This is a genomic window from Rhodovulum sp. 12E13 (assembly GCF_003340565.1).
In the GTDB taxonomy this organism is placed as follows: domain Bacteria; phylum Pseudomonadota; class Alphaproteobacteria; order Rhodobacterales; family Rhodobacteraceae; genus HLUCCA09.
In genome coordinates, this window is sequence record NZ_QPLK01000004.1 from 1 (window position 1) to 56,502 (window position 56,502).

The 56,502-nt window shown below is 73.6% G+C and carries 49 protein-coding genes (1 of these 49 only partly in view); 32 read left to right on the top strand and 17 right to left on the bottom strand.

The features are described 5' to 3' along the window. Window positions 1-2: 2 nt before the first annotated feature. Window positions 3-1,409 (bottom strand): adenosylhomocysteinase, encoded by a 1,407-nt coding sequence (gene ahcY / locus DLJ49_RS04545; protein WP_115392350.1) that lies wholly within the window; start codon window positions 1,407-1,409, stop codon window positions 3-5. A 130-nt stretch (window positions 1,410-1,539) separates the two neighbouring features. Between ahcY and DLJ49_RS04550 the strand changes: the two genes are divergently transcribed. After that, window positions 1,540-2,124, top strand: coding sequence for an HD domain-containing protein (locus DLJ49_RS04550; RefSeq protein WP_199533299.1), 585 nt, complete (start codon window positions 1,540-1,542; stop codon window positions 2,122-2,124). Here the strand turns inward: DLJ49_RS04550 and DLJ49_RS04555 are convergent. From DLJ49_RS04555 to DLJ49_RS04565, 3 genes are all read right to left on the bottom strand, one after another. Next, window positions 2,121-2,396: a hypothetical protein gene (locus tag DLJ49_RS04555; RefSeq protein ID WP_115392351.1), complete on the bottom strand. Its 276-nt coding sequence runs from the start codon at window positions 2,394-2,396 to the stop codon at window positions 2,121-2,123. The two genes, DLJ49_RS04550 and DLJ49_RS04555, sit on opposite strands and share 4 nt — an antisense overlap. A 116-nt stretch (window positions 2,397-2,512) precedes the next feature. Continuing rightward, a complete protein-coding gene (locus DLJ49_RS04560; RefSeq protein ID WP_115392352.1) occupies window positions 2,513-3,067 on the bottom strand; it encodes an ActR/PrrA/RegA family redox response regulator transcription factor in 555 nt (184 codons plus the stop codon). An 89-nt stretch (window positions 3,068-3,156) separates the two neighbouring features. After that, entirely contained in the window at window positions 3,157-3,792 is a 636-nt protein-coding gene (locus tag DLJ49_RS04565) for an SCO family protein (protein WP_115392353.1), read from the bottom strand. Between the two features lie 87 nt (window positions 3,793-3,879). On the opposite strand from DLJ49_RS04565, the gene regB reads away from it, so the two are divergent. The 8 genes from regB (at window position 3,880) to trxA (ending at window position 16,215) form a co-directional block, all read left to right on the top strand. Beyond that, a complete protein-coding gene (gene regB / locus DLJ49_RS04570) occupies window positions 3,880-5,280 on the top strand; it encodes a sensor histidine kinase RegB (protein ID WP_115392354.1) in 1,401 nt (466 codons plus the stop codon). A gap of 119 nt (window positions 5,281-5,399) precedes the next feature. Then, window positions 5,400-7,049: a PAS-domain containing protein gene (locus DLJ49_RS04575; protein ID WP_115392355.1), complete on the top strand. Its 1,650-nt coding sequence runs from the start codon at window positions 5,400-5,402 to the stop codon at window positions 7,047-7,049. 92 nt (window positions 7,050-7,141) lie between these two features. Further along, window positions 7,142-7,684 carry a tRNA (adenosine(37)-N6)-threonylcarbamoyltransferase complex ATPase subunit type 1 TsaE gene (gene tsaE / locus DLJ49_RS04580; protein WP_369932487.1) on the top strand — a complete coding sequence of 181 codons (543 nt, stop codon included), beginning with the start codon at window positions 7,142-7,144 and terminating at the stop codon, window positions 7,682-7,684. Beyond that, a complete protein-coding gene (locus DLJ49_RS04585) occupies window positions 7,681-8,730 on the top strand; it encodes an aminoglycoside phosphotransferase family protein (RefSeq protein WP_115392357.1) in 1,050 nt (349 codons plus the stop codon). The genes tsaE and DLJ49_RS04585 overlap by 4 nt, the downstream gene beginning before the upstream one ends. Window positions 8,731-8,753: 23 nt before the next feature. Beyond that, window positions 8,754-9,422 (top strand): nucleotidyltransferase family protein, encoded by a 669-nt coding sequence (locus DLJ49_RS04590; RefSeq protein ID WP_115392560.1) that lies wholly within the window; start codon window positions 8,754-8,756, stop codon window positions 9,420-9,422. Continuing rightward, entirely contained in the window at window positions 9,419-12,358 is a 2,940-nt protein-coding gene (gene addB, locus DLJ49_RS04595; protein ID WP_115392358.1) for a double-strand break repair protein AddB, read from the top strand. Before DLJ49_RS04590 ends, addB begins: the two co-directional genes overlap by 4 nt. Further along, window positions 12,355-15,834, top strand: coding sequence for a double-strand break repair helicase AddA (gene addA / locus DLJ49_RS04600; protein ID WP_115392359.1), 3,480 nt, complete (start codon window positions 12,355-12,357; stop codon window positions 15,832-15,834). Before addB ends, addA begins: the two co-directional genes overlap by 4 nt. A gap of 60 nt (window positions 15,835-15,894) precedes the next feature. Next, window positions 15,895-16,215 (top strand): thioredoxin, encoded by a 321-nt coding sequence (gene trxA, locus DLJ49_RS04605; protein ID WP_115392360.1) that lies wholly within the window; start codon window positions 15,895-15,897, stop codon window positions 16,213-16,215. 61 nt (window positions 16,216-16,276) lie between these two features. On the opposite strand, the gene DLJ49_RS04610 is transcribed toward trxA, so the two are convergent. From DLJ49_RS04610 to mnmD, 4 genes are read right to left on the bottom strand one after another with little or no spacing between them, the layout of a single operon-like run. Further along, on the bottom strand, window positions 16,277-17,080 hold the full coding sequence (locus DLJ49_RS04610) for a metallophosphoesterase family protein (RefSeq protein ID WP_115392361.1): 804 nt from the start codon (window positions 17,078-17,080) through the stop codon (window positions 16,277-16,279). Further along, window positions 17,077-18,075 (bottom strand): diacylglycerol/lipid kinase family protein, encoded by a 999-nt coding sequence (locus DLJ49_RS04615; protein WP_115392362.1) that lies wholly within the window; start codon window positions 18,073-18,075, stop codon window positions 17,077-17,079. The genes DLJ49_RS04610 and DLJ49_RS04615 overlap by 4 nt, the downstream gene beginning before the upstream one ends. A 44-nt stretch (window positions 18,076-18,119) precedes the next feature. After that, complete coding sequence (locus tag DLJ49_RS04620) at window positions 18,120-19,004, bottom strand: DMT family transporter (RefSeq protein WP_115392363.1); 885 nt, start codon at window positions 19,002-19,004, stop codon at window positions 18,120-18,122. Next, window positions 19,001-19,687: a tRNA (5-methylaminomethyl-2-thiouridine)(34)-methyltransferase MnmC2 gene (gene mnmD / locus DLJ49_RS04625; RefSeq protein WP_115392364.1), complete on the bottom strand. Its 687-nt coding sequence runs from the start codon at window positions 19,685-19,687 to the stop codon at window positions 19,001-19,003. Before mnmD ends, DLJ49_RS04620 begins: the two co-directional genes overlap by 4 nt. 92 nt (window positions 19,688-19,779) lie before the next feature. Here mnmD and DLJ49_RS04630 point away from each other — a divergent pair, with 92 nt between their 5' ends. Then, window positions 19,780-20,814 (top strand): NAD(P)/FAD-dependent oxidoreductase, encoded by a 1,035-nt coding sequence (locus DLJ49_RS04630; RefSeq protein WP_115392365.1) that lies wholly within the window; start codon window positions 19,780-19,782, stop codon window positions 20,812-20,814. Window positions 20,815-21,240: 426 nt separating this feature from the next. Here the strand turns inward: DLJ49_RS04630 and DLJ49_RS04635 are convergent, their stop codons facing one another. Beyond that, window positions 21,241-22,131 (bottom strand): CPBP family intramembrane glutamic endopeptidase, encoded by an 891-nt coding sequence (locus DLJ49_RS04635; RefSeq protein ID WP_115392366.1) that lies wholly within the window; start codon window positions 22,129-22,131, stop codon window positions 21,241-21,243. Window positions 22,132-22,266: 135 nt separating this feature from the next. Between DLJ49_RS04635 and ilvD the strand changes: the two genes are divergently transcribed. The 4 genes from ilvD (at window position 22,267) to DLJ49_RS04655 (ending at window position 28,130) form a co-directional block, all read left to right on the top strand. Further along, on the top strand, window positions 22,267-24,030 hold the full coding sequence (gene ilvD, locus DLJ49_RS04640) for a dihydroxy-acid dehydratase (protein ID WP_115392367.1): 1,764 nt from the start codon (window positions 22,267-22,269) through the stop codon (window positions 24,028-24,030). Window positions 24,031-24,043: 13 nt separating this feature from the next. Beyond that, window positions 24,044-24,601 (top strand): DUF6478 family protein, encoded by a 558-nt coding sequence (locus DLJ49_RS04645; RefSeq protein WP_115392368.1) that lies wholly within the window; start codon window positions 24,044-24,046, stop codon window positions 24,599-24,601. Window positions 24,602-24,664: 63 nt separating this feature from the next. Next, entirely contained in the window at window positions 24,665-26,686 is a 2,022-nt protein-coding gene (locus DLJ49_RS04650) for an NADPH-dependent 2,4-dienoyl-CoA reductase (protein ID WP_115392369.1), read from the top strand. A gap of 538 nt (window positions 26,687-27,224) precedes the next feature. Beyond that, window positions 27,225-28,130, top strand: a complete 906-nt coding sequence (locus DLJ49_RS04655; RefSeq protein ID WP_115392370.1) for a LysR family transcriptional regulator — start codon at window positions 27,225-27,227, stop codon at window positions 28,128-28,130. A gap of 18 nt (window positions 28,131-28,148) precedes the next feature. Here the strand turns inward: DLJ49_RS04655 and DLJ49_RS04660 are convergent, their stop codons facing one another. The 4 genes from DLJ49_RS04660 to DLJ49_RS04675 are packed head-to-tail and all read right to left on the bottom strand — an operon-like array spanning window position 28,149 to window position 31,124. After that, entirely contained in the window at window positions 28,149-29,069 is a 921-nt protein-coding gene (locus DLJ49_RS04660) for an OmpA family protein (protein WP_115392371.1), read from the bottom strand. After that, entirely contained in the window at window positions 29,066-29,638 is a 573-nt protein-coding gene (locus DLJ49_RS04665) for a peroxidase-related enzyme (RefSeq protein ID WP_115392372.1), read from the bottom strand. The genes DLJ49_RS04660 and DLJ49_RS04665 overlap by 4 nt, the downstream gene beginning before the upstream one ends. After that, window positions 29,635-30,375 (bottom strand): GNAT family N-acetyltransferase, encoded by a 741-nt coding sequence (locus DLJ49_RS04670; RefSeq protein WP_115392373.1) that lies wholly within the window; start codon window positions 30,373-30,375, stop codon window positions 29,635-29,637. Before DLJ49_RS04670 ends, DLJ49_RS04665 begins: the two co-directional genes overlap by 4 nt. Beyond that, window positions 30,372-31,124 (bottom strand): competence/damage-inducible protein A, encoded by a 753-nt coding sequence (locus DLJ49_RS04675; protein WP_115392561.1) that lies wholly within the window; start codon window positions 31,122-31,124, stop codon window positions 30,372-30,374. Before DLJ49_RS04675 ends, DLJ49_RS04670 begins: the two co-directional genes overlap by 4 nt. A 43-nt stretch (window positions 31,125-31,167) precedes the next feature. Between DLJ49_RS04675 and sfsA the strand changes: the two genes are divergently transcribed. From sfsA to DLJ49_RS04695, 4 genes are all read left to right on the top strand, one after another. Beyond that, window positions 31,168-31,884 carry a DNA/RNA nuclease SfsA gene (gene sfsA / locus DLJ49_RS04680; protein ID WP_115392374.1) on the top strand — a complete coding sequence of 239 codons (717 nt, stop codon included), beginning with the start codon at window positions 31,168-31,170 and terminating at the stop codon, window positions 31,882-31,884. Between the two features lie 71 nt (window positions 31,885-31,955). After that, window positions 31,956-32,765 (top strand): type I methionyl aminopeptidase, encoded by an 810-nt coding sequence (gene map, locus DLJ49_RS04685; RefSeq protein ID WP_115392375.1) that lies wholly within the window; start codon window positions 31,956-31,958, stop codon window positions 32,763-32,765. A gap of 22 nt (window positions 32,766-32,787) precedes the next feature. Beyond that, window positions 32,788-34,050, top strand: coding sequence for a hypothetical protein (locus DLJ49_RS04690; RefSeq protein WP_115392376.1), 1,263 nt, complete (start codon window positions 32,788-32,790; stop codon window positions 34,048-34,050). 39 nt (window positions 34,051-34,089) lie between these two features. Next, window positions 34,090-35,139, top strand: a complete 1,050-nt coding sequence (locus DLJ49_RS04695) for a TRAP transporter substrate-binding protein (RefSeq protein WP_115392377.1) — start codon at window positions 34,090-34,092, stop codon at window positions 35,137-35,139. On the opposite strand, the gene DLJ49_RS04700 is transcribed toward DLJ49_RS04695, so the two are convergent. Beyond that, the gene (locus DLJ49_RS04700) at window positions 35,136-35,342 is read right to left on the bottom strand and encodes a hypothetical protein (protein ID WP_115392378.1); all 207 of its coding nucleotides are present in this window, start codon (window positions 35,340-35,342) and stop codon (window positions 35,136-35,138) included. The two genes, DLJ49_RS04695 and DLJ49_RS04700, sit on opposite strands and share 4 nt — an antisense overlap. A 164-nt stretch (window positions 35,343-35,506) precedes the next feature. Between DLJ49_RS04700 and DLJ49_RS04705 the strand changes: the two genes are divergently transcribed. From DLJ49_RS04705 to DLJ49_RS04720, 4 genes are all read left to right on the top strand, one after another. After that, complete coding sequence (locus DLJ49_RS04705; protein ID WP_115392379.1) at window positions 35,507-36,421, top strand: non-homologous end joining protein Ku; 915 nt, start codon at window positions 35,507-35,509, stop codon at window positions 36,419-36,421. Beyond that, window positions 36,421-38,871 (top strand): DNA ligase D, encoded by a 2,451-nt coding sequence (gene ligD / locus DLJ49_RS04710; protein ID WP_115392380.1) that lies wholly within the window; start codon window positions 36,421-36,423, stop codon window positions 38,869-38,871. Before DLJ49_RS04705 ends, ligD begins: the two co-directional genes overlap by 1 nt. A 243-nt stretch (window positions 38,872-39,114) precedes the next feature. Beyond that, window positions 39,115-39,558 (top strand): hypothetical protein, encoded by a 444-nt coding sequence (locus DLJ49_RS04715; RefSeq protein ID WP_147277261.1) that lies wholly within the window; start codon window positions 39,115-39,117, stop codon window positions 39,556-39,558. A gap of 92 nt (window positions 39,559-39,650) precedes the next feature. Further along, window positions 39,651-40,073 carry a CBS domain-containing protein gene (locus DLJ49_RS04720; RefSeq protein ID WP_115392382.1) on the top strand — a complete coding sequence of 141 codons (423 nt, stop codon included), beginning with the start codon at window positions 39,651-39,653 and terminating at the stop codon, window positions 40,071-40,073. Between the two features lie 247 nt (window positions 40,074-40,320). Here the strand turns inward: DLJ49_RS04720 and DLJ49_RS04725 are convergent, their stop codons facing one another. Both DLJ49_RS04725 and DLJ49_RS04730 read right to left on the bottom strand, forming a co-directional pair. Next, a complete protein-coding gene (locus DLJ49_RS04725; protein ID WP_115392383.1) occupies window positions 40,321-40,977 on the bottom strand; it encodes a potassium channel family protein in 657 nt (218 codons plus the stop codon). Window positions 40,978-40,986: 9 nt separating this feature from the next. After that, window positions 40,987-42,438: a TrkH family potassium uptake protein gene (locus DLJ49_RS04730; RefSeq protein WP_115392384.1), complete on the bottom strand. Its 1,452-nt coding sequence runs from the start codon at window positions 42,436-42,438 to the stop codon at window positions 40,987-40,989. A gap of 290 nt (window positions 42,439-42,728) precedes the next feature. Between DLJ49_RS04730 and DLJ49_RS22325 the strand changes: the two genes are divergently transcribed. The 10 genes from DLJ49_RS22325 (at window position 42,729) to DLJ49_RS04775 (ending at window position 55,306) form a co-directional block, all read left to right on the top strand. After that, on the top strand, window positions 42,729-44,411 hold the full coding sequence (locus tag DLJ49_RS22325) for an FHA domain-containing protein (protein ID WP_233488743.1): 1,683 nt from the start codon (window positions 42,729-42,731) through the stop codon (window positions 44,409-44,411). Next, a complete protein-coding gene (locus DLJ49_RS04740; RefSeq protein ID WP_115392385.1) occupies window positions 44,395-45,312 on the top strand; it encodes a PP2C family protein-serine/threonine phosphatase in 918 nt (305 codons plus the stop codon). Before DLJ49_RS22325 ends, DLJ49_RS04740 begins: the two co-directional genes overlap by 17 nt. Next, window positions 45,309-46,676, top strand: a complete 1,368-nt coding sequence (locus DLJ49_RS21660; RefSeq protein ID WP_158547390.1) for a hypothetical protein — start codon at window positions 45,309-45,311, stop codon at window positions 46,674-46,676. The genes DLJ49_RS04740 and DLJ49_RS21660 overlap by 4 nt, the downstream gene beginning before the upstream one ends. Window positions 46,677-46,845: 169 nt before the next feature. Next, window positions 46,846-48,969, top strand: coding sequence for a dynamin family protein (locus DLJ49_RS04750; protein WP_115392386.1), 2,124 nt, complete (start codon window positions 46,846-46,848; stop codon window positions 48,967-48,969). After that, window positions 48,966-49,868 (top strand): GTPase, encoded by a 903-nt coding sequence (locus DLJ49_RS04755; RefSeq protein ID WP_158547391.1) that lies wholly within the window; start codon window positions 48,966-48,968, stop codon window positions 49,866-49,868. The genes DLJ49_RS04750 and DLJ49_RS04755 overlap by 4 nt, the downstream gene beginning before the upstream one ends. Before the next feature lie 13 nt (window positions 49,869-49,881). Continuing rightward, the gene (locus tag DLJ49_RS04760; RefSeq protein WP_115392388.1) at window positions 49,882-50,292 is read left to right on the top strand and encodes a hypothetical protein; all 411 of its coding nucleotides are present in this window, start codon (window positions 49,882-49,884) and stop codon (window positions 50,290-50,292) included. Next, the gene (locus DLJ49_RS21665) at window positions 50,292-51,050 is read left to right on the top strand and encodes a hypothetical protein (protein WP_158547392.1); all 759 of its coding nucleotides are present in this window, start codon (window positions 50,292-50,294) and stop codon (window positions 51,048-51,050) included. The genes DLJ49_RS04760 and DLJ49_RS21665 overlap by 1 nt, the downstream gene beginning before the upstream one ends. 241 nt (window positions 51,051-51,291) lie before the next feature. Next, the gene (locus tag DLJ49_RS04765) at window positions 51,292-52,815 is read left to right on the top strand and encodes a serine/threonine-protein kinase (protein ID WP_158547393.1); all 1,524 of its coding nucleotides are present in this window, start codon (window positions 51,292-51,294) and stop codon (window positions 52,813-52,815) included. Further along, window positions 52,812-54,401, top strand: a complete 1,590-nt coding sequence (locus DLJ49_RS22330) for an FHA domain-containing protein (RefSeq protein ID WP_233488745.1) — start codon at window positions 52,812-52,814, stop codon at window positions 54,399-54,401. The genes DLJ49_RS04765 and DLJ49_RS22330 overlap by 4 nt, the downstream gene beginning before the upstream one ends. Then, entirely contained in the window at window positions 54,398-55,306 is a 909-nt protein-coding gene (locus DLJ49_RS04775) for a PP2C family protein-serine/threonine phosphatase (RefSeq protein WP_115392390.1), read from the top strand. Before DLJ49_RS22330 ends, DLJ49_RS04775 begins: the two co-directional genes overlap by 4 nt. 266 nt (window positions 55,307-55,572) lie before the next feature. On the opposite strand, the gene DLJ49_RS04785 is transcribed toward DLJ49_RS04775, so the two are convergent. After that, window positions 55,573-56,502: the end of a YbcC family protein gene (locus DLJ49_RS04785; protein WP_115392392.1), read on the bottom strand. Its footprint extends 1,485 nt past the window's final position; the window shows 930 of its 2,415 coding nt (coding positions 1,486-2,415); its start codon lies beyond the right edge, outside the window — the gene reads right to left on this strand; its stop codon occupies window positions 55,573-55,575.

A 56,502-nucleotide genomic window follows, 5' to 3' on the forward strand; every position in this document is an offset into this window, starting at 1 on the left:
CCTCAATACCTGTAGTGGTCTGGCTTGAAGGGGCCCTGGGGGGTGACGCCGATGTAGTCGGCCTGGTCGGGGGCGAGCTCGGTGAGCTTGACGCCGATGCGGCCCAGGTGGAGGCGGGCGACCTTTTCGTCGAGGTGCTTGGGCAGGACGTGGACGGCGTTGTCGTACTGCTCTCCCTTCGTCCAGAGCTCGATCTGGGCGAGCACCTGGTTGGTGAAGGAGGCCGACATCACGAAGCTGGGGTGGCCGGTGGCGTTGCCGAGGTTCAGCAGCCGCCCCTCGCTGAGCAGGATGATCCGGTTGCCCGAGGGCATCTCGATCATGTCCACCTGGTCCTTGATGCTGGTCCACTTGTGGTTCTTCAGCTGGGCGACCTGGATCTCGTTGTCGAAGTGGCCGATGTTGCCGACGATCGCCATGTCCTTCATCGCGCGCATGTGCTCGAGGCGGATGACGTCCTTGTTGCCGGTCGCGGTGACGAAGATGTCGGCGGTCTCGACCACGTCTTCCAGCGTGGTCACCTGGAAGCCGTCCATCGCCGCCTGCAGCGCGCAGATCGGGTCGGCCTCGGTGACGATCACCCGGGCGCCCGCGCCGGCGAGCGAGGCGGCCGAGCCCTTGCCGACGTCGCCGTAGCCGCAGACCACGGCCACCTTGCCGGCCATCATCGTGTCGGTGGCGCGCCGGATGCCGTCGACGAGGCTCTCCTTGCAGCCGTACTTGTTGTCGAACTTCGACTTGGTGACGCTGTCGTTGACGTTGAAGGCGGGGAAGGGCAGGTGGCCCTTCTTCATCATCTGGTAGAGGCGGTGGACGCCGGTGGTGGTCTCTTCCGAGACGCCGCGGATGGCGGCGCGCTGGCGGCCGAACCAGCCGGGGCTCTCGGCCATGCGCTTGCGGATCTGGGCGAAGAGCGCCTCCTCCTCCTCCGAGGTGGGCACGGCGATGAGATCCTCCTCGCCCTCCTCGACGCGGGCGCCGATCAGCACGTAGAGCGTGGCGTCGCCGCCGTCGTCGAGGATCATGTTCGCGGTGCCGCCCCCGCTCTCGCCCCCGAACCGGAAGATCCGGTCGCAGTAGTCCCAGTATTCCGCGAGCGTCTCGCCCTTGACGGCGAAGACCGGCGTGCCGCCCTCGGCGATCGCGGCGGCGGCGTGGTCCTGGGTGGAGAAGATGTTGCACGAGGCCCAGCGCACCTCGGCGCCGAGCGCGGTCAGCGTCTCGATCAGCACGGCGGTCTGCACCGTCATGTGGAGCGAGCCGGCGATCCGCGCCCCCTTCAGCGGCTGCGCCGCCCCGTATTCCTCCCGGAGCGCCATCAGCCCCGGCATCTCCGTCTCCGCGATCTCGATCTCCCGCCGCCCGAACCCGGCGAGGGCGATGTCCTTGACGACGAAATCCCTGGGCATGCTCTGCGCTCCGTTATGAGGTCGCGCGGGAGTTAGCACCGCCCCCTCACAACGGCAACTGCGCCTGTTGCCCGTGCCGTTGGGCTGCCCTAACCCTGCCCCGGACCGACCCGCCGGAGGATCACTGCCCATGCCCGCCCGTGCCTGGCAACGGATGCTCTCTGGCCGCCGCCTCGACCTGCTCGACCCCACGCCGGTCGACATCGAGATCGAGGATATCGCCCACGGCCTCGCCTTCGTCGCCCGGTGGAACGGGCAGACGGCCGGCGACTGGCCCTACTCGGTGGCCGAGCACTCCCTGCTGGTCGAGCGCATCTTCGCCCGGCTCTGCCCCCCCGACCCACGCTGGCAGCTTGCCGCGCTGCTGCACGACGCGCCGGAATACGTCATCGGCGACATGATTTCGCCGGTCAAGGCGGCGGTGGGGCCGGAATACGGCCGGCTCGACGACCGGCTGTCGGCGGCGATCCACCTGCGCTTCGGCTTGCCGGCCGAGGTGCCGGGCCGCGTGAAGAAGCAGATCAAGAAGGCCGACAAGGTATCGGCGTGGCTCGAGGCGACGCAGATCGCGGGCTTTTCCGAGCGGGAGGCCGACCGTTTTTTCGGCCGGCCGAGGCCCGAGCACGCCGAGGGCCTCGCCATCGCGCTGCGCCCCCCCGCCGAGGTGCGCGCCGCCTACACCGCCCGGCACGCCGAGCTTATGGCCGCGCTCTAGCAGGTACGCCCGGCGGAGCGCGGCGCGCCGGGGAAGGTGCGGCCATCGCCCGCGCGCCAGCCGACGAACCGCGCGTCGCGCCCCTCGAAATACAGCGTCAGGCCGTCGCGCGGCCATGCCACCGCGGCGAGAGGGCAGCCGGGCGGCGCGGTGGCGGCATCCGGCGCGCGGCCCAGCACGCGGGCCACCGCGGCCACGGCGCCTGCGCGGTGGCGGCCGAAGCCGATCTCCTGCCCGGTGGGCGCCACGTCGATGCCCTGCGTGGCCGGCATCAGGCTCAGCCCGCGTGCGGGCGGCAGCTTGGACGGAGGCGGCGCCGTGGCGGGTGGGGCGCAGGCCGCGAGCGCCAGACAGGCGGCGAGCGCAGGGCCGGCCGGCCGCCCCGATCTCACCGCGGCGAACGCTTCGCCAGGATACGCTGCAGGGTGCGGCGGTGCATGTTGAGCCGCCGCGCCGTCTCGGAGACGTTGCGGTCGCACAGCTCGTAGACGCGCTGGATATGCTCCCACCGCACCCGATCGGCCGACATCGGGTTTTCGGGGGGCGGCGGCATGTCTTCACCCTTGGCGAGCAGGGCGGCCGTGATGTCGTTGGCGTCGGCCGGCTTCGACAGGTAGTCGGTCGCGCCGATCTTGACCGCGGCCACCGCCGTGGCGATGGCGCCGTAGCCGGTCAGCACCACGATGCGGGAATCCGGACGCTTTTCGCGCAGCACCTCGACCACGTCGAGGCCGTTGCCGTCCTCCAGCCGCAGGTCGACCACGGCGTAGGCGGGTGGCCGGGCAGTGACGATGGCCTGCCCGGCGGCGACCGACTGGGCCAGCTCTGGCTCGAAGCCGCGCTTTTCCATCGCCCGGGCGAGACGGCGAAGGAACGGCTCGTCGTCATCCACGATCAGGAGCGAGCGCTCCACGCCAAGATCCTCAGCCTCCCGTTCGCCCATGTGTGTCTCTCCCGTCGGCGTCCCGTATCGCCGACCTAGAGTTAGTGGCACTTCGCCACTGCGTCAAACCTATGTGTTGGCGGCGCGAATCAGCCAGACGCGCCCGTTGCGCGCAACACGCACTCCACCCGGTCGGCCAGCTGCTCGCCAGACAGTTCGCGGCGGAAGAAGCCCGAGAACCCGCGCTCGGGGAGGGTCAGATACGTCAGGGTGGTATGATCCACGAGATAGAACTCGTCGTCCTCGTCGTCGTGGGCATTGTAGTAGGTGCGATAGGCCTGCGAGGCGGCCTTCACCTGCTCGGGGCTTCCGGTGAGGCCCAGCATGTCGGGGTGGATGTTTGCGGTGAAGGCGTCGACCACCTCGGGCGTGTCGCGGGCGGGGTCGATCGAGATGAAGACGGGCTGCACGTCGAGGCCGCGCTCGGCGAGGATGTCGACCGCCTCGGCGTTGCGCACGGTGTCGAGGGGGCAGACGTCGGGGCAGAAGGTGTAGCCGAAATAGATCAGGCTCGGGCGGTCGATCACCTGCGCGCTGCTCACCGTCTCGCCGGTCTCGGAGACCAGCGTGAAATCGCCGCCGATGTCGCCCGCCGATGCCCCCGCCCCGCAATCGGCGGCGACATTGGTGCCGCCGAAGCGCTGCACCGCGACCAACCCGCCGAGCGCCGCCAGAAGGCTCGCGGTCAACGCCCCGGCGAGAATGGCGTAGGCTCTGGTCTGCATCTTGGCATCTCCCCTCTCCCGTTCGCCCTTCTGCATCCGAGCGCGGCGCGTTATCACGGGCGGCGAGGCGAGATGTAAGGCCGGCGGATGGACGAACCAACGCTCCCCATGTTCGACGAAATGTCGCGCAGCCACTGGGTGCGCCTGCGCACGCTGATCGTGTTGCGCTGGATCGCCATCGTGGGGCAGCTCGCCGCGATCGAGACGGCGCGGCACTACTTCGACATCGAGCTGCCGGTGGGGCTGTGCTACCTCGCCGTGGGCGTGGCCATCATGGCCAACCTCGTCGCCATCCTCGTCTACCCCGAGAACAAGCGCCTCTCCGAGGCCGAGACGACGCTGACCCTGATGTTCGACGTCGCGCAGCTGTCGTTCCTGCTGTTCCTGACTGGGGGCATGAACAACCCCTTCGCGGTGATGATCCTGACGCCCGTCACCGTTGCCGCCTCGGCGCTGCGGCTTCGGTCGGCGGCGATCCTCGGTGCCACGGCGGTGGCGCTCGTCTCGGTGCTCGCGGTCTCCTACATCCCGCTGCGCAGCGCGTCGGGCGACGTGCTCGAGATGCCCGAGATCTTTCGCTTCGGCTTCTGGATGGCGATCGTCATCGGCGTGGCGTTCCTCGCGCTCTACGCGCGCCGGGTCTCGATGGAGATCAACTCGATGTCCGACGCGCTGCTGGCGACGCAGATGGCGCTTGCCCGCGAGCAGAAGCTGACCGATCTCGGCGGCGTGGTGGCGGCGGCGGCGCACGAGCTGGGCACGCCGCTCGCGACGATCAAGCTGGTCTCGACCGAGCTGATCGACGAGCTCGACGGGCAGGAGACCCTGCGCGAGGATGCCGAGCTGATCCGCGACCAGGCCGACCATTGCCGCGACATCCTGCGCTCGATGGGCCGGGCGGGGAAGGACGACCTGCACATGCGGCAGGCCCCCCTCGACAGCGTGATCCGCGAGGCGGCCGAGCCCCACCGCGACCGCGGCAAGGACATCCGCTTCGACGTGGCGCCCGAGGCGGGGGCCGACGCGCGCCAGCCGCAGATCTGGCGGCGCCCCGAGGTGATCCACGGCCTGCGCAACCTCGTGCAGAACGCGGTCGATTTCTCCTCGACCACCGTCTGGGTCGACGCGCGCTGGACCGACGACACCGTCTCGATCCGGATCGCAGACGACGGCGAAGGCTTTCCGACCACGTTGCTGGGGCGGATCGGCGACCCGTTCATGCGCGCCCGCAAGAGCGCCGCCGAGCGCGGAAAGCGCCCCGAATACGAGGGGATGGGGCTGGGCCTGTTCATCGCCAAGACGCTGCTGGAGCGGTCGGGGGCCGAGCTCTCGTTCGCCAACGGGTCGGATCTCTTCGCGACGCCGGGCGACCGCGCGGACCGGTCGGGCGCACTGGTCGAGGTGATGTGGCCGCGCGCCCGCATCGCCGCCGAGACCCCAGAGGGCAGCCGGCCGCTGGGGCAGAACCGGCCGATCCGCGTGGGCTGAGCCGCGGATCGAGGCGCGGCCGTGGGCCGCAGGCGACGGCCCGGCGCCGACCGCAAGGTCATCCTTAACCACAAGTTAACCATTCTCGCCGAGGCTCACGGGGCGCTTGGGGAGGCGGCATGCACCCGTTCGACTACCTCGATCTTCCGCTCGGCCTTCTGCTGCTGGTCACAGCGTTCCTGACCTCGCTCTCCGCGCTCGTGCTGGTTGTCCGGCTCACGCCGCCGCGCCGCGTCACCTGGTCGCCGCTGGAGCACGAGGGCGATCCCACCGCCTTCCTGTTCGACGACGAGGATCTCGTCGATGCCACCTCCGACGCGCGCGCGCTCCTCGCCCACGGCCCCGAGCAGATGGAGGACTTTCCGCGCCTCGCCGCCGTGCTCTCGCCGCGTTTCCCCGACCTTGCCGAGCGGCTCTCGGGCCTCGGCCGCCGCCAGTCGCTCGAGATCGAGTCGTCGGACGGGCAGACGGTGCTCGCGGCCGAGTGGCGCTCGGGCCTGACGCGCATCGCCCTGCGCCCGCGGGAGGAGCGCGAGGCCCCCCTGCCCGACAGCCTCGCCCTCGCCGCGATGGAAGACGAGCTCGCCGACCTCCGCACCACCATCGACGCCGCGCCGGTGCTGATCTGGAAGGAAGACGCCGGGGGCGCGGTGCGCTGGGCCAATGCCGCCTACATCGAGCTCGCCCTGCGCGCCGACCCCGAGGGCGAGACGCTCTCGTGGCCGCTGCCACGGCTCTTTCCCGCGTCCGACGGGGGCGAGCAGCCGGGCGGGCGCCTGTCGCTCGAGCTGCCGCGCGAGCAGGGAGACGGCGCGGACGGCGAGGGCGAGGGCGAGGGCACCGAGACGCTGATCTTCGACGCGACGCGCGCCCGGTCGGGCGACGCCACGATGGTGTTCGCCATGCCGGCCGACCGGCTGGCGCGCGCCGAGGGGCAGCACCGCGAGTTCATGCAGACGCTGGTCAAGACCTTTGCCCACCTGCCCATCGGCCTCGCCCTGTTCGATCGCGATCGCAGGCTGGCCGTGTTCAACCCCGCGCTGACCGACCTGTCGGGCTTGCAACCGCTGTTCCTCAGCCGCCGGCCCACCCTGTTCGACTTCCTCGATGCGCTGCGCGAGGCGCGCCGGATGCCCGAGCCCAAGGATTATCGCGAATGGCGCCGCCGCATCGTCGAGATGGAGGCAGCGGCGGCGAACGGCACCCATATCGAGACGTGGGCGCTGCCCGACGGCACGACCTTCCGTGTCACGGGTCGACCGCACCCAGACGGCGCCATCGCCTTCCTGTTCGAGGACATCACTTCGGAGGTGACCCTGACCCGGCGCTTCCGCTCCGAGCTCGAACTCGGGCAGGCCGTGGTCGACGCGATGCCCGAGGCCATCGCGGTCTTCGGGCCCTCGCGTGCGCTCGTGCTCTCGAATGCCGCCTACGAGTCGCTGTGGGACGACGACACGACCGCAACGCTCGTGCCGGCGACGCTGGCCGAGGCGGTGGTGCGGTGGCGCGCGGCGGCCAGCCCGACCCCTGTATGGGACGAGATCGCCGCCTTCGCCGCCAATCCGGGCGCCGAAGGCTGGTCGCGCGAAGTGCGCCTGGCCGACGGGCGCGGCCTGGTCTGCCGTGTCGCGCCGCTGGCCGGGGCGGGCACGCTGGTCGGCTTTACCCCGCGGGCGCCCGGCGCGGGCCGCCTCGCCCCGGTCGAGGGCGAGGCAGCCGGCGAAGCGGCTTCCGGCACACCGCGTCAGGCGGCGACGGCGACGACCTGAGCGGCGCTGCCGGCCGCAGCCAGTGCCAGACCGCCCCTGCCTGAGCCCGCTGCGGGCTTGTCCGTGCCCCCGCCGCTTGTATTGTGCCCCGCGTGACGACCGCCGCAGCCGCACCGCCCGCTCCGACCGACCCCGCCCGTGCTGCCTGTGCCGGCCGGGCCGAGCGCGTGCTGGCGCTGCCCGATGCCGTATCGACCGACGCCCTGGGCCAGGCTCTGGCCGCCCTCCTGCGATCCGGCGACACGGTGCTGCTCGCCGGCCCCATCGGCGCCGGCAAGAGCCACCTCGCCCGCGCCCTGATCCGCGCGGCCTTCCGCGCCGGCGGAGCCGAGCCGCCCGAGGTGCCCTCGCCCACCTACACGCTCGTCCAGCCCTACGCCGCGCCGGCGGGCGAGATCGTGCATGCCGACCTCTACCGCCTCGGCGACACGTCGGAACTGGAGGAACTGGGCCTCGCCGAAGCCTTCGGCACCGCGCTTTGCCTTGTCGAGTGGCCCGACCGCCTGGGCGGGGCCGCGCCCGCCGACGCCCTGCGCATCGACCTCGCGCCCGAGGGCGATGGCCGCCGCGCCACCCTCTCGGGCGATCCCTCCCGCTGGGCGGATACCCTTGCGGCACTCGGGCGCGGGCCATGAGCCGCAACGGGGCCATCGCCGCCTTTCTCGACCGCGCCGGCTGGCGAGAGGCCGCCCGCGCCCCGCTGGCCGGGGACGCCTCGCGCCGCCGCTACGAGCGGCTCACGGCGCCCGGCGGGGCCCGCGCCGTGCTGATGGACGCCGCGCCGGACCTGGGCGAAGACGTGCGCCCCTTCCTGCACATCGCGCGCCACCTTGCGGGCCTCGGCCTCTCGCCGCCCGCGATCCTCGCGGCCGACGAGGCGCACGGCCTCGCCCTGATCGAGGATCTCGGCGACGACCTCTACGCCCGCGTGGTCGCGCGCCGTCCCGAGGCCGAGAGCGCCCTCTACGAGGCGGCCGTCGATCTGCTCGTCGCCCTCCATGGACACGCCCCGCCCGCCGACCTGCCCGCCTACGGACCGGCCGAGATGGCCGACCGCGCCCGCCTCGCCGCGCTGTGGTATCGCCCCGGTCTTGCCGGCCGCTCGCCCGGCGACGCCGACGAGGACGCCGCCGCCATCCTCGCGCGGGCGACCCGCGCCGCGATCGAGGCCCACGCGCCAGGCCACGCGGCGACGGTGCTGCGCGACTACCACGCCGAGAACCTGCTGTGGCTGCCCGGCCGGCAGGGCACTGCCCGCGTCGGCCTGCTCGACTTCCAGGACGCGGCGCGCGGCCACCCGGCCTACGACCTCGTCTCGCTGGTGCAGGACGCCCGCCGGGATGTCTCTCCCGATCTGCACGACGCGATGATCGCGCGCTACGCCGCCGCCACCGGGCGCCCCGAGCCGGAGGTGCAGGCCGCCTGCGCCGTCCTCGGCGCCCAGCGCGCGCTGCGCATCCTCGGCGTCTTCGCCCGGCTCGCGCTGCGCGACGGCAAGCCCGCATATGCCGGGCTGATCCCCCGCGTCTGGGGCCTTCTGCAGCGCGACATCGCCCACCCGGCCTGTGCCGACCTTGCCGAGGCCGTGGCCCGCACCCTGCCCGCGCCCGACGCTGCCGGCCTCGACCGCATCCGCGCCCGCGCGGGCACGGTGGCCGACCCGGCCCCCGCCGCGCCGTGAGCGGGGCGCGGCCGCGGGCCATCCTGCTCTTTGCCGCTGGCTTCGGCACGCGGATGAGGCCGCTGACGGCCGACCGGCCGAAGCCGCTGATCGAGGTGGCGGGCCGGGCGTTGCTCGATCACGCGCTGGCGCTGGCCGACGCGGCCGAGGTGCCGGCAAAGGCCGTGAACGCCCACTACCGCGCCGAGCAGATCGCCGCGCATCTCGCCGCCCGCCCCGACGTGGCCGTGTCGCACGAGACGCCCGATCTCCTCGACACCGGCGGCGGCCTGCGCCACGCCCTGCCGCTGCTGGGCGGCGGGCCGCTCTACACGCTCAATACCGATGCCGTTTGGACGGGGCCGAACCCGCTCGACACGCTGGCCGAGGCATGGCAGCCCGACCGGATGGACGCGCTGCTGCTTCTCGTCCCGGCCGAACGCGCGCGCGGCCATGCCGGCGCGGGCGACTTCCGCCTCGACGCAGGCGGCCGGCTCGCCCGCGGCGGGAGCCTTACCTATACCGGCGCGCAGATCGTGGTGGCCGAGGCGGTCGCGGCGCATCCGCCCGGCGCCTTCTCGCTGAACGCGGTGTGGGACGGGATCGCGGAGCGCGGCCGCCTGTTCGGCGCGGTCCATCCCGGCGGCTGGTGCGACGTCGGCCACCCCGGCGGCATCGCCGAGGCCGAGCGGATGCTGGCGGGGGCACCGTGAGCGGCCTCTACGCCCTGCCGCCCGGTGCCGACTTTCCCTCCGCGCTGGCCGCCGGGCTCGAGGCGCGGCTGGCGGGCCGCCCGCCCGACGACTGGGCGCGCACGACGATCCTCGTCAACTCGGGCCGCATGGCGCGGCGCGTGGCCGAGGCGCTGTCGTCCGGCCCGCCGCGCCTGTTGCCGCGCATCGTGCCGGTGTCGGATCTCGATGCCCTCGGCGCCTTCCCGGAGGTGCCGCAGGCCCGCGCGGCCCTCGCCCTGACGCTGGAGCTCGCCGGGCTGATCGAGGCGCTGATCGACCGCGACCCCACGCTCGGCCCGCGTGCCGCCGCCTTCGACCTCGCCCGCAGCCTCGCCGCCCTAATCGACGAGATGGAGGGCGAGGGCGTGCCGCCGCAGGCGCTGGCGCGGATCGACGTGGCGGGCCACGCCGCCCACTGGCAGCGCAGTCGCGCGATCGTCGATGCCGCCTATGCGCATTTCGGGGGCGGGAGCCTGCCGGGTGCCGAGGCCCGCCGCGCCCGCATCGTCGATGCGCTGGTTGCGCGGTGGCAAGCGGCGCCACCCGACGGGCCAGTGGTCGTCGCGGGCTCCACCGGCTCGCGGGGGGCGACGCGGCGGTTGATGGAGGCGGTGGCGCGGCTGTCGGAGGGCTGGGTCGTGCTTCCCGGCTTCGACACGCACATGCCGGCCGATCACTGGGCCGCGCTCGACAGTGCCCACCACGGCGAGGATCACCCGCAATACCGCTTCCTCGGCCTGATCGAGGCGCTGGGCCTGACACCCGCCGACGTGGCGCCCTGGAACGACGCGCCCGCGCCCGACCCCGCGCGCAACCGCCTCGTCTCGCTCGCGCTCTGCCCGGCGCCGGTGACCGACCGCTGGCGCGCCGAGGGTGCGGCGCTGGGCGATCCTGCGGCGGCGACCGCCCGCCTGTCGCTCGTCGAGGCGCCAAGCCCCCGCGCCGAGGCCGGCGCCATCGCCCTGTGCCTGCGCGCGGCCGTGGACACGGGCAAGCGCGCCGCGCTGATCTGCCCCGACCGCGACCTGACGCGGCAGGTGGCCGCCGCGCTCGATCGCTGGGGGATCGAGCCCGACGATTCCGGCGGCACGCCGCTGCACCAGACCCCGCCGGGGCGCCTTCTGCGCCTGACCGCGGGTCTGATGGCGGCGCCGCCCGAGTTGCCCGACCTGCTGGCGCTGCTCAAGCACCCGCTCGCCGCGACCGGGGGCGCCCGCGGCCCCCATCTGCTCGCCACCCGCGAGCTCGAGCTGTTCCTGCGCGAGGCGCACATCCCGCGGCCCGGGGCGGCCGACCTCGCGGCCTTTGCCGAGAAGCGACAGGCGCAGGCCGAGTGGGCCGAGTGGCTCGCCGCGCTGCTCGAGCAGGCCGCGTCGCACCGCGCCCCCTGCCTGCTTGCCGAGCGCATCGCCGCCCATCTCGCGCTGGCCGAGGCGGTGGCGGCCGGCCCTGGCGGCACGCCGCCCGGCACCCTGTGGGACGCGGCCGCCGGCCAAGCCGCCCGCGCGGCGATGGATGCGCTGGCCGAGGCCGCCCCCGCCCATGCCGGCCCGCTCCCGGCGCGGGCCTACGGCGACCTGCTGCGCCTGCACCTGTCGTCCGCGCAGGTGCAGGATCCGCGGCTGCCCCATCCGCAGGTGATGATCTGGGGCACGCTCGAGGCGCGGGCGGGCGGTGTCGACCTCGCCATCCTCGCCGGGCTGAACGAGGGTACCTGGCCCGGCCTGCCCGGCCCCGACCCGTGGCTCAACCGGCGGATGCGGGCCGAGGCGGGGCTGACCTTGCCCGAGCGCCAGATCGGCCTCTCGGCCCACGACTTCCAGCAGGCCGTCGCCGCGCCCGAGGCGATGCTGACCCGCGCCACCCGTGACGCCGAGGCCGAGACGGTTCCCTCGCGCTGGCTGAACCGGCTCACCAACCTGCTGAAGGGGCTGGGGCCGGGGGGCGCGGAGGCGCTGAAGGCGATGCAGAAGCGCGGCTCGGACTGGCTCGATCGGCACGCCGCGCTCGAGACACCCGAGGCGCCGGTCGCTGCCGCGCCGCGCCCCTCGCCCCGCCCGCCGCTCGCCGCCCGACCCAAGGCGCTGTCCGTCACCCGGATCACCACGCTGATCCGCGATCCGTACGCGATCTACGCCCAATACGTGCTCGGTCTGCGCCGCCTCGCCCCCCTTCTGCCGCTGGCCGATGCGCGCGCCCGCGGCATTGCCCTGCACGACACGATGGAGCGGTTCCTGAAGCATCACGCGGAGTGGCGCGATGACCCGGGCTCGGCTCGCGCCGCGCTGGAAAGGGCGACCGCGGCGCTCGACGCCCGGGCGCACGACCCGGCGATGGCCACGCTGTGGCGCGCGCGTCTGATGGGCGTGGCCGACCGGCTGATCGCGGGCGAGGCCGCGCGGCTGGCCGACGCCGAGCCTGTGTTCGCCGAGGAAAAGGGCCGCCTCCCCCTCTCCGGCCTCGACTTCACGCTCGAGGCGCGGCCCGATCGCATCGACCTTGCGGCAGATGGCACCTACGCCGTGCGCGACTACAAGTCGGGCAACCCGCCCACGCTCAAGCAGGTGCGCGCCTTCGACAAGCAGCTCCCGCTCGAGGCGGCGATGGCCGAGCGCGGTGCCTTTCCCGGCTTGCCCGCCGCCCCGGTGACGGCGATGACCTACATCGCCCTCGGCGCAAGCGGGTCGGACCGCGAGATCCCCGTCGAGGACGAGGGCGCCCGCCTGCCCGACCGCGCCTTCGAGGAACTTCATGCCCTGATCGCCGCCTATGACGTGCGCGACCGTGGCTACACCGCCCGCCGCGCGGCCGAGACCGTGCGCTTCGAGGGCGACTACGACCACCTCGCCCGCCTCGGCGAATGGGATCTGACCGACGCGGCCGTGCCGGAACGGGTCGGAGGCGACGACGCATGAGGGACGAGGCGAAGCGCGACACCGCCACGCAGCACCAGGTGCAGGCGGCCGATCCCACGGCGTCGACCTGGCTCGCCGCCAACGCCGGCTCGGGCAAGACGCGGGTGCTGACCGACCGGGTGGCGCGGCTCCTGCTCGCCGGCACCGCGCCGCAGAACGTGCTCTGCCTGACCTACACCAAGGCGGCCGCCAGCGAGATGCAGAACCGCCTGTTCCGCCGCCTCGGCGAGTGGTCGATGGCCCCCGACGCGGCGCTCGCCCACACGCTCGAGGTGCTCGGCGCCGACGCGCCCCGCGATGCCGCCACGCTGGCCAGGGCCCGCCGCCTCTTCGCCCGCGCCATCGAGACGCCGGGGGGGCTGAAGATCCAGACGATTCACGCTTTCTGCGCGTCGATCCTGCGGCGCTTCCCGCTCGAGGCGGGGATCAGCCCCGCCTTCCGCGAGCTCGACGAGGCCGAGGCGGCGCAGCTGCGTGCCGAGGTGCTCTCGCAGATCGCCGAGGCCAGCCAGGCAGAGGTGGAAGCCGTCGCCGCCGAGGTCTCCGACGAGGATTTCGGCCCCCTCTGCGACGACATCCTGCGCCACCGCGCCGCCTTCGATCCACCGCTCGACGCGGCAGGTGCGCTGGCCGCCTTCGGCCTCGCCCCCGGCAGCACCGTCGATGCCCTTCGCGCCGATGCCGTCTCGGCCATCGGGCCGGACGACCTGCGTGCCATCGCCGACGTGTTCGACGGCGAGTCGAAGACCATGCAGGCGCTCGCCCCCGAGCTGCGCCGAATCGCCGGTGCGGGCGGTGGCGCGGCGGCCTTCGACGACCTCTGCGCCGTGGCCCTCGTTGCAGACCGCTCTCGCGCCAACTCGAAGATCCCGACGAAGAATGCCCGCATCGCCCTTGGCCCCCTGGCCGAGACGTGGGACTCGATGGCCGAGGCCATCGTCGCCGCCTGCGAGGGCGAGCGGGCGCTCGCCGCCGCGCGGCAGACCCACGCGCTCCACCGCTTCGCCGCCCTCTTCCTGCCCGCCTACGAGCGCGCCAAGGCCGAGCGGGGCCTCGTCGATTTCGACGACCTCATCGCCCGCACCGCGCGCCTGCTCGACGCCCCCGGCGTGGCCGAATGGGTGCTCTACAAGCTCGACGGCGGGATCGAGCACATCCTCGTCGACGAGGCGCAGGACACGGCCCCCGAGCAATGGCGCATCGTCCAGCTTCTGACGGCCGATTTCACCTCGGGCGCCTCGGCCCACGCCCCCGGCGACCGCACGCTCTTCGTGGTGGGCGACCTCAAGCAGTCGATCTACTCGTTCCAGGGCGCCGACCCCGACAGCTTCATCGCCGAGCGCGACCGCTACCGCGCCCGCCTCTCGGCCACGGGCCAGACCCTGCAGGAGCTGGAGCTGGCGCATTCCTTCCGCTCCGCCCCCGAGATCCTGCGCGCGGTCGACGAGACCTTCGCGCCGGGCAACCGCGACGGGCTGGGCGATTACTTCGAGCACATCCCCTTCCACGGTAACGCGCCGGGCCGGGTGGAGCTTTGGCCGCGAGTGGAGCCGGCCGACACCGGCGAGGACGCACCGTGGTACGAGCCAGTCGACCAGCGCGGAGAAGAGCATCACCACGCCCGCCTCGCCGCGCAGGTGGCCGAGGCCGCCCGCGCCATGGTCGACCGCGCGCACCTGCCGGGCACGGACGGCCCCCGCCCGGTCACCGCGGGCGATATTCTCATCCTCGTGCAGAGCCGCGGCACGCTGTTCCACGAGATCATACGGCGGTGCAAGGCGGCCGGCCTCGACGTGGCCGGCGCCGACGTGCTCAAGCTCGGCGAGGAGCTGGCGGTGCGCGACGTCACCGCGCTGCTGGCGTTCCTCGACACGCCCGAGGACAGCCTGTCGCTCGCCGCCGCCCTGCGCTCGCCGCTCTTCGGCTGGTCCGAGGGCGATCTCTACGACCTCGCCGCGGGCCGCCAGAGCCGCCACCTCTGGCAGGCCCTGCGCAGGCGCGCCAGCGACTGGCCCGAGACGGTCGCCACCCTCGACGACCTGCGCTCCGCGGCCGACTTCCACCGCCCCTTCGAGCTGATCGAGCGCATCCTGACGCGGCACGACGGCCGCCGCCGCCTTGTCGCCCGGCTCGGCCCCGAGGCCGCCGACGGCATCGACGCCCTGCTCGCCCGCGCGCTCGCGCACGAGGGGCAGGCGGTGCCCTCGCTCGCCGCCTTCCTCGCCGCGCAGGAGGGCGAGGCCGCGCGCATCAAGCGGCAGGCCGAGGGCAGGGGCGCCAAGCTTCGGGTGATGACGGTGCACGGCGCGAAGGGGCTGGAGAGCCCCATCGTCATCCTGCCCGATTGCGGCCAGCAGCGGCGGCTGCGCGACGTGTCCGACCGCGTGCTGGTCGATGCCGCCGGCCGCCCCCTTTGGTCGGCCCGCAAGGCCGAGGCGCCTCGCCCCCTGCTGGAGCTGCGCGAGCAGGCGGTGGCCCGCCGCGAGGCGGAATCGCGCCGTCTGCTCTACGTCGCCATGACCCGGGCCGAGACATGGCTGGTCCTCGCCGCCTCGGGCGAGCTGGGCGCACGCGGCGACACATGGTACGAGCAGGCCCGCGCAGGGCTGGAGCGCGCCGGCGCCGTGGCCGACGATACCCGCGGCGCGGGCGGCCTGCTGCTGCAGTCGCAGGACTGGCCCGCCGAGGGGCCCCATGCGCCCGCCGCCGCCGCCACGCCGCCCCCCGCCCTGCCCGGCTGGGCGCGCACCGCGCCGCCGGCGCCGCCCCGGCCCGCCCGGCCCCGCGCCCCCTCCGATCTTGGCGGCGCCAAGGCCCTTCTCCATCATCTTGGCCCAAATACTCCGGGGGGAGGCGCCGCAGGCGACGGGGGGCAGCGCCCCCCCGCCCACGGCGCACTCCCCGCCCACGGCGCACCCCCCGCCCACGGCGCACTCCCCGCGAACGGCGAGAGCCGCGCGCCGGCCGGAGACGCGGCGGTCGCCCGCGGCACCCGCCTGCACCGTCTGCTGGAAGAGCTGCCGCGCCATGACCCTGCCACCTGGCCTGCCATCGCCGCCGCCCTCGACCCGCACGCAGAGGGCGCCGAAGACGAGCTGGCCGAGGCCGCGGCGATCCTCGGCGATCCCGGCCTCGCGCCGCTCTTCACCCCCGGCACGCTCGCCGAGGTGCCCATCACCGCGTCCCTGCCCCAGCTCGGCGGACAGCGCATCGCCGGCAGCATCGACCGTCTCGTGGTGGAGGGGGCCCGCGTTCTTGCCGTCGACTTCAAGTCGAACACGCTGATCCCCGAGCGGCCGGAGGACATCCCCGAGGGCCTGCTGCGCCAGATGGGCGCCTATGCCGCCGCGCTCGGGCTGATCTATCCCGGCCACGAGATCGAGACCGCGCTTCTGTGGACCCGCGCGCCGCGCCTGATGACGGTGCCGCCCGCCCTTGCCGCCGCGGCGCTTGCCCGCGCAGCCCCCTCGTCTTGACGCCCCGCCGGGGCCTCCATAGCTTCGGCCTCCAACCGATCGAGCCGAGGAGGCGCCCCAATGACCACGCATGCCGTCACCGACGATACCTTCGACACCGAAGTGAGGCAGTCCGACATCCCCGTCGTTGTGGATTTCTGGGCCGAGTGGTGCGGCCCCTGCAAGCAGATCGGCCCCGCGCTCGAGGAAATCTCCGAGGAGATGGCCGGCAAGGTGAAGGTGGTGAAGGTCAACGTCGACGAGAACATGTCGGTCGCCGCCTCGCTGAACGTCCGCGGTATTCCCGCGCTTTTCCTGTTCAAGGACGGCGAGGTGGTGTCGAACAAGACCGGCGCCGCGCCCAAGGCCGCCCTGCAGAACTGGATCGAAAGCGCCATCTGAGCGCGGCCCCGCGCGCCACGAGGCGAGGGGCGCTCCGGCGCCCCTTTCTCATGCGGGGGGGTCATCGCCGCGCGTCGATCTCCCAGCCCGCGTCGCTCCGCATGAAGCGATAGGCCCCCTCGTGCGCGAAGCCGGTCGCGTTGTCGCGTGCGGTGTAGCGATCCACCCGCGCGGCCCGCCCGTCGAGCGTGATCAGGTTGAAGTCGTTGGGCTCGTCGCGCACCCGCGTCGACAGGCTGGTGCCGGCCTGCACCAGCAGCGTGCCGCGCGCCACCGTCGCCGCGGCGGTGCGCCAGCTGTGCAGGTGCCCGCAGAGCACGACATGGGCCCCGCAGGCGCCGAAGGCGGCGAGCGCCCGGCCCGCGCCTCTGGTCAGCGCCTTGTCGGTGCCGGGCGCATGCTCGAGCGGATGGTGCAGCACCACCACGTTCGGCCCGGAGTCGCCCCGCGCGCGGAACGCCGCGCATACCCGGTCCACCGTGCGCGGCCCGATTCGCCCCCGCTGCCACGCGAGCGGGTTGACCGTGTTGGCCCCCACCACCGCCACGTCGCCCACGTTGAGGCGCGGCTCGAGATCCTGCGAGATATGCTCCCTGTAGCGCCCGAAAGGCCGCAGGAGACGGACGAACAGGTTGTCGAGCGGCGTGTCGTGGTTGCCCGGCACGCACAGCACCGGCGCGGGCAGCCGCTCGAGAAAGGCGCGGGCGGCGCGGAACTGGCCGATGCGGGCGCGCTGGGTCAGATCGCCCGAGACCGCCACGAGATCCGGTGCAAGCTCGCCCACCGCCGCGATCAGAGGCTCGGCGAGCTCGGGCCGGTCGCGTCCGAAATGCAGGTCGGAGAGATGCACGATCCGCGTCGTCATGCGCCCCCCGCAGCCAGGCCCGACCCCGCGCCGGGCGCCGCACCCGGTCCGGGCGTGATGGGGCCTGCCTCGTCGCCGTGCCGCTCCGCTCCCTCGGGGCGCACGACGCGCAGAGCATCGCCGCGGAGTGTGAAGCGGAACGGCGCAGCCATGTCGAAGCGCTCGCCGTCGCAGGCGACGGTCCGGCGGCGCCCCGTTGTGTCGATGGTGACCGCCCCGGCGCAGTGCCAGTCGAAGTCGCGCCCCGGCTCGATCCGTCCTGCGGCCAGCCGCGCGGCCAGCGTCAACAGTTCCGCCCGAGTGCCGTCGGGCGCCACGAACACGGCGAACCGGCCGTCGCGGATGCAGTCGGCCCCCGGCAGGCCGAACCTCTCGACCTGAAAGGCGCTCCGCGCGACGAAGACCAGCGGCGAGCGTTGCCGCACCGTGCACCCGTCGAGCGTCACCCGCATCGCCTCGGGCCCGCCCGCGCGCAGGATCGTGCGGGCGACCGACCACAGCGCCGCCGGCCGCGAGCGGCCATACTGCGCGTAGATGCGCTCGCGTCGCCGCAGCACCTCGGGGTAGAGGCCGAGGCTCGCGTTGTTGAGAAAGAGCTGCCCGTTCACCTCGCCCGCCGCCACCGCCCGCGCGGTGCCCCCGGCCGCGAGGTCGACCGCCGCGCCGGTCTCGAGCGGCAGGCCGATCCCGCGGGCGAAGTAGTTGAACGTGCCGAACGGGATCACGGCGAGGTCGGGGGCGTCGTCCATCCCCGCCAGCGCGGCGGCGACGCCTGCCACGGTGCCGTCGCCGCCGGCCGCGGCGATGCGGGCGAACCCGTCGCCGGTGGCCCGGCGCACCTGCTCGGAAAGCGGTGTGTCTCGGTCGGTTTCGCGCAGCGCGAACCGGCCGGGATGGCGCGCGCAGGCGGCCTCGAGCCAGGCGCGCTTCTGCTCGGGCGCGTCGCGCCCGGCCCCGGGATTCACGAGAACGCAGATATCCGGCCGCTGCCCCATGCGCCGTGAACGCCCGGCCCGCCGCGTTTGTTCGCCTGCCACACTCAGCCCGGGCGGCGCAGGCGGTTGCGCGCCACCTGTTCGCGCCACAGCGTGAACAGGCCCGCCGCGATGACGATGGCCGCGCCCAGCGCCACGTTCCACTCCAGCCGCTCGTCGAACACGGTGATTCCCAGCGTCGAGGCGAAGACGAGCTGGAGGTAGGCGAAGGGCTGCACCGCGCTCGCCTCGGCCACCTCGTAGGTGCGGATCAGGAGCCAGTGCCCCGATGCGCCGGTGATGCAGAGCGCGGCCATCCACGCCCAGTCGGGGCCCGTCATCGGCTCCCAGAACCAGATGCCGACGACGGTCATGAAGGCGGCACCGGTCGTCCCCGTCCAGAAGAACGAGGTGGCGGTGCTGTCGCGCCGCCCGACGTAACGGGTGAGCAGGCCGTAGAGCGCGAACATCGTCGCCGAGAGCAGCGGCACCAGCGCCTCGACCGAGAACACGGCGAATCCCGGCCGCAGGATCACCAGCACGCCGACGAAGCCCACCCCGATCGCCACCCAGCGCCACGGCCCCACCCGCTCGCCCAGCACCGGGCCGGAAAGGGCTGCGATCAGCAGCGGGTAGGAGGCGAAGACGGCGTGGCTCTCGACCAGCCCCAGCAGCACGAAGGCGAGCACCATCACGCATATCTCGGCGGCAAGCAGCACGCCGCGGAACGCTTGCACCCAGGGCTGCGAGGTGGCCGCGGCGGCGCGCAGGCCGGCCTGTCGCACCGCGAGCGTCACCACGAAGGCGGCGAAGAACCAGTAGCGGATCATCACCACCATCAGCACGTTGTATTCGCTCGCCAGGTGCCGCGAGATCCCGTCCTGCATGGCGAAGACGAAGGTGGTGGCCACCATCAGCAGGATGCCGAGCCGCGTGTTCTGCTCGGTCATGGCCCGGCCCCGGCAGCCAGAACGCCGCGGCTCATGTGCCGCTTGCGCCCGTAGCCCGCCGCCCGCTCGACGGCAAAGCCCGCCTCGGCCAGCGACCGCCGCACCGCGCCCGCCGCGGTGTAGGTGGCGAAGGTGCCGCCCGGCGCGGTGTGCCGCGCGACCTCGGCCATCAGCGACGGCTCCCACAGCTCGGGGTTCCTCGCCGGGGCGAAGCCGTCGAGGAACCAGGCATCCGCCGCGCTCTGCCAGACCGGCAGCATCCGTCGCGCGTCGCCCACGACCATGCCCGCTTCGACCGAGCCGATGCGCGCGGCGAAGCCCTCGGGCCGCCAGGCCGCCACAAGTTGCCCCGCGAAGGGGGCGAGCGACGCGAAGGGCGCCAGCGCGCGCTCGACCTCGGCCGCCGTCAGCGGAAACGCCTCGAAGCCGAGATACAGCACCGGCACCTCGCCCGCCGCCTCGGCCAGCGCGAGGAGGTTCAGCCCCGTGCCCACGCCCAGCTCGGCCACGCGAAAGCCCGGGGTCAGCCGCCCCGGCAGCCCGTTGCCGGCGAGAAAGACGTGCCGCGCCTCGGCCAGCCCGTCCTGAAGCGAATAGTAGGGATCGCCGAAGCGGGTGGAGACGGGCACCTCGCCCGCGCGCCAGTCGAGCCCGGACGCCGCGCTGCTCTGGTCGCCGGTCATGCGCTGCCCTATGCCTCCCCGGCCCGAGTTGGAACCGCGGCGGACTATCGGAGAGGGGCCGGACCTTGGCAAGCAGATGGGACGCGACGGTCATGGGCGGCGGGGTCTGGGGCCTCGCCTGCGCGTGGGAGATGGCCCGCCGCGGCGCCCGCGTCCGGCTGATCGAACGCGACCGGATCGGGGCGGGCGCGTCGGGCGGGGTGGTCGGCGCGCTCGCCCCCCACGCGCCGGAGCGGTGGGGGCCGCTCAAGGCGTTCCAGCTCGACAGCCTGCTCGCGGCGGAAGGCTTCTGGGCCGGCGTGGCCGACGCGTCCGGCCTCTCGCCCGGCTACGCCCGCACCGGCCGTCTGCAACCCATCGCGGACGCCGCCGCGCTCGCCCGCGCCGAGGAGCGGGTCGCGGCCGCCCGCACCCTCTGGCGGGGCGCGGCGGACTGGCGGGTGATCGACGCCGCCGAGGCGGGCGACTGGGCGCCCGCCAGCCCCACGGGCAAGCTGGTGCACGAGACGCTGGCCGCCCGGCTCCATCCGCGTCAGGCCGGCGCGGCGCTGGCGGCCGCGATCCGGGCGCGGGGCGGCGAGGTGGTGGAAGGCCATGGCGCGGCGGCACCGGAGCCTGAAACGGAACCGGTGATCTGGGCCACCGGCGCCGCGGGGCTGGCCGACCTGTCGGCCGCATTCGGCCGCGAGGTGGGGCGGCCGGTCAAGGGGCAGGCCGCCGTGCTCGGCCTCGACCGGCCGGGCACCCCGCAGATCGGCGGCGAGGGCCTGTTCGTCGTGTCCCACGAGGACGGCACGGTGGCCGTCGGCTCCACCGCCGAGCGCGACTTCGGCGACCCCCACGCCACCGACGCGCAACTCGACGACGTGATCGCCCGCGCCCGCGCCACGGTGCCCGCCCTGCGCGAGGCCCCCGTGCTGCACCGCTGGGCCGGCCTGCGTCCCCGCGCTCGCTCGCGCCGGCCGATGCTGGGTGGGTGGCCCGGACGGCCGGGGCACCACGTGGCGAATGGCGGCTTCAAGATCGGCTTCGGCCTCGCCCCCGGGGTCGCCCGCGTCATGGCCGACCTCGTGCTCGACGGGCGCGACACCATCCCTCAGGGCTGCCGCGTCGAGGACAGCCTCTAGGATGCCCGGCATGGATCGCGAGATCGTCGAGCGGTGGGGGCCGAGACGCGCTTTCCCTGCGGACCCCTCTGCGTAGGGCCGCGGCCGATCTCGGCGGGGCGCTTGGGACCGCGCCTTTCCTGCCTCCGGCCTGACGGACGCCCGGGGTGAAGCCACCCACCTCGGGACGGGACCCAGAATTTTCTGGGAAATTCTGGGCGTCAGATCCTTCCAGAAGGATCTGGGCGGCTCGAGCGCAGCCGCTCGTGACCATGCAGGTGTCGCTTCATTCAGGGGCCCGTGGCGCGCGGTCTGTTCTTGCAGCCCGCACGCGGCGGGCGCCGATGCGACATCGCCATGCGCCCGCCCTGACGTATGGGCGTGCGCCGTCGGGGTTCGCCAGCCAGGACGATGCGGACGCATTGCGCGAGCACCGCCCGGACCGGCCTAGACCTTCAGCGCCAGCCGCGCCGCGAGCCACGCCACGAAAAGCGTGGCGAACTCCACGGGCATCAGCGCGGCGAGCCCGGGCGCATCGGCTGCCATCGGCACGTGCCACAGCGCCAGGCCCGAGCCGGGCCCGGCCAGCGCCGTGCCCAGCACCGCGAAGGCGTTGTTGGCGACGTGCAGGCCCAGCGCCGCGCCAAGCGCCCCCGTCCGCGCCGTGAGGTCGGCCGCGACGAGGCCGAAGGCCACGCCCCACACCGCGAACCAGACCGCGTTGTCGCCGGCCGATTCGGGCGCCCAGTGCGCGAGGCCGAACAGCGTCGCGGGGATCAGCATCCATGCCGGCCAGCCCGGCATCCGCGCCGCGATCTGCTGCTGGAGGTAGCCGCGGAAGAACAGCTCCTCCGTGCCGGCCTGCACGATGATCGCCGCAAGCGACAGCGGCAGCAGCGCCAGCCAAAGCCCTGCGCTCATCGCCTCGTTGCGCACCAGCGCGTAATCCTGCGGCAAGAGCACCAGCAACCCGCCGTAGAGCAGCCCCGTCGACAGCGCGACGCGCAGGAAGTCGGACACCACCGCCTCCCACGGGCCGAACAGCGTGCCCAGGCCCCGCCCGTGGATCGCCCGCAGCGCCATCGCCAGGCCGGTGCCGAAGAACGCGAAGGAGAACAGGGCGAACAGCGTGCCGCGTGCCGTGTCGCCCGAGAATGTCGCCTCGTCCCAGATCGCCTGCATGGTCGCGGGGCCGATCAGCGAGGCGAGGAAGGCCAGGAACAGCTGGTAGAGCGCCAGCCCCGCGACGAAGGCGGTGACGAGGCCGGCGGCCGTGCGCCACCACTCGGCCCGATCGCGCGCGGGCGCCACGTATGCCTCGTGCGCGTCGTAGCTCATCGGCTCCCCTCCCGTCCGCTTCACGTAGGCGCAGGGGCGCGCGGCCGCAACGCGGCCCGCTTGCCCCGCCCCCTGCCGCGCTCTATCCACGTCGCGTCAGGGCCGAGCCACGGGCCGATCCACGGGGAGGGACAGATGCTCAAGCGCAAGTGGGACAAGTCGAAGCTGCCGAGCCGGCACACCACGCAGGGGCCGGAGCGCGCGCCGCATCGCTCCTACTACTACGCCATGGGCCTGTCGGAGCAGGAGATCGACCAGCCCTTCGTCGGCGTCGCCACCTGCTGGAACGAGGCCGCGCCCTGCAACATCGCGCTCGCCCGTCAGGCGCAGGCGGTCAAGCTGGGGGTGAAGTCGGAGGGCGGCACGCCGCGCGAGTTCACCACGATCACCGTGACCGACGGCATCGCCATGGGCCACGAGGGGATGCGCTCGTCGCTGCCCTCGCGCGAGGCGATCGCCGACACGGTGGAACTGACGGTGCGCGGCCACGGCTACGACGCGCTGGTGGGTCTTGCCGGCTGCGACAAGTCGCTGCCGGGCATGATGATGGCGATGGTGCGCCTCAACGTGCCCTCGGTCTTCATCTACGGCGGCTCGATCCTGCCGGGCCGGGTGCCCGCGGGCGCCGACGTGCCGGAGGATTTCGCGAGCCGCGACCTGACCGTGCAGGACATGTTCGAGGCGGTGGGCCGCAACCAGAACGGCACCCTGTCGGATGCCGCGCTGGCGATCCTCGAGCGGGTGGCCTGCCCCTCGGCCGGGGCCTGCGGCGGCCAGTTCACCGCCAACACGATGGCCTGCGTCTCCGAGGCGATCGGGCTTGCCCTGATGAACTCCTCCGGCATGCCCGCGCCCTACGAGAGCCGCGACCGCTACGGCGAGGCGTCCGGCGCCGCGGTGATGAACCTGATCGAGCAGAACATCCGCGCGCGCGACTGCGTCACCCGCCAGAGCCTCGAGAACGCCGCCCGCGTCGTCGCCTGCACCGGCGGGTCGACCAACGCGGGTCTCCACCTGCCGGCCATCGCGCACGAGGCGGGCATCGACTTCGACCTGTTCGACGTCTGCGAGATCTTCCACGACACGCCCTATTTCGTCGATCTCAAGCCGGGCGGGCAGTACGTCGCGAAAGACCTGTTCGACGCCGGCGGCGTGCCCGTGGTGATGAAGGAGCTTCGCAAGGCGGGCCTGATCCACGAGGATTGCATCACCGCCTCGGGCCGTTCCATCGGCGAGGAGCTCGACCGGATCGAGGGCGAAGCCGACGGCCGGGTGATCTACCCCATCGACAAGCCGCTGTCGAAGACGGGCGGCGTGGTCGGCCTTTCGGGCAATCTGGCCCCCGACGGCGCCATCGTGAAGGTCGCCGGGATCGCGCCCGAGGATCAGGTGTTCACCGGCCCCGCCCGCGTCTTCGACAGCGAGGAAGAGGCCTTCGCCGCCGTCAAGGCGCGCGGCTACGAGGAAGGCGAGGTGATCGTGATCCGCAACGAGGGGCCCGCGGGCGGCCCCGGCATGCGCGAGATGCTGGCCACCACCGCCGCGCTGTCGGGCCAGGGCATGGGCAAGAAGGTGGCGCTCATCACCGACGGCCGCTTCTCGGGCGCGACCCGCGGCTTCTGCGTGGGCCATGTCGGGCCGGAGGCCGCGCATGGCGGCCCCATAGGGATGCTGCGGAACGGCGACATGATCACCATCGACGCGGTGAAGGGGTCGCTTTCGGTCGACCTGTCCGACGAGGAGCTGGCCAAGCGCCGCGAGGCATGGCCCGGCCCCCGCAAGACGATCTATGCCACCGGCGCCATCCACAAGTTCGCCAGGCTGGTGGGCGGCGCGCGCTGGGGCGCCGTCACCCACCCCGGCGGCAAGGCCGAGGAACACGTCTACATGGACCTCTGACATCGCCTTGCGGATGATCGCTCCGCCCGAGGGCTGGCCCTGGCCCCCTGGCACGAGCTGGGCGTGGCGGGCCGACCTGGCCACGGGCGGCGCGCATCTCTGGCCCGGCCGCTGGGCTGAGCCGGGCCGTCCGGTCGCGCCCGGGCTCAAGGTGTTCCACGAGGGCGCGCCGCCGGCCGCCGTGATCGCCCCGGGGGCCGGAGGCCTCGCTCTCTGGGGGGAGGAGCGTGCCGGCCTCTTCGTCTCACTTGCGGTCGATCTGTCTGCCGAGGGCGTGGCGGGTCTCACCTCGCGCCGCGTCGTCACGCTTGCCGCCCGCGCGCACCTGACCGCCGAACGCCCGCTTCTCGGCCGGCTCAACCTGCGCCACGGCCCGAACACCGCGCAGCAGCCGCGCCCGGCGCGAATCGCGGGTGGCCTGCTGCTCGCCGAGTTCGATCTCGCCTACATGGGTCTCTCACATGCGCCGGTCACCGCCGGCTGGATCGACCTGATCGTCGAGCGCCCGAACGGTGCGGGCCTGGTCCTGACCGACCTGACCGTCAGCCACCGCCCGCGGGCCGAGCCGTGACGCCGCGTTGCGCGTGACAGGCCGCGGCGCGGCAGAGACAACCCGGCCGCCAGGGAGGCCGCCATGACCCATTACCCCCACCTCTTCCGCCCGCTCGATCTCGGCCACGTCACGCTGCCCAACCGCGTGCTCATGGGGTCGATGCATACCGGGCTCGAGGAGACGGGCGACTGGCCCCGCGTCGCCCGCTTCTACGCCGAGAGGGCCGAGGGCGGCGTCGGGCTGATGGTGACGGGCGGCATGGCGCCCAACCGCGAGGGTGGCGTCTTTCCCGGTGCGGCGGGCCTGTTCACGGCCGCCGACATCGCCAACCACCGCTCGGTGACCGATGCCGTGCATGCCGCCGGTGGCCGCATCGCCATGCAGATCCTCCATGCCGGCCGCTACGCCTACTCGCCCGACGCGGTGGCGCCCTCGGCCATCAAGTCGCCCATCTCGCCCTTCCCGCCGAAGGCGCTCGACGAGGCCGGCATCGAGAAGCAGATCGCCGACATCGCCACCGCCGCCGCCCGCGCCCGCGAGGCGGGCTATGACGGCGTCGAGGTGATGGGGTCTGAGGGCTACTTCCTCAACCAGTTCCTCGTCCGCCACACCAACAGGCGCGAGGATCGCTGGGGCGGCGCCTTTGACAACCGGATGCGTTTGCCGCTCGAGGTGGTGCGCCGGGTGCGCGCCGCGGTGGGCGACGACTTCATCCTGATCTACCGCCTGTCGATGATCGACCTCGTGCCCGACGGCTCGACATGGGACGAGGTGGTGCAGCTTGCCAAGGCCGTCGAGCGGGCCGGCGCCTCGATCCTCAACACCGGGATCGGCTGGCACGAGGCGCGCATACCGACCATCGCCACCTCCGTGCCCCGCCGCGCCTTCGCCTGGGTGACGAAAAAGCTGATGGGCGAGGTCTCGGTGCCGCTGGTGACGTCGAACCGGATCAACACGCCCGAGGTGGCCGAAGAGGTGCTCGCCGAGGGCTGCGCCGACATGGTGTCGATGGCGCGCCCCTTCCTCGCCGACTCCCACTTCGTGCGGAAGGCGGCCGAGGGGCGGAGCGGCCAGATCGCCCCCTGCATCGCCTGCAACCAGGCCTGCCTCGACCACACGTTCCAGATGAAGGTCGCCACCTGCCTGGTGAACCCGCGGGCCGCCCACGAAACCGACCTGCGCTACCAGCCGGCCACGCAGCCCAGGCGCATCGCCGTGGTCGGTGCCGGCCCAGCCGGCCTCTCTGCCGCTCTGGTCGCTGCCGAGCGCGGCCATGCCGTGACGCTCTTCGAGAAGGCCGAGCGCATCGGTGGCCAGCTCGACATGGCCCGCCGCATTCCCGGCAAGGAAGAGTTCCACGGCCTGGTGGCGCATTACGAGACGATGCTCGCCGCCCTCGGCGTCGAGACCCGCCTCGGCGCCATGGCCGACCCCGAGGCCCTGGCTGGCTACGACGACGTGGTGATCGCCACCGGCGTCCTGCCCCGCGACCCGGGCATCGACGGGCAGGAGGCGCCGCACGTCCTGTCCTACATCGACGTGCTGCAGAACGGGGCGGAAGTGGGCGCGCGCGTCGCCATCGTCGGCGCCGGCGGCATCGGCTTCGACACCGCGCAGTTCCTCGCTCACCGCCCGGGCGAGAGCGCGACGCTCGACCTCGCCCACTGGCGGCGCCTATGGGGCGTGGGCGACCCCGCCGAGACGCCCGGTGGCCTCGCCCCCGAGGGCCCCCGGCCCGACGCGCCGGCCCGCCGCATCACGCTCCTGCAGCGCAAGGCCGAGAAGCCGGGCAAGCGCCTCGGCAAGACGACCGGCTGGATCCACCGCGCCGAGCTGCGGATGCTCGGAGTCGAGATGCGCGCCGGCGTCGGCTACCGCCGAATCGTGCCCGAGGGCCTTCTCATCGAGACGGGCCAGGGCGAGGAGCTGATCGCGGCCGACACCATCGTGCTCTGCGCCGGTCAGGAGCCCGACCGACGCCTTGCCGACGCGCTCGCCGCCCGGGGCACGTCGGCCCATGTCATCGGCGGCGCCGATGTCGCGCTCGAGCTCGACGCCAAGCGCGCCATCGACCAGGGCGCCCGTCTCGGCGCCACGCTCTGAGCTGCCGGCAGCGCGACCGCCGCCCTGCGTCTCCTGCCCGGGCGGCAACACCCAAGCAGCCGCCGATCCGCTCCGGAGCCGTCCTCGGCGACCCACGCGCGGCAGGCAGGCCGGCAGCCGGGCAAGCGGAATCGCCGAGGGGCTTCGCGCGGCAAGCGCGGGGAGACGGCCGTTCCACTTGCTCGTCGAGGACCGTACGTCTGACGCTGCGGCAGTCGAGGACGGATGCGGAGCGGATCACCACCCGCGCGGGTGCGTCCGAGCCCCCAGTTCCACTCTTCCGCCCGCGCGACGGCGGCTTCGGGGCGCGTCCGCGCCGCGCGGTCGCGCGGCGCCGGACCCAACGGAGCGAGCGGCCGCAAGGCCGAGAGAGGAGGCGGGAGCGCCCCCGGCACGGCCACGCGCTGCTGTTTCCACCCGCGCCACGGTGCCGGACGGCTTCCCGATATTGTCGGGCGAGCGCCGCTTTCCTGCCCCATTCCGCCGCCATCACGGGGTCAATCACACCCGTGGGGGCAGGGGTGTGCGGGGAAGCGGGATGGACAGACTGACGGAAATGGAAGCCTTCGCCACCGTTGTGGACCAGGGGGGGTTCACCGACGCCGCGAAGAAGATGGGGATCTCGAAGTCGGCCGTCTCCAAGCACGTCTCGTCGCTCGAGGCGCGGCTGGGCGCGCGGCTGCTCAACCGCACCACGCGCCGCGTCTCGCCGACCGAGATCGGGCTGGCCTACTACGACCGGGCCCGCCGCGTGCTGAACGATGCGGGCGAGGCCGACGCGCTCGTCACCGCGATGCAATCCGCGCCGTCGGGCCTGCTGCGCATCTCGGTCGCCACCGATTTCGGGGTGAATCACCTCTCGCCGGTGATCGGCGACTTCCTGCAGGAATACCCCGACATCACCGTGAACATGGTGCTCAACAACCGCTACGTGGAGTTGATCTCCGAAGGGTTCGACATGGCGGTGCGGATCGGCGAGCTGGAGGATTCCACGCTGCGCGCCCGCAAGCTCGCCGCGACCACCAAGCGCATGATCGCGTCGCCGAGCTACTTCCAGCGCTTCGGCCGGCCCATGCGGATCGACGACCTCAACGAGCACAAGCTGCTGCACTATTCCAACCAGTCCAACGGCAACCTGTGGAAGGTGACCGCCCCCTCGGGCGAGAAGCGGCAGATCCGCACCTCGGGCTGGCTGACGGTCAACGACGGGCAATCGCTGCTCAACGCCGCGATCGCCGGCCTCGGCATCGCCTATCTGCCTACCTTCCTCTACGCCGACGCGATGCGCGACGGCCTGGTGGAAGAGGCCATTCCCGACCTGCCGGTCGATCCCCTGGGCATCTACGCGGTCTATCCGCCGGGGCGGTTCACCCAGCCCAAGGTGCGCGCCTTCATCGACTTCCTCGTGCGCAAGTTCGCCGACAAGAGCGACACCGCGTGGTGACGCCCGCCCGCCGGTGATCTAGCGCTCCGCCACCACCGCCTCGACACGCCGGTTCGCCTCGCGCCCCGCCTCGGTGGCGTTGGTGGCGCGCGGCGCGAGCCAGCCCACCCCCTCGGCCGACAACCGCTCTGCCGCGATGCCGTGCTCCGCCACCAGCCGGTCGCGCACCGCCGCGGCCCGCCGGCGCGAGAGGTCGATATTGGCGGCGAGGCCGCCCTCGGCATCGGTGTGGCCCACCAGGGCCACCCGTGCCCCGGGGTTGTCGCCGAGCCACAGCGCCAACGCATCGATCGAGGCGAAGCCGCCCGCGTCGAGCGCCGTCTCGCCGGTCTCGAACGTCACGTCCCACAGCACCGCGTGCCCCTCTTCGGCCAGCGTGCGGGAAAGCTCCCCCGGGGCGCGCGGCAAGGCATCGGCCTCGTCGCGCGTCTCGCGCGCCTCCTCCGGCCCTATGGAGGTGACTTGAACGAAGCCGCGCGCCTGCGTCGCGCTGACCATCACCGCGCGCCACCGCGCGCCCTCCGGCGCGCTCTTCTGCGCCGACAGGTAGCGATAGCGGCCGAGATCGACATACATCTCGGGGGGCGGCAGCGCGTCGGTCGCGAAGCGGAACTCGAAGCCGCCGCACGCGTCCGCCGCGCAGTCGAGCAGGACGGCGTAGCCCTCTCCCTCGAGCGCGTCGCGGATCGGTGCCATGAGCTGCGCGGGCGTCAGCCCCGGCTGGGGGATCTGCCAGACCTGCCTGTGCACGGTGCCCTCGGCGCGGATCGTCTGCACCTCGCCCGCCTGCCAGACCGTCACCGGCAGGTTCACCGCGCCCTGCGGTTCGTCGCGGTCGACCACGAGCGACGCGAGCGGCGGGAGGGGTGGAAACGCCTCCTGCGCAGACGCGGCGCCGGGCAGCATGCCCACCAGGGCGGAGAGCAGCGCGCCCCTCATCGGCTTTGCGCGTGATACTCCGGGTTGGGGCGCATGTCGGTCGCCGAGGCGAGCCGGTTGGTCATGTTGAAGAAGGCGGCGACGGCGGCCACGTCCCAGATGTCGCGGTCGGTCAGGCCGTGCGCGCGCAGCGCCTCGCGGTCGGCCTCCTCCACCTTGGCGCTCTCCACCGTGACCTTCTCGGCGAAGGCCAGCATGGCGTGCTGGCGCGGCTCGAGCGGGGCGGTGCGCCAGTTCATCACGAGGTGCTCGCCCAGCGCCGGGTCGCCCGACAGCGCCCGCACCGCCTGTCCATGCGCCGTGAGGCAGTAGAAGCAGCGGTTCACCGAACTCACCACCACCGCGATCATCTCGCGCTCCAGCTTCGACAGGCCCGAGGGCGCCAGCATCAGGTCGTTGTACATCGCCGCGAAGGCGTCGAACTTCGCGGTGTCGAAGGCGTAGGCGCGCAGCACGTTCGGCACCAGGCCGAGCTTGTCCTCGCACTTGGCGAAATACGCCGCGACATGCTCCGGCAGCGGGTCGACCGGGGGCAGGTCGAGCGCGGTGGGTCGGTCTGCTTCGGTCATGGGCTCTCCTCCCTCAGCCGGTAGTGGTAGCCCGCGACCTGCTCCATCCCGAGACCGCGGTAGAGCGCGAGCGCCGGGGCGTTGGCGCGGGTGACGAGCACGGCGAGCGCCTCTGCCCCCTGCCGCCGGGCCCAGAGGGCGGCGGCCCTCATCAGGTGCTGCCCGATACCCTTGCGCCGCATCGCGGGCAGCACCTCCAGCGCGTGCACCATCGCGAGGCTGCCGTGGCACGCTGCATAGGCCGTCGCCGCGGGGCTGTCGTCGGCCCGGCCGAGCAGGGCGAGCTTCGGCGCGGCGGCGCGCTCCATCACCGCGAGTCGCGCGGCGCCGACGCCCCCTCCGGCCCAGATCTCGGCCTGCACCGCGAGAGGCGGCCACGCCACCTCGAAGGCGGCGAGGGGGGGCGGCACCTCGGCCAGCCGCGCGACCGGGGCAGCGAGCGCCACCGTCGGATCGACCACCCGCCAGCCCTCGGCATCGAGGCGGGCGTCGAGCGCGTCGTCGCCCGGGCGGATCATGGCGAGCGCCGGCTGGCCCAGCGCCCGCTGCGCGGCGACCAGCGCGGCGGGCTCGGCCCCTCGCGTCAGCGCCACGCCCGACGAGACGCGCTTGCCCCCGCCCGCGCCCTCGGCCACGCGCCAGCCGGGCGCCTCGTGCCAGCGCAGCGGCGGCCACGTGGCCTCGAGCGCGGCAAGGACCGCCTCGGCCGAGGCTGCCTCTGCCGCTGCGAGGCTCACGCCAGCGCCTCGGGGAAGAGCGCCGCGAGCCGCTGCATCGCCGCGTCGACCCGCTGACCGTCGACGCCGCGCACCACCACTGTCGCGCCGAAGACCCCGCCCCGCTGCGACGGGTAGGAGCCGAACGACAGGTCGGGGAATTCCGCCGCGAGTTCGCCCAGCGGCCCGGCGATGTCGCCCTCGCCCCGCTCGACCCGCAGCGATTGCGAGAGCAACGGCCGACCGCCCGTCAGCGTCGGCAGCACCGAGGCCACCATAGCCTCGAAGATGGCGGGCACGCCGGCCATGACGTGCACGTTCTCCAGCGTGAAGCCGGGCGCCGCGCTTACCGGGTTGTCGATCAGCGTCGCCCCGTCGGGGATGCGCGCCATGCGCAGGCGTGCCTCGTTCAGTTCCAGCCCCGTGCGCTCGTAATGTGCGGCCAGGACCGCGCGGGCATCCTCGCGCACCCCGATCGCCCGGCCGAAGGCCTCGGCGATGGCGTCGGCGGTGATGTCGTCATGCGTCGGCCCGATGCCGCCCGACGTGAAAACGGTGTCGTAGGCCCCCGCCAGCGCCCGCACCGCCGCGACGATGGCCGCCGGCTCGTCGGGCACCACACGCACCTCGCGCAGGGCGATGCCGTGCTTGGTCAACTCGCCGGCAAGGTGGTGCATGTTGGCGTCGCGTGTCCGCCCCGACAATATCTCGTCTCCGATCACGAGCATCGCGGCGGTGGGCAGGGCGGTCGCGGGTCTGTCGTCGGTCATGGCGCGCCTTGTTCCGGTCAGGATGGCTTTGTAGGGCAGGGCCATGCGCTTTCCTACCCCGCTCGTCCCGGCGCGGCTGATCCGCCGCTACAACCGCTTCCTTGCCGAGGCCGAGCTCGAGGGCGGCGAGGTCGTGACCGCGCATTGCCCCAACCCCGGCAGCATGATGGGCCTCACCGAGGCGGGAATGCGCATCTGGCTCGAGCCCAACGACGACCCCAGGCGCAAGTTGCGCTGGGGCTGGCGGCTGGTCGAGCTGCCGGGCGGCCACTGGTCGGGCATCGACACCGCCGTGCCCAATCGCGTGGTGAAAGAGGCGCTGGACGCCCGCGCCATCGGGCCGCTAGCCGCCTACGGCACGGTGAGGCCGGAGGTGAAGTATGGTGCCGCGAGCCGCGTCGACTTCCTCCTGACGGAGCCGGGGCTGCCCGACGCCTGGGTCGAGGTGAAGAACGTCCACCTCCGCCGCACCGACGACTGGGCCGAGTTTCCCGACAGCGTCACTGCCCGTGGCGCCCGTCATCTCGCCGAACTATCCGCCATGGCGGTCCGGGGGCACCGGGCCGTGATGCTCTATCTCGTGCAGCGCACCGACTGCGCGCGCCTGCGCATGGCCGCCGATCTCGACCCCGCCTATGCGGCGGCCTTCGACGCGGCCCGCGCGGCCGGCGTCGAGATGCTCTGTCACACCTGCGTGATCGACCGCGAAAGCGTCACTCTCGGCCCCGCCCTGCCGGTGGACCCCTTGCCGCAGGCGTGACAGGGGCGGGTGGCGCTTGGCCGCATGGCGGCCTATGTTGCGCCGCGGAAGCAAAAGGGGTTTTTCGGCCGGTGGACGAGACGCGCGGCAAGCTGACGAAAGACGGGATCCAGCTCTACGAGCCGGGGGATTTCGAGGGCATGCGCCGGGCCGGCCGGCTCGCGGCCGAGATCCTCGACGCGATCATCCCCATGGTCGAGCCGGGCCAGACCACGGGGGCCATCGACGCCGAGATCGAGCGCATGGTGACGGAGGCCGGCGCGCAATCGGCCACGATCGGCTACAAGGGCTATCAGCACGCGTCGTGCATCAGCGTGAACCACGTCGTCTGTCACGGCATACCCGGCGAGAAGGTGCTGAAGGACGGCGACATCCTCAACGTCGACGTCACCGTGATCCTCGACGGCTGGTTCGGCGACACGAGCCGCATGTATGTCGCGGGCAAGCTGCCCCGGAAGGCCGAGCGGCTGATCGAGGTGACGCACGAGGCGCTGATGCGCGGCATCGCGGCGGTGCGCCCCGGAAACACCTTCGGCGACATCGGCCACGCCATCCAGAGCTTCGTCGAGGGCAACCGCATGTCGGTCGTGCGCGACTTCTGCGGACACGGGCTGGGGCGCGTCTTTCACGCGCCGCCCAACGTGCTGCATTACGGCCGTCCGGGCACCGGGCCGGTGCTGGAGCCGGGCATGTTCTTCACCATCGAGCCGATGGTCAACCTGGGCCGCCCCGAGACCAAGGTGCTCGCCGACGACTGGACGGCGGTGACCCGCGACAAGTCGCTCTCGGCGCAATACGAGCACTCGGTCGGCGTGACGGAAGACGGGGTGGAGATCTTCACCCTTTCGCCGGCCGGTCGCTTCCACCCGACCTACGGCTGACCGGGCGCCGGGGCACGGGCGCATGCGCTGGATCTTCCGGATCGTCGCCGGTCTCGTGCTCGCAGCGATCGCGCTCGGGGCTCTGGCGACGGTTCTGCTGGTCGAGCCCGATCCCCTCTTGCCCGACAGCCCCCCGCCCACCCGCGCCGAGATCGAGACCGCGCGTGCCGCGGCCGAGCGCCTTCGCGCGGCGACGGCGCCGGGTGCAGCGCCGCACACCTTGATCCTCGAGCCGGGGCAGGTGGCGGCGCTGGCACGGCTGGCCGAGCGCGCAGTGCCGGGAGCGCGGTCGGAGGCCGTGCTCGAGGAGGGGGCGCTCACGCTCAGGGGCTCGGTGCCGCTGCGCCTGATCGGGATGGGGCCATGGGTCAACGTGTCGGTGCGGGTTCCCGACTTCGGCGGGGCGCCGCGTCTGGGCAGGGTCGCCGTCGGGCGCATCCAGCTCGAGCCCGCTGCGGCGCTGGCGCTCGGGCGGGCCGCCCTCCGTGCTCGCTTCGGCGAGCGGGCGGCGCGACGGCTCGACAGCGTGTCACGGCTGACCACCCGGCCGGTCGCGGCCATGCTGCGCGTCGGCCCGGCCGAGGCCGCCGCGGCCGTTCTGGGCGTGGACGACCTCGCACCTTACGAGCAGGCGGTGCGGGCCGCTGCCACGGCCGAACCGAACACCTCGCTCGCCTCCCTGCTCCGGGAGCCGCTCCACCTGGCGGCAGACCGCGCCACCGCGGCCGACGCTCCGGGGCGCGAGATGGCGGCGGCACTGGTGGCGCTCGGCCGGCTCTGCGGCACGCACGGGCTGCGCTACGGGTTTGGCGAGCTGCTCCCCCAAGGCGTCATGGCAAGGCCGGTCCCGTTGGCGGAGACGCCCTGTGGCGGCGCCGGCCTGCACGGCCGGGCCGACCTGGCACGGCGCTTCCTGACCGCTGCCGCGCTCGAGGCCATCGGGCGCCACCATACGCTCGGCCGTTTCGAACCGGTGCGCACCGGGGCGGCCTTGACCGGCCCTGACGCCCGGTTCTTCGATCCCTCCCACCTCGTCGCCCAGCGGTCGGGCCGCGCGCTGGCGGTGCGCCTGCTCGACTCGCCTGCGGATGCCCTGCAAGGGCTGGCGGGACGGATCGAAGGAGAGGACTCGGTGATCCCCGCGCTTGCCGGCCTGCCGCCGCCGATGACGATCCAGACCTTTCGCGATACCCTCGGCGGGCCGCGCGACCCGCGCTTCGCGGCGCTGGTGTCCGAGATCGACGACCGCATCGCCCGGCTTCCCATCCACGCCGTTCTGCCCTAGCTGTCGGCGACCATCAGCCCTCATCGAGAGGTGACGACCATGAAAGCTGCCTGCCCCGCACGCCGTCTTGTCCTCGGCGCCGTGCTGGCGTCCATCGCCGCCCTGCCGGTCGCCGCGCAGGAGGTGACGCTGCGCTTCCAGCACTTCGTCTCGCCCAAGTCGGCCAACCCGACCTACTTCATGCAGCCCTGGGCCGACGCCGTCGAGGAGCAGTCCGGCGGCCGCATCGAGGTCGAGCTCTACCCGGCGATGGCGCTGGGCGGAAAGGCGCAGAGCCAGTACGACATGATCCGCGACGGCGTGATCGACGGTGGCTGGGTGATCCCCGGCTACCAGCCGGGCCGCTTTCCCGAGGCCGAGGCGCTGGAGCTGCCCTTCATGATGCCCAAATCGGGCGAGGTGGCGAGCGCGATCGCGTGGGAGTTCACGCAGAAGTATCTCGCCGACGATTTCACCGACGTGCACCTGATCGCCGCGCACATGCACGGGCCCGGCATCGTCCACAAGAAGGGCGCGCCGGTCGAGAGCGTGGCCGATTTCGACGGCCTGCGCCTGCGCGGCCCCTCGCGCCCCGCCACGCTGCTACTCGAGCGGCTTGGCGCCACGCCCGTCGGCATGCCGGTGCCCGCCTTTCCCGAGGCGCTGGCGCAGGGCGTGCTCGACGGCGGCGTGATCACGTGGGAGATGTCGCCCTCGCTCAAGCTCGACGAGCTGACCGACAGCCATACCGACGTGGCCGGCGACCGGGCGCTCTACAACCTCTATTTCCTCTGGGCGATGAACCGCGACAGCTACGAGGCGCTGCCCGACGATCTCAAGGCGGTGATCGACGCCAACTCGGGGCTGATGGCCAGCCGCTGGGCTGGCCGGGCCCATGACACCGGCGACGTCGAGGGGCGCGACGAGATGGCCGCAGCCGGCAATGCCATCACGACGCTGTCCGAGGAGGCGACCGACGAGATCCGGGCAATCGGCGCCGAGGTGACCGAGGCGTGGATCGAGCAGGTGACCGCCCGCGGTCTCGACGGCGCCGCGCTGGTCGAGGATGTGCGCGCGATGGTCGAGGCGGCGATGGCGGGCGAGGGCTAGTCCTCGCTGTCGCGGGCCGCCTCCTCCCACCGCGCCCAGAGCAGCAGCAGGTCGGGCCTGCCCATCCGCGCGCCGTGGATGTCGCCCATGAGCACGGGCCCCGGCCGGGGCCTGGCAGGGCGGCCGCCGGTGGCCGACGCCGTCTCGCGCGGGCTCGGCGGGGCGATCAGGTGCAGGGCGCGGGCAGCGTCGGCGAGGGACATGGGCAGAGAGTAAGGGCTGGGTGCGCGCACGTCACCCCCTGAGGCGGACGGCACGTGATGCCCCCGGTCGCATTAGGCTGCTCCGGGCGCCCGGCACGATCGCAGGTGGGGAACAAATGCCCGCCATCCGCGTTGACCCGGCCTGTTCATCCACGGAGAGGCCCATGGCGCCGCGCGCCGTCTGGAAAGGTCAGTTGCGCCTGTCGCTGGTCTCGATCCCGGTCGAGGTCTATTCGGCGCGCAACACGGGATCGAAGGTCTCGTTCCGCCAGATCCATGCCCCCTCGGGCAGGCCCGTGCGCCACGAGAGGACGGTGCCGGGTATCGGCCCGGTCGAGAGCGACGACATCGTCAAGGGCTACGATACCGGCGAGGGCGAATACCTGCTGCTCGAACCCGACGAGATCGAGGCCATCCGTCTGGAGACGAAGAAGACGCTGGAGTTGGTGCAGTTCGTCGGCGCGACCGAGATACCGCCGCTCTACTTCGACCGTCCCTATTACGTGGTCCCGACCGACGAGCTTGCGCAGGATGCCTACCGTGTTCTCCGCGACGCGCTGCGGCGGGCGGAAAAGACAGGGCTGGGCCAGCTCGTGATGCGGGGCAAGGAATACCTCGCCGCCCTGCGCCCCTGCGGCGACGGCCTGCTGCTCGAGACGCTGTATTACCCCGACGAGCTGCGCGACGCCGAGCCGATGTTCCGCGACATCGCCGACGAGGCGGCCGACGAGGAGCTGCTCGAGCTGGCCACCTCGCTGATCGACCGCAAGACCGCGCCGTTCGACGCCTCGGCCTACGAGGATCGTTATGCCGAGGGGCTGCGCGCGTTGATCGAGGCCAAGCGCCGGAGCGGCAAGGCCGAGCGGGTGGAGATCGGCGAGGGCGAGCGGCGGCCCGAGGGCGGGAACGTGGTCGATCTCATGGCCGCTCTCAAGCGCAGCCTCGGCGAGGACGAGGACGAGGACGAGGCGGGAGGCGGCAAGGGCAAGAGGCGCAAGCGGCCCGGCGGCCAGAAGGCGTCGGGCGACACAAGGTCGGGCGGGTCGACATCCGGCTCGCGGCGCAAAAAGGCGTCGTGATGGCCCGCGACCGTCTCGACCGCTACCACGAAAAGCGCGACTTCGCCCGCACGGCCGAGCCCGAGGGCCTGGTCGACGCGCCCCGGCAGGGTGCCGGCGGGGGCCGCCGCTTCGTGGTGCAGAAGCACGACGCAAGCCGCCTGCACTACGACATTCGCCTCGAGCACGACGGCGCGCTCCTGTCGTGGGCCGTGACCAGGGGCCCCAGCCCCGACCCCTCGGAGAAGCGCCTCGCCGTGCGGACGGAGGATCACCCCCTCGACTACGCCGACTTCGAGGGCACCATCCCGGAGGGCGAATACGGCGGCGGCACCGTCATGCTGTGGGACGAGGGCACGTGGGAGCCGCGCGGCGACGTGGACGAGGGCCTCGATTCGGGCGAGCTCAAGCTCGACCTGCACGGCCGCCGGATGCGCGGCCACTGGGTGCTGGTGCGGATGAAGGGTGACGACACGCGCGAGAACTGGCTGCTCATCAAGGAGAGGGGCGGCGAGACGGGCGAGGCCGACGCGCTCACCGGAGGGTACTCCCGCTCCGTCCGCACCGGGCGGACGATGAAGCAGATCGCGAACGGAGAGACACCGAAGCAGCCGCGCGGCAAGGCACGCTCGCACAAGGCGCCGAGCTTCCGCGAGCCGCAGCTCGCCACGCTCGTGAGCGACGCGCCCGAGGGCGACGCATGGTGGCACGAGACGAAGTTCGACGGCTACCGCGCCCTCGCCGCGCTGGGGAAGGGAGGTGTCACGCTCTACACCCGCTCGGGCAAGGACTGGACGGACAAGTTCGCCGCGCTCGCCGGGGCGTTCGACTCGCTGCCCTGCGACAGCGCCCTGATCGACGGCGAGGTGATGGCGGCGCAGATCGAGGGCTCGGCCTTTTCCTCGCTGCAGCGCGCGCTGTCGGAGGGCGGGGCGCTCGTCTTCTTCGCCTTCGACCTGCTGGAGCTCGACGGCGTCGACCTGACGGCCAAGCCCCTGAAGGAGCGGCGCGGCCTGCTCGGCGGGCTGGTCGAGGGGCTGCCGCCCGGCGGGCCGCTGCGCATGTCCGAGCATGTCGTGGGGCGGGGGCCCGAGGTCTACGCCGCCGCATGCCGGGCAGGCGCCGAGGGGATCGTCTCGAAGAAGGCCGACGCGCCCTACCGCTCCACCCGCACCAGGACATGGCGCAAGGTGAAATGTGGCCACCGCCAGGAATTCGTCGTCGGTGGGCGCTCGCCTTCCGACAAGCCGGGGCGGCCCTTCGCGTCGCTCCTGCTCGGCACCTGGGAGGACGGAAAGCTCGTCTATCGCGGTCGGGTCGGCACCGGCTTCTCCGAGCGCGACTTCGACGAGATCGACACGGCGCTGACATCGCGCAAGACGTCGCCCTTCGCCGAAGTGCCCGGAAGCGTCGCGCGGGAGGCGGAATGGGTGCGACCCGACACGGTGGTCGAGATAGCCTTCACCGAGTTCACTGCCGACGGCCATGTCCGCCATGCCAGCTACCAGGGGCTGCGGCGCGACAAGGATGCGGCGGAGGTGACGGTCGAGACGCCGGAGAGCAGCATGGACGACCCCGAGGAAGTCGCCGGGATCGCGATCAGCAGCCCGGGCCGCGAGGTCTATCCGGAGGCGGGCTGCACCAAGCTCGACGTCGCGCGCCATTACGAGCGCGTCGGCGCGCGGATGGCGCAGATCATCGAGGGCCGCCCGCTGTCGATCGTGCGCTGCCCTGAGGGGATGGCGAAGCAGTGTTTCTTCCAGAAGCACGCAGGGCAGGGCCTGCCCGCTGCCATCGGCACGGTCGAGGTGGAGGAAAAGGACGGAGACATGGCCGATTACATCGCCATCTCCGACACCGAGGGGCTCGTGGCCGCGGCGCAGATGGGCACGCTCGAGGTGCACATGTGGGGCGCGCGGGCAGACCGGCTTGAGCGGCCCGACCGCCTCGTGTTCGATCTCGACCCTGGCGAGGGTGTCGAGTGGGGCGACACTCGCGCCGCGGCATTCGAGATCCGCGACCGGCTCGAGGCGCTGGGAATACGCTCGGGCGCGCTGGTGACAGGCGGCAAGGGCGTGCATGTCTGGGCGCCGCTCCGCCGCATCGCCGGGTGGGACACGGTCAAGGGCTTTGCCTCGACGCTGGCGCACGGTCTGGCCGAGGAAGACCCCGACCGCTTCGTGGCGAAGATGGCAAAGGCCAGGCGCAAGGGCCGGATCTTTGTCGACTGGCTGCGCAACGAGCGCGGATCGACGGCGATCGCCCCCTATTCGCTGCGCGCCCGCCCCGGCGGCCCGGTCGCCGTTCCGGTGACGTGGGACGAGCTGGGAGAGCTCTCCGGCCCAGACGTCTTCGGGATGGCCGACATGGAAAAGCGGCTCGGCCAGCCCTGCCCCTATCTCGATCTCGCGGGCGACCTGCAGTCGATCACGAAGGACACGCTCGAACGGCTGGAAGGCTGGCTCGGCTGAGAGGGCCGACGCGGCCGCGTGGCCGGGGCCTGTCCGGCCGCCCGCGGGCCGGATGAGCGGGGAACATTCCCCGCCGCCGGCGGTTCGACGGGCGATGAGTGCCGCGCCCGTCATGCGCGGCTCCGGCCGTCATGCCCGCGGGCGTGACCGGCCTTCACCGCAATCGAAAGGAGGCAGCCCTTGACGCGCTCCACGCTTTGTCCGTCGTTTGCCGCGATCCTCGCACTGGTGCTATCCGCGCCCATGGCCCACGCCCAGGCCGACGAGGCCGTCGAGGCGGCCGACAGCTCCGGGGCCGGAGAGGCCGCCGCGGGCACGACCGCGCTCGAGGACGCGGTGCTCGAGGAATTGCAGGCCATCGGTATCGACGGCGTCACCATCGACAAGCTGTCGAGCGGCCAGCTCGCCGGTATCCTGCTGACGCTGACCGCCACCGACCGGCAGGACAAGGAAGAAGCGGTCACCACGATCGCCGCGGATGCCGGTTACCAGCCCCAGGGCATAGATGCCGGCACCGTTGCCGGAAGCGAAAGCCTGCGCCGGACGGTCGAGGCGGCGCTGGTGCGTGCGGGCTGGTCGACCGACGTTTCGCAGATCACCGATGCGCAGGTGGCCGCGCTCTACACCGAGCTCTCGCAGACCGGCGACCTCGATCCGCGGCGGATCGAGGACATCGTTCCGCAGTAAAGGCGCGTCGGCATCGGGGCGCCGCGAAACATCCCGGCGCCCCGCCCGTTTCCGCCGCGTTGAACCGGATCGAAGAGAAGGAGAGGAGCGACATGAAGGTATCCGAGATCATGACCGGGACCGTCGAGCTCGTCAGCCCCGACACCGGCGTGCGCGAGGCCGCGAAGCGCATGGCCGACGAGGACGTGGGCGCGCTGCCCGTGGGCGCGAACGACACCCTCGTGGGGATGGTGACCGACCGCGACATCGCCTTGCGCGGCGTCGCCGCCGGCCGTCAGATGGACGAGAGCAGCGTCGAGGACGTGATGTCGAACGGCGTGCTCTATTGCTTCGACGACGCCGACTGCGCCGATGTCGCCGACAACATGGCGCAGAATCAGGTGCGCCGATTGCCGGTCGTCAACGCCGACAAGCGCCTCGTCGGCATGGTGGCGCTGGCCGACCTCGCCCGCGCCGGGTTCGGCGAGCGGGCCGCCGTGGGCATCTCGGAGCCTTCGGCCGCCGCGCGCGCCTGACGGCTCCGCCTTCCGGGCCGCCGGCGGCGCGCTGGCGGCTCCCTCCGGGCGAGGCCCCGGTGTCCCGCCGCTCCACAGCGTCGGCCGCTCGGGTCTGCCAGCCTTTCGGCGCGCCGCGGCAGGCCCGGCGGGCGGGATAATCGCCCCGGTTCGCGACTGCAGCAGGCGACGCCCCGCCGCCCGGAGACGCCGCCCGGAGACTTGGCACGCGGTCGCGGCGGACTTGTCGTGCGCAGGGTGGCGACGCCTAATCCGAACCGGACGGGAACAGTTCGTCCATCTGCTCTTGCGCCTCGGCGGCCACGGCCACGATCAGCAGGTCACCGCTTCTCAGCCGCGTCTCGTCGGTCAGCAACTCGTCGCCCGAGCCGCGCGCCACGGCGACGGCGCGGGTCGCCTCGGGCAGCTCGAGGTCGGCCAGTCGCGCGCCGTCGTGGCGTTCGCCCACGCGGTAGCCCAGCACGTCGAAGCCCCTGTGCGAGCGCAGGTCGAGCGCGGCGTCGTGCCGGCTTTCGAGCGTGCGCGCGATCGAGCGGGCGACGGTCGCGTGTGGCGTGATGAGGTGTTGGAGCCCCAGTTCCTCGCAGACGGCCAGCAGCTCCTTGCGCACGATCTGCGGCACCACCCTGGGGTAGCCGACCGAACGCCCGACCAGCGCGGCGAGGATGTTGACGTCGTCGACATTGGTCAGCAGCACCAGCGCGTCGGCCCCGTCGCCGTAGGCGTCGCGCAGCACCGTCGGCAGCGATCCGTCGCCCTCGAGCAGCCCCGCGTCGACCTCGTCGGACAGGGCCTGCAGCTTGTCGGCGTCGCGGTCGACGACGACCACCTCGTGCCCCGCCTCGGTCAGGTGCGCGGCGGTGGCGGTGCCGAAGCGCGAGGCGCCGACGATGACAATGCGCATGACTTGCTCCTATCGGTGCAGCGGCGCCCAGGTGCCGGGCGAGAGCACGGCCACGAGCGCGAGGAATTCGAGCCGCCCCAGCAGCATCGCCGCGGCGAGCACCAGCTTGAGCGGCCAGGCGAGGTCGGGACCAGCGGCCCCCATAGACAGGCCTACGGTCGACAGCGCCGAGACGGTGTCGAAGAGCGCCGGCATCGGCGCCACACCGCCCAGAAGTAGCAGGATCCAGACGACCATCGTCGAGGCTGCGTACAGGAACAGCACCGCCCCGAGCGCGGTCACCTGGCCCGGCCGCATCCGCGCGCCGTGGGTCTTGAGCGGCGTGACGGCGCGCGGCGGCGATCTCAGCCGGGTGAGCGCGACCCGCACCATCGCGGCGAGGGTCGCCGCCCGCTCCTGCTTGATGCCGCCGGTGGTCGAGCCCGCGCCCCCGCCCACAACCATCGCGCCGAGGATCAGCGCCATGACGGGCGTATGCAGCCCGATCGGCGCGACGCTGAACCCCGCCGTCGTCACCCCGCTCAGCGTGTTGAGCAGCGCGTCGAGCGCGTGGGACGGCGAGCCCCCCGAGACCAGTCGCAGCCCCGCCGCGGTGACCGACACCGCGAGGCAGAGCACGACCACGCGGGCGGCGTTGCTCTCGACAAAGGCAGCGCGCGGCCCGTCGCGGCGGACGCGAACATAGGCCATCAGCGAGAAGGTCGTGGCGAGGCAGGCGACCATCGTCGCCGCCTGCGCGGCGCGCGAATAGCTCTCCAGGCTGTCGGGGCGGGGCGTGAAGCCCCCGGTCGAGACGGCGGCGAGCGCCACTGCGACCCCCTCCCACCAGGTGGGGAACAGCGGCACGAAGGCCGCCGCCGCCAGCACCGTGAGCGCGGAATAGGCCACGAGCAGGCGTCGCGCCTGCGCGCGGGTCGAGGACAAGAGATCGCGCTCGGGCAGGCCGGCGCGGCCCAGCGCGCTCGCCGCACCGCGGGCCGAGCCGGGGCCGAGGATCAGCGCCACCCCCGCCACCGCGATGGCGAAGCCGCCCGCCCATTGCATCCACCCGCGCAGCGCGTGGCCGGCGAGCGGCCAGCCCATCGTTCCCTCCGCCACGGTCAGCCCCGTCGAGGTGATCGCCGAGACGGATTCGAACAGCGCGTCCACGGGGGACAGGCCCAGCGCCATGAAACCCGGCACCGCAAGCACCGACACGCCGACGAAGAGCAGGACGATCACCGCCACCGCCTCGATCTGGCGCAGGTCGCGGCCCGGGGGGTAGCGGCCGGCAAGGCCGGCGGCGACAATCGGCAGCACGAGCGACCCACCGAGAGCCGCGGCGACCGCCCACGCGCCTTCTCCGAGCGCCACCGCGAGAGGGACGGCCAGCACCATCGCCGCCACGTGCGCCTGCGCCAGCGAGGCCCGCACCACCGCACCCGGCCGGGCGACCCAGGTTAGGCTGGCCTGTCCCTGCAACCGTATCTCCCTGTCCGGGTCCCTGCCCGAATTGCCGGAGGGGCAACCGCCGCCGCGCCGCGCTTGTTCCGGCGGCCCGGCAGGGCGCGCCGGCGGTGTGGCCAGCGATGGCCCGAATCCATCCACGCCGCTGCCACAATCCGGGGGCACTCATTCGAATTGTAGAGATTGTCCGGCGGCCTCGGCCGCGATCCGTATGTTCACCGACGCACCGGCCGCGCGGCCTGCATGCCTTGGGGAAGGGCGACGCCGCGTAGCAGGGAAGAGAGGTTACGCGAGGGTCAGGGGATATGAGATTCATCGACGAAATGATCGACCGCAAGCGTCGCGAGTCGCGCCATGACGAACATGGTGGCGGGCCTGGCGCCGGGCCGGGTGTCGCCCCGGAATTCGGGCAGGGTTTCCGGCAGGGCTTCGGAGCGACCCACCCCGAGGTCGGCCCGCCGCCGGGCTTCGACCGGGCCGACCTGCCCGATCCGCTGGAATGGCCGCCGCAGCTCGCACGCGAGAACGACGGCACCGCGCCTGCCGATGCCCCGGCCGAGAGCCTCGAGAGCTCCACGGGCGGGATGGCCGGCGACACAATGACCGGCAGCGGCATGCCGGAGCCCGGACCGACCGAAGGCGAGATGCCGGAGCCGGAGACCCCCCGCCAAGACGTCCCCGATCCGTGGCTGGCGAACGACCCCGACCATACCGGCCGGCAAGGTGGCATGGCCCCGGCGACCGCCGAGGGCGGCGCGGCGCCGGTCTCTCGGCTCGAGCGGGCGCAGCCGATGGACGACGACGATTGGGGGCTCGACGTCGCGCCGGGCGAGGGCGTCGAGCCCCGCTCGCGCCCGTTGCGCGCCTCACCGTTTCGACGCGCCGTCGCCGAGTCGCGCCCGGCCGGCCTCGTGGGGCGGGCCGGCACGCAGCCCGGCCGCCGCCGACTGAGCGACCCGCCCGCTGGCGACCGGGCCGAGCCTGTGTCGCGGCTGGCTGACATGCCCCCCATCGACGATCCGTCGGCGCCGCCCGCGCCGGTGTCGGACCGGCCCGGGAACGGCATGATGCCGGGCCCGCAAGCCGGGTCGCAACCGCTCCGCCTCGTTGATCCCGTGCGCGCCGGGCGCGACATGTCCGGCACCACACCGGCCCACGCGCCGCTCGGCGAGGGCGAAGACGACGGCTTCGCGTCCGCCTCCACCGAGGCAGGGGCGATCGGCATGGATGCAGGTGCACCCGATATGGACGAGGCCGCCGCGCCGCGTGCCCGTGAAAACGCCACGGTGACCGCCGACCTGCGCGCGCCGCAGCCCGAGGCGCCTCTGGCGCCGGAGGCCGAGCCCCGCATGGGCGATGACCCGGCCCGCGAGCCGCGCCACAGCGGCGATGCCGACAGTCTGCCGGGCACCCCGGGGCACGGAATGCCTGCGCCCGAGGCCGTGGCGCCCGCCGCCGCCGATCTGGGTGATCTGCCCGAGCCGCCACCGCCGCCTGCCGGGCGGGTGAAGACCCGTCTGCTCGGCTTCCGCGCGCCCGACGGTGCTGACGATCACGGGCACGATCCGCTCGGCCAGCCGCGCCAGCGGGCCGCTGCCGCCGCGCCCGCGCGCTTCCCCGTCGGCTGGCTGGTGGTCGAGCGCGGGCCGGGCCGCGGCGCCGCCTTCGCGCTGTTCGACGGGCTCTCGACCCTCGGCCGCGGCGAAGGGCAGACCGTGCAGCTCGATCTCGGCGACACCGCGATCTCGCGCGACACCCATGCGGCCATCGCCTACGACGACGAGCGCCGGGCGTGCTGGCTCGGCCACGGCGGCAAGGCCAACCTCGTCCGCCTCAACGGCCGCCCGGTGCTGACGACCGAAGCGCTGTCGAACGGCGACCGCATCCGGATCGGCGAGACGACGCTGCGCTTCGTCGCGCTCTGCGGCCCCGATTTCAGCTGGTCCGACGACACCGTGGAGGGCGCGCCGGATGCAGCCGCCCTCTGAGCCGCGCCTCGACGCCGCAATGGCGGTGGATGTCGGCCGGCGCGCGCATCAGGAGGACGCGGTGATCTGCGACTGCCCCCTCGGGGCCGAGCTGGGCCTCGTCGTCCTGGCCGACGGGATGGGGGGCTATCGCTGCGGCGACGTGGCCGGCCGGATCGTGCTGACCGAGGTCTTCAGCGAGCTGAAGCTGCGCAGCGCCGAACTGGCGAGCAGCGCGGCGGACGTGCCCGCCGCCCTGCGCCGCGCCGCCGAGGGCGCCAACGCCTGCCTGCACGCCTATGTCGACGAGAGCCCCGGCGCCGCCGGCATGGGCGCCACGCTGGTCGCCGGCGTGCTGCGGGGTCGGACGCTCCACTGGATCTCGGTGGGCGATTCGCCGCTCTACCTGTTCCGCGACGGCGCGCTCTTGCGGCTGAACGAGGATCATTCCTTCGGCTCGGTGATGCGCGCGATGGTGGAAGAGGGCCGGATGGACGCCGAGGCCGCCGCCCGGCACCCCGAGCGCACCAGCCTGATCTCGGTGCTCTCGGGCGGCCCCGTGGCGCATGTCGATTGCCCGCGCGTCCCCTTCCGCCTCGAGGACGGCGACGTGCTGGTATTTGCCAGCGACGGCCTGCTGCATCTCGACGAGGCCGAGATCCGCCGGGTGCTGCGTGCCCATGCCGCGGCGCCCGCCGCGGGGATCGCCGATGCCCTGATGCGCGCGGTCGCGGCGCTGGACGACCCCGAGCAGGACAACGTCTCGCTCGCCGTGGTGCGGATCGGGCCGGCGCGGACAGGCGGCGGCCCTGCGCGGCGAGTCGCGCCCGAGTCACGGGCCGGGTCGCGGGCCGAGTCACGGGCCGAGGCCCCCGTCGGGGCCGTGCCCGCCCTGACGGGTCAGGCCGGGCCAACGGGATGATTCACGACCCGGCCTTCGACGCCGCCGCGGCACGGTTGCGGGCGCTGGTCCTTGCGGGCGGGCTGCCGGCGCGCGTCGCCGAGCGGGCAGAGGCGCTGCTGGCGCGGCTTGAGGCGCCGGTGCGCGTGGCCCTCGTCGGGCCCGAGGCGGCGGGGCGGGGCGCGGGGCTTGCCGCGCTGGCGGGCGACGAGACTCTGGCCGACCTTCCCGATCTGCCCGGGCGCCCGCCGCTGGAGCTGCGTTTTGGCGCCGAGGCGCGCGTCGTCCGGCGGCTTGGCTGCGGCGCGCTGGTCGAGGGGGCCGACATCGCAGAGGCGATGGCCGACCCCGAGGCGGCGCTCGTGACGGTGGAGCGCCCCCTGCCCGCGCTGCGGCGGATCACGCTGACCGACCTCGTGACCGAACCGTCGGCAGACGACCTGCTGGCCGCACTGGCCTGGGCCGCACGGCGGGCCGACGTGGCGGTGTGGTGGTCGCACGGCTTCGGCCCCGACGAACGTGCGGCGTGGCGCTCGGCGCCCGCGCGCCTGCGCGACCACGGCTTCCTCGTGCTGGACGGGGCGGGCGCCGAGGCGCGGCAGGCCGCCGCCGCGGCCCGCGACGACTTCCTGCGCGTCGTCGTCCCGGGACAGGGCGTGCCGGCCGGGCCGCAGCTGGCGGCCGAGGTGCAGCGCCACGTCGCGCTCGGACGACAGGCCGACGCGGATGCGGCACTTCTGTTTCTTCAGAGCCACGGCGGTGATACCTCCCGCGCGCCGGCCTCGTCGGTGTCGCCCGAGCCCGCCGCGCCCGAGCCCGCCGCGCCCGAGCCCGCCGCGCCCGAGCCCGCCGCGCCCGAGCCCGCCGCGCCCGAGCCCGCCACGCCCGGGTCCGCCACGCCGGAGCGCGTGGTGCCAGCGCGTGCTCCGGGGGCGCCGCCGGTGTCCGAGCGGCCCGTTTCGGTGGGAGCACGGCTCTTCGGCAGGGGCGTCGCCCCAGAGCGGCCCCGCTCCGCGCCGCGAGCCGCTGCGCCGTCGGCTCCGCCGCTCTCAGAGCCGCTGCGCGCGTTCTGCCGGGAGGGAGCCGCGCGCATCCGGTTGCGCGCCCGCCGGTTGCGGGCGGGGGTCGCCGGGCGCGGGGCACCGCCCGTGGCCCGGGCGGGCGCCGAGACGGTGCGGGCCCTCGCCGAGACGCTCGACGACATGGCCGAGGGCGGCCTGCCTGCCGCCGACGCCGACGCGCAGGGCGAGCTGTCGGCGCTGCTCTCGGCAGCGGAGGAGACGCTGGTGCTGCTCGAGGCCGAGGCCGACGTGGCTGCCGCGCACGACGCGGTGCGCCTGCTCGCCCAACTGCGCCATGCGCTCGAGGCCCGCGCCGGCGCGTGAACAGACCTCCCCTGGCGATCCCCATTGTTTCGCCCGCGGCCTGCCCAACAATGGCCACCTTGCTTGAGCCATAATTAACCACAGTGACCAGTTCGCGGCAGCCACGAGGGCAGCCGCCGTCGAGAGTGCTCCGCCGGATCCCCGGCCATGACCAAGGACAGGGCACCGCATGACCGTGCAGACCGCCATCGCCGCCGACGCGCCGACCGAGACCGAAGCCGCCCCGCTCGCCCGCGCACCGGGTGCACAGGACCTGCTCGCGCAGGCGATGGAGCCGTTCCAGCCGATGGCCGACGCCTATGCCGATCTCGCCCATGCCATCGACGCGCTCGAGCGCACCGGCGGTCGCGCCGTCGCCGCGACGTCGCGGCGGCTGAAGCGCATGCTTCGGCGCACCGAGCCCGCCGTCACGATGATCGGTCAGGTCAAGGCCGGCAAGACGAGCCTCGTCAACGCGATGGTCGGCCAGCCCGGCCTGCTGCCCGCCGACGTCAACCCCTGGACATCGGTCGTCACTTCGCTGCACCTGTCGCCCGAGCCCGCCGCCGACGGGGTCGAGGCCGTCTTCCGGTTCTTCGAGGCCGACCAGTGGCAGCGGTTGATGAAGAACGGCGGCCGCATCGGCGAGCTCGCCGGCCGCGCGGGCGCCGAGGACGAAGTCGCCCGCGTCACCGCCCAGCTCGAGGCGATGCGGAAGAAGTCGATGCGCCGCCTCGGCGCGCAGTTCGAGCTGCTGATGGGGCAGGAGCACCGCTACGCCACGGTCGATCCCGGCCTCGTGGAACGCTACGTGTGCCTCGGCGACGAGCCGGGCGAGGGCGAAGACCCCGACGGGCAGGGCCGCTTTGCCGACATCACCCGCTCGGCCGACCTGCACCTGCACCGCCCCGAGATGCCCGTCGCGCTGTGCCTGCGCGACACGCCGGGGGTGAACGACACGTTCCTGATGCGGGAGCAGATCACGATCCAGGCGATTCGCGACAGCCGCACCTGCGTCGTGGTGCTGTCGGCGCACCAGGCGCTGAACGCGGTCGACCTGGCGTTGATCCGGCTGATCGCCAACATCCCCAGCCGCGACGTGGTGATCTTCGTCAACCGGATCGACGAGCTGTCCGAGCCGGGCGCCCATGTGGGCGAGATCGAGGAGAGCATCCGCCAGACCATCCACGACCATCGCGGCCCGTCGGAGGCCGAGATCGTCTTCGGAAGCGCGCTCTGGGCCGGCCACGCCATTGCCGACACGCTGCACGAGATGGACGCGCAGAGCGAGGCGGCGCTGCTGAGCTGGGCCGAGGCCGAGTGCGGCGACCTGCCCAAGGGCGCCGATGGCCGCTACGATCGCGCGGCGGTGTGGGAGCTGTCGGGCGTGACCGGCCTCTACGGCGCGCTGGCCGACCGGGTGGCCGAAACGGTGGGCGCCGAGGTGGCCGACGAGGTGGCGCGCGGCGGGCTGAACCTCGTCACCCGGCTCGACACCGAGACGCGGGTGCGTCCGCGCGCCATCGGCGCCGTGGCGACCGCGCCGATCGACCGCGCCGCGCTTCTGCCCGAGGTCGACGGGATCGAGGCGCGCATGGTGGCGCGGCTGTCCGAGGGCTTCGACGGGATCGTGGCCGACTTTCACCAGCGGCTCGACCGGGCGCAGGCGGGCTTCGTCGACCGGGCCGTGGCGGCGCTGACCCGCCATCTCGAGCGGGAGGGCGAGGGCGCGGTCTGGACCTACGACCCCACGGGCCTGCGCATCCTGCTGCGCTCGGCTTTCACGGTGTATTCGACACGGGCGGGCAAGCTGATCCGCGAGGTCTATGGCGAGGCCGCGGCCGAGATCGCGGGCCTCTACGTGCGCGGCTTCGAGCTCGACGCCGGCAGCGCGGCGCTCGCCCCGCCGCCCGTGCCGCAACTCGCCCCGCCGGTCATCCTGGGCGAGACCATCGCGCTCGACCTCAAGGCGGGCTGGTGGTCGCGCTTCTGGAACCGACGGCAGGGCTACGGGGCCTACGCCGCGAAGATGTCGGACCTGATCGCGGCGGAATGCGCGCGCATGGTCGATCAGGTGAAGGCCGAGTACGGCACACCCGACCGGGCGCGGGCCGAGGACGTGCTGCGCGAGTTCATCGGCGGTCAGCGCAAGACGCTCGTCGACCTGTGGATGCGCGACGAGGTCAGCGCCGAAGAGGTGGCCGAGCGCGTCGCCGGCCCCGGCGCGGGCGACCGCGCCGCCACCCTCGCCGCCGCGCGCGACACGTTCACGCTCTACCTTGCAGAGGATTTCGGCAGCACGGAGGCCGCATGACGATGATCGACCGCCCCGCCGGGGGCCGCGCCCGCCCCGTCATCGCCCTGATGGGCGAGTTCAGCGCCGGCAAGAGCACGCTGGCCAACCTGCTGCTCGGCGAGCGCGCCTCGCCGGTGAAGGTCACGGCCACGCAGCTGCCGCCGATCTGGTACACCTACGGCACCGGCAGCCCCGAGCGGGTGGATCTGGAGGGCCACGCGCACCCGATCCCCCCCGCCGAGATCGAGGGCATCGACCCGCACGACACCGCCTTCATCCGGGTGCCGCTGGCCGCCGGGGTGCTCGAGCTGATGGACCTGATCGACATGCCCGGCATCTCCGACCCCAACATGGAGGCGACCGTCTGGAAGCGGCTGATCCACGAGGCCGACGGCGTGATCTGGTGCACCCATGCCACCCAGGCGTGGCGCCAGTCGGAGGCGGCCACGTGGGAGGAACTGCCGGCGGAGCTTCACGCGAACAGCCTGCTGCTGCTGACCCGTGCCGACAAGCTGCGCGAGGCCGACCTGCAGCGCGTCGTGACCCGCGTCAAGGCAGAGACCGGGGGCATGTTCGCCGGGCTTTTCCCCGTCTCGCTGATGCTCGCCGCGACCGCCGGCGAGGACCGCGACGCCTGGGAGGTGAGCGGCGCCGAGGCCGTCACGCGCAGCCTGCTCGACATCGTGTTCCGGATCGACAACGCCGCGCGCCGGCGGCCGACCCCGATCGTGGCCCATGCCCATGCCAATGCCGGCGACGGGGCGCCGCGGCGGCCCGCTTCCGCGGCGGCGCCAGCGCCGTCGCGCCCGGTCGTGCCGCGCCGGGTGCAGGCACGGGGCGACGGCGGCTCGCGCACGCGCCTGCCCCACTCCGCCATCCGCCAGATGGTGCCGGGCCATATGACCTACGGTTCGTGAGGGGGGCGGCGTGATGCAGGGCCTCGCCTCGGTCGCAGGCCGCCCGATCCCGGGCCGCCCCCGCTCCGGCCCGCCGCCCGCGCTCGCCCGGCGGCTGGACGCGGCGCTCGGGGCGGCGCCGGGCGCCGATGCCTGCGCCTATCTCGACGTGAGCGCGGGGCTTGTGCTCGGCACGAGCGCCGACCCCGGCCTGCCGCAGGAGGCGCTCGACGGGCTCTGCCGTGCCGCCGGCCCGCTGCTCGACGGGGCCGAGGGCGAGGCGGGGCTGGTCGTTTCGGCCGCGGGGCTCGCCGCCCTGCTGGCCCTGCCGGGCGAGACGGGCACCGCGCTCTGCCTGGTCTTCGACCCCGAGACGCCCCCGGCCGAGGCCCGCGCCGCCGCGCGGGCCGCCGTCGCCGCCATGCTGTCGGCAAAAGGCGCCTGATGGGCCGCCCGCAGGAGATCGCCGCGCTCGACCGCGCGCTCGCGGCCCTGGCCGCGCCGGCCGCCCGCACGGACGCCGCCCGCCTGGTGCGCCCGTTCGGACGCCGCTCGGCGCTTGCGAGCCTGCTCGCCGCGCTCGACGAGGCGGTGATGCCACAGACGTTGCGCGTGACCGATGCGAGGGGCGCCACGCTCCGGCTCGATCTCGCCAACCGTCGCCTTCTGGGGGTGCGGCCCGGCCCCGGCGCCACGATCGCGGCCTGCACGCCCGACGCCGCCGACGCGGCGGGGCTGGATCGGCTGTGCGACACCCTTGCCGACTTCGCCGCGGGCGGGCCGCTGCGCATCGCCCCCGAGGCCCGCGCCGGCACATCCGGGCGGCGTGGCGTGGCGGTCGCCGATCTCGCCGCCCGGCGGGGCGAGGCTCTCGCGCCGGGCCCCGTGCCCGAGCCTGCCGCGATGCTCGAACATGCCTTCGCCGCCCACCCCGAGAAGCTGCTCGCGTGGCTCGCCGTCGAGGGGGGCGCGTCGGACGGCGACGGCGACCCCGCCGCGCTCGCCGATCTCGATGCGCTTGCCGCCGCGCTCGCGGCGTGCCCCGCCGCCCTGCCCGAGGGCACCCTGGCCACCGCGCCGCGGCCCGACCATGCGCTCGCCCTGCTGCATTCGGGCGGCGTCACCCTCGGGATCGCCGCGCTGCCCGAGGCGGGCGACGCCCTCGCCGCGACCCTCCAGCAGATGCTGCTCGGCTGGGCCTGAGCCCGGCATTTCCACATGTCCCGCCGCGTCCGCGCCGCAATCCGGCCCGCGCACGGAAACGGCCGTGGCCAGCCGGCCCGCGCCGTCGCCCCCGGCGGGTGCCCTGACACGGAATCGCCCGAATTGCCGCGAATTTTCTGAAAAGTCTGCCTTATTTGCGCCCGATCTCTTGCCGAAGCTGTCTGCAGACGAATGCGGCCCCACGGGCCCGCATCGAGGGACGCAGACCGACAGGGGTCAGATGGCCGTGAGTGCCGCACCGCAAGACAGCTCTTCCGCCGGCGACACGCTGCCGCCCGGCACGCCCCTGCTCCAGGGGCAGTACCTGGTCGAGGGCTACCTCAATTCGGGCGGCTTCGGCGTCACCTACCTCGCACGCGACAGCCTCGAGCGGCGGGTCGTGCTGAAGGAATGCTACCCCGCCTCGATGTGCTGCCGCGCGGGCGGCGTCGTGCGCGCCCGTTCGCACGCGAACCAGTCGGAATTCGAGACCGTCGTGCGCCTCTTCGGGCAGGAGGCGCGGCGGCTGGCCAAGCTCGAGCACCCCAACATCGTGGGCGTCCGCGACGTCTTCGAGGAGAACGGAACCGCCTACATGGCGCTCGACTACATCGACGGGCGCGACCTGCACGACGTCATCGAGCAGGAGACATGGCGCCTCGACCCCGACACTGTGCGCGAGATCGCCGTGCAACTTCTCGACGCGATCGGGCATGTCCACGGAATGGGGATGCTCCACCGCGACATCTCGCCGGACAACATCCTGCTGACGCATGACGACACGCCCATCCTGATCGACTTCGGCGCGGCGCGCGATTCGGCCTGGCGCAAGAGCCGCGTGCTCTCGACGCTGCACGTGGTGAAGGACGGCTACTCGCCGCAGGAGTTCTACCTGCAGGCGGGGGAGCAATCGCCCGCCTCCGACCTCTATTCGCTCGCCGCGTCGCTCTACCGCGCGATCACGGGAGATCCGCCGGTCTTTTCGCACCGCCGGCTCGCCGCCATCGCCGAGCGCCGGCCCGACCCCTACGTTCCGCTCGAGGGTACGGCCGACGGCTACGACCCGGCTTTCCTGCGGATGATCGACACGGCGCTCGCCGTCTTCGCCCGCGACCGGGTGCAGAGCGCCGCCGACTGGCTCGCCGCGATCGAGCGGGCCGCGCCGCCGCAAGCGGCCGCCGACCCCGCCACGCCCCTCCCCGACCCGACGATGGACGACGCGGTGATCGTCGAGCGGGTGCGGCGGCTGGTCGAGGCCACGAACCCGGAGGTGCAGGCGCTGCATGCCGAGCGCACGCGCGAGCTCGAGGAGCGCGCCCGCTGCGAGGCCGAAGAGCGCGCCGCGCAGGAGGCGGCACGGTGCCGGCGGCTCGAGGAGGCGCGGCGCGAGGCCGAGGAGGCCGAGCGCGCCTACCGAGAGCGGCAGCGGCAGGAATCGGAGGCGCGTCGCGCCGTCCCGGCCCCCGCGCCCGGCGCGGCGCCCCCAGAGGAGGACGAGGCGGCGGTCGTGCCGCAGGGCGACGGCGAGGTGCCGCACGTGCCCGGGGCGGGCGGGGTCAACCGCGCGAAGCTGCTCAAGGAGCGGGTCGAGCGGGCGCGGCAGGAGCGCGAGCAGGCCGAGACGGCCGCGCTCTCGCGGCAGGACGGGTCGGGGGCGGCGGCAGCGCGGACGAGCCGCGGCTCGCTGTTCGGGCTGATGCTCGGCGGCGGCTGGCTGCGCCCCGCCTCACGGGATGCGAGTAGCAAGGAAGGGTTTGGCGCATGAGCATGTTCAGGGACAGGGATGCGGGCGGCACCGACGCCGCCGGCGGGCGCGACAGTGGGCCGGCCGGCCGGCCTGGCTTCGGCTTCGGCGGCGGACGGTTCGGCTGGTCGGAGCGCGGCGGCGGCGAGTCTGGCGCGTGGCCGGTGCAGGGGCCCTTGCGGCCGGGCTCGACCGTCGCCGGCGAGATCGCCGGGGACGGTCCGGTTGCGCCCGCGTCGCGCCTGGCCGACGCGCCGCAGATGCGGGCCGTCGAGCGGCCCCATGTCGAGCCGGCGGCCGCCGGAGCCCAGCGGCCGCCCCTGGAGGCCGGAGCCGGGTCCGGCATGCCTGGCCCCGCCGAAGACGGGTCTCCCGTCTCGGAAGCCGCCGCGCAGGCCGCCCGGGCGGCGCTCCGCCCCGACGCGGGGGCGAGCGATCGGCCGGTATCGGGCCCGTCGTCGACTGCGACCGTATCGGATGCGCTCGCCCGGCATGGCGACGAGACCTTCGCCGCGCGCGCACGCCTCGCGGCGCAGCAGGCCGGGCTGCCGCGCCGGCCCCGCATCTGGGAGATGGAGGAGAGCGGCGCCGCGAGTGCGCCGCGCCCGGCCTCTGCCCGCGCGGAATCGCGCGGTGGACGGGGCGACTGGCTCGACCGGATCGGCACGCCGGGCGAGGGCGAGGGGGGCGCCGCCCCGCTCCGCACCGACCGGAGCGGGGCGGCCCATCCCGCCGCCGGGTTGCCCGAGCGCGAACCCAAGCCCGAGCGCGAGCCCGAGTCCCCCTCCGGGCCGCGCGACGCCGCGGACGCGGCCGACGCGGCGGACCGTTCGGGCGGAGCGGATCGCCTTGCCACGGATGCCGCGAGGCCCGCGTCGCGCAGCCCGGCGCCCTTCGTTCTTGGAAGGCGGCCCGAGCCCGCCGCGCCGGTCGGTGCGCCGGTGGCGGACGGCGCCGGCGCCCCGCCGAAGGGCATCGCCGAGGAACCGGGCGACGCGCCCGAGGAGGATGCCGACGACCCGGTGGCCTATGCCCGGGCACAGCTTGCGCGGATGGCCGAGCTCGGGCTGGCCGACGCCGGGGCAGACGACGCGGAGAGCGCGCCCCGTGGCGGCCGCAGTGCGCGGGTGAAGACGCGGGTTCTCGGCTTCCGGCCCCCCGAGGCCGACGACGACCCCATGGCGCGCGGCGGCGCGGCCTGCGCGGGCCGTGGCCCCGATTTCCCCGTCGGCTGGCTTGTCGTGGTCGACGGGGCAGGGCGCGGCGCGTCCTTCGCGCTCACCTCGGGCGTGGCCACGCTCGGCCGTGGCGAAGACCAGACCGTGCGCCTCGATTTCGGCGATACGGCGATCTCGCGGCAGGGCCACGCCTCGATCGTGTTCGACGACGAGACGGGGCGCTTCTTCCTCGGTGCCGGCTCGCGCACGAACCTCGTGCGCCGCAACGGCCGGCCGGTGCTGGCGACCGAAGAGGTGGCGGGCGGCGACGAGATCCGCCTCGGCGAGACGACGCTGCGCCTCGTGGCACTCTGCGGCGACGGGTTCTCCTGGAGCGAAGGCGTGGCAGACGGCGGCGCAGCGGGCGGCAGCGCGACGGGCGGGACATGACCGAGGGGCCTGCCATTCGCCTCGACGCGGCCACCGCGCTCTCTCGCGGAGGACGTGCGCTGCAGGAAGACGCCGTTCTGGGCGCCGCCGTGGGCGCGACCGGCGCCATCGCGCTGGCCGACGGCTGCGGCGGCCATGCCCGCGGCGATCTGGCCAGCAACATCGCGGCCGACGTGGCGCTGCGCGCTCTGGCCCGGGCCGAGGGCAGCCCGGCCGAGCGGCTGCGCGAGGCGGCCGAGGCGGCCAACCTCGCCGTCTACGCCCGTGCACAGGGCGATCCCGAGCTCGAGGGGATGAGCACGACGCTGCTCGTCGTCTCCGTCGAGGCGGGCGGGTTGCACTGGGTGTCGGTCGGCGACAGCCCGCTCTGGCTGATGCGCGAGGGGCGGCTGGAGCGGCTGAATGCCACGCATTCGCTCGCGCGCCAGCTCGACCTCCTGGTCGAGATGGGCGAGATGAGCGCAGCGGAGGCGGCCGGTCACCCCGCGCGGGCGTGCCTGACCTCGGCCCTTGGCGGCGAGACCATCGAGGAGATCGACTGCCCCGACGCCCCTGTGCCCCTCTGGCCGGGCGACGTGATCCTCGCGGCGTCCGACGGGCTGCTGACCCTCGACGAGGCGGCGATCGAGAGCCTTCTGGGCGGCACCAAGGGCGAGGTGGCGGCCACGGCCCTCGCCGAGCGGCTGCTCGCCGCCGTCGATGCGGAAGGTGTCGAGGGGCAGGACAACGCCTCGGTCGCGGTGCTGCGGGTCGAGGAGGCGCCGGCGGAACCCGCCCGGACGGGGCGCCTCGGCGCCGCCGGCACGGGTGCCCTCGTCGCCGGGCTGCGCCGCCGCGCCATCGCTGCGCTCGCTGCCGCCATCGGTGCCGGATCCTCGTCGGACGGGTCGCGCGCCGCGCGCTGATCCGGCCGAGTGCCGGGGACGGGACGCGCAGGGACGGGACGCGCAGGGACGGGAGGCGCAGGGACGGGAGGCGCAGGGACGGGAGGCGCAGGGACGGGGGCGCAGGGACGGGGGCGCAGGGACGGGGGCGCAGGGACGGGGGCGACGCTCGTGCCTTCGGCACATCGCCCCGCCCGCCGTCCCTCGACGCACCGCGCCGGGCCGGACGGGGCACCGGAAAGGGGCGGCGCAGATGCGCCGCCCCCTCGTCCCTCGGGCTTGGCCCGTCAGCTCACCGCCTTGAGGTGCGGTGCGTCGGCAGGCGCGTGCTGGGGGGCGGTCTCTTCCCACTCCAGGCCGCCGGCATAGCGCCACGCCATCTGTCCCGCCTCGTCGAGCGCGAACAGGTGGAGCCAGCGATTGTCGAACAGCGCCCGCACCCCCTCGTGACGGCTGAGAATGTCGGTCATCGCCTCGCGCGGCGCCTCGATGCAGACCGACAGGCGCAGCGGCTCGTGCGCGTAGCTCTCGCCGTCATGCACCGATTGCCAGGGCAGGCCTGCACGCAGGAGCCCGCCATTGCCCTCGACCACGCCGATCCCGCCGGTCACGTTGTGGAGCAGCTTGTTGCCGCCGCCGAAGACCGACGGCGAGACGGTCGAGCCGTAGTATTGCAGGCTGATCCAGCTCGCCACGACCACCGGCGCCGTCATGATCAGCTCGAGCACGCCGAAGCCCTCGTCGGCCCGCCAGTCGTAGTTGTGCAGGAAGGCGCGGCCCTCGAGGCTGCGGCCGGCGGTGCGCGACCGGGGCGCGGCGATGAACGCCTTGCAGCCGGCGAGCGCCCATTCGGGCCGCACCTCGGCCCAGTCGCGCGAGCGGCTCTCGATGTCGCCGGGGCCCTCGGCCCGTGGCAGGCGCAGCGCGCGCTCGGCGCGCGTGACCTTGCCCGCCGCGGCGAGCCAGGCACGCAGCTGCTTGAGGTCGGCCGTGTGGCCTGCGGTGTCGACATCGGCCTCGTAGAGCTTGACCGCGTCGGTCGTCGTGTCGTGCAGGCCGGCGAGGAAGAGGGTGTCGTCGGGCACCTCGATGCCGCGTTCCGGCAATGCCGCGCGCACCGCCGGGTCGCTGAGCAGCAGCGCCAGGAGACGCGCGTTGACCTCGCCCGAATAGCCGCCGCAGGCGCCGCAATGCAGTGCCGAGGCATGCGGGTTGTT

Bases quoted from the DNA above. Each gene is read 5' to 3' on its own strand.
- ahcY (WP_115392350.1), bottom strand. From the start codon at position 1,409: ATGCCCAGGGATTTCGTCGTCAAGGACATCGCCCTCGCCGGGTTCGGG.
- DLJ49_RS04550 (WP_199533299.1), top strand. From the start codon at position 1,540: ATGCCCGCCCGTGCCTGGCAACGGATGCTCTCTGGCCGCCGCCTCGAC.
- DLJ49_RS04555 (WP_115392351.1), bottom strand. From the start codon at position 2,396: ATGCCGGCCACGCAGGGCATCGACGTGGCGCCCACCGGGCAGGAGATC.
- DLJ49_RS04560 (WP_115392352.1), bottom strand. From the start codon at position 3,067: ATGGGCGAACGGGAGGCTGAGGATCTTGGCGTGGAGCGCTCGCTCCTG.
- DLJ49_RS04565 (WP_115392353.1), bottom strand. From the start codon at position 3,792: ATGCAGACCAGAGCCTACGCCATTCTCGCCGGGGCGTTGACCGCGAGC.
- regB (WP_115392354.1), top strand. From the start codon at position 3,880: ATGGACGAACCAACGCTCCCCATGTTCGACGAAATGTCGCGCAGCCAC.
- DLJ49_RS04575 (WP_115392355.1), top strand. From the start codon at position 5,400: ATGCACCCGTTCGACTACCTCGATCTTCCGCTCGGCCTTCTGCTGCTG.
- DLJ49_RS04585 (WP_115392357.1), top strand. From the start codon at position 7,681: ATGAGCCGCAACGGGGCCATCGCCGCCTTTCTCGACCGCGCCGGCTGG.
- addA (WP_115392359.1), top strand. From the start codon at position 12,355: ATGAGGGACGAGGCGAAGCGCGACACCGCCACGCAGCACCAGGTGCAG.
- trxA (WP_115392360.1), top strand. From the start codon at position 15,895: ATGACCACGCATGCCGTCACCGACGATACCTTCGACACCGAAGTGAGG.
- DLJ49_RS04610 (WP_115392361.1), bottom strand. From the start codon at position 17,080: ATGACGACGCGGATCGTGCATCTCTCCGACCTGCATTTCGGACGCGAC.
- DLJ49_RS04615 (WP_115392362.1), bottom strand. From the start codon at position 18,075: ATGGGGCAGCGGCCGGATATCTGCGTTCTCGTGAATCCCGGGGCCGGG.
- DLJ49_RS04620 (WP_115392363.1), bottom strand. From the start codon at position 19,004: ATGACCGAGCAGAACACGCGGCTCGGCATCCTGCTGATGGTGGCCACC.
- mnmD (WP_115392364.1), bottom strand. From the start codon at position 19,687: ATGACCGGCGACCAGAGCAGCGCGGCGTCCGGGCTCGACTGGCGCGCG.
- DLJ49_RS04630 (WP_115392365.1), top strand. From the start codon at position 19,780: ATGGGCGGCGGGGTCTGGGGCCTCGCCTGCGCGTGGGAGATGGCCCGC.
- DLJ49_RS04635 (WP_115392366.1), bottom strand. From the start codon at position 22,131: ATGAGCTACGACGCGCACGAGGCATACGTGGCGCCCGCGCGCGATCGG.
- ilvD (WP_115392367.1), top strand. From the start codon at position 22,267: ATGCTCAAGCGCAAGTGGGACAAGTCGAAGCTGCCGAGCCGGCACACC.
- DLJ49_RS04645 (WP_115392368.1), top strand. From the start codon at position 24,044: ATGATCGCTCCGCCCGAGGGCTGGCCCTGGCCCCCTGGCACGAGCTGG.
- DLJ49_RS04650 (WP_115392369.1), top strand. From the start codon at position 24,665: ATGACCCATTACCCCCACCTCTTCCGCCCGCTCGATCTCGGCCACGTC.
- DLJ49_RS04655 (WP_115392370.1), top strand. From the start codon at position 27,225: ATGGACAGACTGACGGAAATGGAAGCCTTCGCCACCGTTGTGGACCAG.
- DLJ49_RS04660 (WP_115392371.1), bottom strand. From the start codon at position 29,069: ATGAGGGGCGCGCTGCTCTCCGCCCTGGTGGGCATGCTGCCCGGCGCC.
- DLJ49_RS04665 (WP_115392372.1), bottom strand. From the start codon at position 29,638: ATGACCGAAGCAGACCGACCCACCGCGCTCGACCTGCCCCCGGTCGAC.
- DLJ49_RS04675 (WP_115392561.1), bottom strand. From the start codon at position 31,124: ATGACCGACGACAGACCCGCGACCGCCCTGCCCACCGCCGCGATGCTC.
- sfsA (WP_115392374.1), top strand. From the start codon at position 31,168: ATGCGCTTTCCTACCCCGCTCGTCCCGGCGCGGCTGATCCGCCGCTAC.
- DLJ49_RS04690 (WP_115392376.1), top strand. From the start codon at position 32,788: ATGCGCTGGATCTTCCGGATCGTCGCCGGTCTCGTGCTCGCAGCGATC.
- DLJ49_RS04695 (WP_115392377.1), top strand. From the start codon at position 34,090: ATGAAAGCTGCCTGCCCCGCACGCCGTCTTGTCCTCGGCGCCGTGCTG.
- DLJ49_RS04700 (WP_115392378.1), bottom strand. From the start codon at position 35,342: ATGTCCCTCGCCGACGCTGCCCGCGCCCTGCACCTGATCGCCCCGCCG.
- DLJ49_RS04705 (WP_115392379.1), top strand. From the start codon at position 35,507: ATGGCGCCGCGCGCCGTCTGGAAAGGTCAGTTGCGCCTGTCGCTGGTC.
- ligD (WP_115392380.1), top strand. From the start codon at position 36,421: ATGGCCCGCGACCGTCTCGACCGCTACCACGAAAAGCGCGACTTCGCC.
- DLJ49_RS04715 (WP_147277261.1), top strand. From the start codon at position 39,115: ATGGCCCACGCCCAGGCCGACGAGGCCGTCGAGGCGGCCGACAGCTCC.
- DLJ49_RS04720 (WP_115392382.1), top strand. From the start codon at position 39,651: ATGAAGGTATCCGAGATCATGACCGGGACCGTCGAGCTCGTCAGCCCC.
- DLJ49_RS04725 (WP_115392383.1), bottom strand. From the start codon at position 40,977: ATGCGCATTGTCATCGTCGGCGCCTCGCGCTTCGGCACCGCCACCGCC.
- DLJ49_RS22325 (WP_233488743.1), top strand. From the start codon at position 42,729: ATGAGATTCATCGACGAAATGATCGACCGCAAGCGTCGCGAGTCGCGC.
- DLJ49_RS04740 (WP_115392385.1), top strand. From the start codon at position 44,395: ATGCAGCCGCCCTCTGAGCCGCGCCTCGACGCCGCAATGGCGGTGGAT.
- DLJ49_RS21660 (WP_158547390.1), top strand. From the start codon at position 45,309: ATGATTCACGACCCGGCCTTCGACGCCGCCGCGGCACGGTTGCGGGCG.
- DLJ49_RS04750 (WP_115392386.1), top strand. From the start codon at position 46,846: ATGACCGTGCAGACCGCCATCGCCGCCGACGCGCCGACCGAGACCGAA.
- DLJ49_RS04755 (WP_158547391.1), top strand. From the start codon at position 48,966: ATGACGATGATCGACCGCCCCGCCGGGGGCCGCGCCCGCCCCGTCATC.
- DLJ49_RS04760 (WP_115392388.1), top strand. From the start codon at position 49,882: ATGCAGGGCCTCGCCTCGGTCGCAGGCCGCCCGATCCCGGGCCGCCCC.
- DLJ49_RS21665 (WP_158547392.1), top strand. From the start codon at position 50,292: ATGGGCCGCCCGCAGGAGATCGCCGCGCTCGACCGCGCGCTCGCGGCC.
- DLJ49_RS04765 (WP_158547393.1), top strand. From the start codon at position 51,292: ATGGCCGTGAGTGCCGCACCGCAAGACAGCTCTTCCGCCGGCGACACG.
- DLJ49_RS22330 (WP_233488745.1), top strand. From the start codon at position 52,812: ATGAGCATGTTCAGGGACAGGGATGCGGGCGGCACCGACGCCGCCGGC.
- DLJ49_RS04775 (WP_115392390.1), top strand. From the start codon at position 54,398: ATGACCGAGGGGCCTGCCATTCGCCTCGACGCGGCCACCGCGCTCTCT.